At 64.2% G+C, this 57,671-nt stretch carries 41 protein-coding genes (2 of these 41 only partly in view); 27 read left to right on the top strand and 14 right to left on the bottom strand.

The window, feature by feature from the left end; all coding sequences use genetic code 11:
* The 7 genes from GO986_RS02720 to GO986_RS02690 form a co-directional block, all read left to right on the top strand.
* Window positions 1–260 carry the 3' end of an FHA domain-containing protein gene (locus GO986_RS02720; protein WP_157457665.1) on the top strand. Its footprint begins 700 nt before the window's first position, so the window shows 260 of its 960 coding nt (coding positions 701–960); the start codon falls outside the window, past its left edge; the stop codon is at window positions 258–260.
* Entirely contained in the window at window positions 257–5,104 is a 4,848-nt protein-coding gene (locus GO986_RS02715) for an FHA domain-containing serine/threonine-protein kinase (protein WP_157457664.1), read from the top strand. Before GO986_RS02720 ends, GO986_RS02715 begins: the two co-directional genes overlap by 4 nt.
* Window positions 5,105–5,126: 22 nt before the next feature.
* Complete coding sequence (locus tag GO986_RS02710; protein ID WP_224574908.1) at window positions 5,127–5,765, top strand: CIS tube protein; 639 nt, start codon at window positions 5,127–5,129, stop codon at window positions 5,763–5,765.
* Window positions 5,766–5,768: 3 nt separating this feature from the next.
* On the top strand, window positions 5,769–7,553 hold the full coding sequence (locus GO986_RS02705; RefSeq protein WP_157457663.1) for a VgrG-related protein: 1,785 nt from the start codon (window positions 5,769–5,771) through the stop codon (window positions 7,551–7,553).
* 248 nt (window positions 7,554–7,801) lie between these two features.
* Complete coding sequence (locus GO986_RS02700) at window positions 7,802–9,688, top strand: C39 family peptidase (protein ID WP_198170363.1); 1,887 nt, start codon at window positions 7,802–7,804, stop codon at window positions 9,686–9,688.
* A gap of 238 nt (window positions 9,689–9,926) precedes the next feature.
* A complete protein-coding gene (locus GO986_RS02695) occupies window positions 9,927–10,301 on the top strand; it encodes a hypothetical protein (protein ID WP_157457661.1) in 375 nt (124 codons plus the stop codon).
* A complete protein-coding gene (locus GO986_RS02690) occupies window positions 10,301–12,262 on the top strand; it encodes an ATP-binding protein (protein ID WP_232337352.1) in 1,962 nt (653 codons plus the stop codon). The genes GO986_RS02695 and GO986_RS02690 overlap by 1 nt, the downstream gene beginning before the upstream one ends.
* A gap of 191 nt (window positions 12,263–12,453) precedes the next feature.
* Here GO986_RS02690 and GO986_RS02685 read toward each other — a convergent pair whose 3' ends face one another.
* Window positions 12,454–13,902 carry an NAD-dependent succinate-semialdehyde dehydrogenase gene (locus GO986_RS02685; protein WP_157457660.1) on the bottom strand — a complete coding sequence of 483 codons (1,449 nt, stop codon included), beginning with the start codon at window positions 13,900–13,902 and terminating at the stop codon, window positions 12,454–12,456.
* 184 nt (window positions 13,903–14,086) lie between these two features.
* Here GO986_RS02685 and GO986_RS02680 point away from each other — a divergent pair, with 184 nt between their 5' ends.
* The 8 genes from GO986_RS02680 to GO986_RS02645 all read left to right on the top strand — a co-directional run bounded on the left by GO986_RS02680 (window position 14,087) and on the right by GO986_RS02645 (window position 20,165).
* Complete coding sequence (locus GO986_RS02680; protein ID WP_157457659.1) at window positions 14,087–14,863, top strand: SDR family oxidoreductase; 777 nt, start codon at window positions 14,087–14,089, stop codon at window positions 14,861–14,863.
* Between the two features lie 28 nt (window positions 14,864–14,891).
* On the top strand, window positions 14,892–15,482 hold the full coding sequence (locus GO986_RS02675; protein ID WP_157457658.1) for a hypothetical protein: 591 nt from the start codon (window positions 14,892–14,894) through the stop codon (window positions 15,480–15,482).
* Window positions 15,479–15,964: a macro domain-containing protein gene (locus GO986_RS02670; RefSeq protein WP_157457657.1), complete on the top strand. Its 486-nt coding sequence runs from the start codon at window positions 15,479–15,481 to the stop codon at window positions 15,962–15,964. Before GO986_RS02675 ends, GO986_RS02670 begins: the two co-directional genes overlap by 4 nt.
* Window positions 15,958–16,302, top strand: coding sequence for a hypothetical protein (locus tag GO986_RS02665; RefSeq protein ID WP_157457656.1), 345 nt, complete (start codon window positions 15,958–15,960; stop codon window positions 16,300–16,302). The genes GO986_RS02670 and GO986_RS02665 overlap by 7 nt, the downstream gene beginning before the upstream one ends.
* Complete coding sequence (locus tag GO986_RS02660; protein ID WP_157457655.1) at window positions 16,299–17,522, top strand: acyl-CoA dehydrogenase family protein; 1,224 nt, start codon at window positions 16,299–16,301, stop codon at window positions 17,520–17,522. Before GO986_RS02665 ends, GO986_RS02660 begins: the two co-directional genes overlap by 4 nt.
* A 72-nt stretch (window positions 17,523–17,594) precedes the next feature.
* Window positions 17,595–18,374, top strand: a complete 780-nt coding sequence (locus tag GO986_RS02655; RefSeq protein ID WP_157457654.1) for an SDR family oxidoreductase — start codon at window positions 17,595–17,597, stop codon at window positions 18,372–18,374.
* Between the two features lie 4 nt (window positions 18,375–18,378).
* Window positions 18,379–19,464 (top strand): phosphotransferase family protein, encoded by a 1,086-nt coding sequence (locus GO986_RS02650; RefSeq protein WP_369409099.1) that lies wholly within the window; start codon window positions 18,379–18,381, stop codon window positions 19,462–19,464.
* Window positions 19,461–20,165, top strand: coding sequence for a histidine phosphatase family protein (locus GO986_RS02645; RefSeq protein ID WP_157457652.1), 705 nt, complete (start codon window positions 19,461–19,463; stop codon window positions 20,163–20,165). Before GO986_RS02650 ends, GO986_RS02645 begins: the two co-directional genes overlap by 4 nt.
* An 80-nt stretch (window positions 20,166–20,245) precedes the next feature.
* Here the strand turns inward: GO986_RS02645 and GO986_RS02640 are convergent, their stop codons facing one another.
* From GO986_RS02640 to GO986_RS02620, 5 genes are all read right to left on the bottom strand, one after another.
* Window positions 20,246–22,672: a putative bifunctional diguanylate cyclase/phosphodiesterase gene (locus tag GO986_RS02640; protein WP_157457651.1), complete on the bottom strand. Its 2,427-nt coding sequence runs from the start codon at window positions 22,670–22,672 to the stop codon at window positions 20,246–20,248.
* A gap of 30 nt (window positions 22,673–22,702) precedes the next feature.
* Entirely contained in the window at window positions 22,703–23,869 is a 1,167-nt protein-coding gene (locus GO986_RS22785; RefSeq protein ID WP_198170362.1) for a S8 family serine peptidase, read from the bottom strand.
* 371 nt (window positions 23,870–24,240) lie between these two features.
* On the bottom strand, window positions 24,241–25,521 hold the full coding sequence (locus tag GO986_RS02630) for an AMP-binding protein (RefSeq protein WP_157457713.1): 1,281 nt from the start codon (window positions 25,519–25,521) through the stop codon (window positions 24,241–24,243).
* 136 nt (window positions 25,522–25,657) lie between these two features.
* Window positions 25,658–27,496: a sensor histidine kinase gene (locus GO986_RS02625; protein ID WP_157457649.1), complete on the bottom strand. Its 1,839-nt coding sequence runs from the start codon at window positions 27,494–27,496 to the stop codon at window positions 25,658–25,660.
* A gap of 165 nt (window positions 27,497–27,661) precedes the next feature.
* Complete coding sequence (locus GO986_RS02620) at window positions 27,662–29,485, bottom strand: ABC transporter ATP-binding protein (RefSeq protein ID WP_157457648.1); 1,824 nt, start codon at window positions 29,483–29,485, stop codon at window positions 27,662–27,664.
* 74 nt (window positions 29,486–29,559) lie between these two features.
* On the opposite strand from GO986_RS02620, the gene GO986_RS02615 reads away from it, so the two are divergent.
* Together GO986_RS02615 and GO986_RS02610 are read left to right on the top strand one after the other, a co-directional pair.
* On the top strand, window positions 29,560–31,056 hold the full coding sequence (locus tag GO986_RS02615) for a sensor domain-containing diguanylate cyclase (RefSeq protein ID WP_157457647.1): 1,497 nt from the start codon (window positions 29,560–29,562) through the stop codon (window positions 31,054–31,056).
* Window positions 31,057–31,600: 544 nt separating this feature from the next.
* The gene (locus GO986_RS02610; protein WP_369409098.1) at window positions 31,601–33,448 is read left to right on the top strand and encodes a cellulose binding domain-containing protein; all 1,848 of its coding nucleotides are present in this window, start codon (window positions 31,601–31,603) and stop codon (window positions 33,446–33,448) included.
* A gap of 141 nt (window positions 33,449–33,589) precedes the next feature.
* Here the strand turns inward: GO986_RS02610 and GO986_RS02605 are convergent, their stop codons facing one another.
* The 3 genes from GO986_RS02605 to GO986_RS02595 form a co-directional block, all read right to left on the bottom strand.
* Window positions 33,590–33,853, bottom strand: a complete 264-nt coding sequence (locus tag GO986_RS02605; RefSeq protein ID WP_157457711.1) for a metal-sensitive transcriptional regulator — start codon at window positions 33,851–33,853, stop codon at window positions 33,590–33,592.
* A gap of 40 nt (window positions 33,854–33,893) precedes the next feature.
* Window positions 33,894–34,097, bottom strand: a complete 204-nt coding sequence (locus tag GO986_RS02600; protein ID WP_157457646.1) for a CopZ family metallochaperone — start codon at window positions 34,095–34,097, stop codon at window positions 33,894–33,896.
* A gap of 131 nt (window positions 34,098–34,228) precedes the next feature.
* Window positions 34,229–35,815, bottom strand: a complete 1,587-nt coding sequence (locus GO986_RS02595) for a GGDEF domain-containing protein (RefSeq protein ID WP_157457645.1) — start codon at window positions 35,813–35,815, stop codon at window positions 34,229–34,231.
* A gap of 343 nt (window positions 35,816–36,158) precedes the next feature.
* On the opposite strand from GO986_RS02595, the gene GO986_RS02590 reads away from it, so the two are divergent.
* Window positions 36,159–37,109 carry a tyrosine-type recombinase/integrase gene (locus tag GO986_RS02590; RefSeq protein ID WP_157457644.1) on the top strand — a complete coding sequence of 317 codons (951 nt, stop codon included), beginning with the start codon at window positions 36,159–36,161 and terminating at the stop codon, window positions 37,107–37,109.
* Window positions 37,110–37,607: 498 nt separating this feature from the next.
* The gene (locus GO986_RS02585; RefSeq protein ID WP_157457643.1) at window positions 37,608–38,159 is read left to right on the top strand and encodes a dihydrofolate reductase family protein; all 552 of its coding nucleotides are present in this window, start codon (window positions 37,608–37,610) and stop codon (window positions 38,157–38,159) included.
* Between the two features lie 22 nt (window positions 38,160–38,181).
* Here GO986_RS02585 and GO986_RS02580 read toward each other — a convergent pair whose 3' ends face one another.
* Complete coding sequence (locus tag GO986_RS02580) at window positions 38,182–38,940, bottom strand: SDR family oxidoreductase (protein ID WP_157457642.1); 759 nt, start codon at window positions 38,938–38,940, stop codon at window positions 38,182–38,184.
* Between the two features lie 383 nt (window positions 38,941–39,323).
* Window positions 39,324–39,728 carry a VOC family protein gene (locus tag GO986_RS02575; protein ID WP_157457641.1) on the bottom strand — a complete coding sequence of 135 codons (405 nt, stop codon included), beginning with the start codon at window positions 39,726–39,728 and terminating at the stop codon, window positions 39,324–39,326.
* Between the two features lie 74 nt (window positions 39,729–39,802).
* On the opposite strand from GO986_RS02575, the gene GO986_RS02570 reads away from it, so the two are divergent.
* Complete coding sequence (locus GO986_RS02570; RefSeq protein ID WP_157457640.1) at window positions 39,803–40,408, top strand: TetR/AcrR family transcriptional regulator; 606 nt, start codon at window positions 39,803–39,805, stop codon at window positions 40,406–40,408.
* On the opposite strand, the gene GO986_RS02565 is transcribed toward GO986_RS02570, so the two are convergent.
* Window positions 40,405–40,941 (bottom strand): CGNR zinc finger domain-containing protein, encoded by a 537-nt coding sequence (locus GO986_RS02565; protein ID WP_157457639.1) that lies wholly within the window; start codon window positions 40,939–40,941, stop codon window positions 40,405–40,407. The genes GO986_RS02570 and GO986_RS02565 overlap by 4 nt on opposite strands.
* 97 nt (window positions 40,942–41,038) lie before the next feature.
* Between GO986_RS02565 and GO986_RS02560 the strand changes: the two genes are divergently transcribed.
* The 3 genes from GO986_RS02560 to GO986_RS02550 all read left to right on the top strand — a co-directional run bounded on the left by GO986_RS02560 (window position 41,039) and on the right by GO986_RS02550 (window position 44,719).
* On the top strand, window positions 41,039–42,166 hold the full coding sequence (locus tag GO986_RS02560; protein WP_198170361.1) for an epoxide hydrolase family protein: 1,128 nt from the start codon (window positions 41,039–41,041) through the stop codon (window positions 42,164–42,166).
* Window positions 42,167–42,642: 476 nt separating this feature from the next.
* Window positions 42,643–43,536 (top strand): DUF3103 family protein, encoded by an 894-nt coding sequence (locus tag GO986_RS02555; protein ID WP_198170360.1) that lies wholly within the window; start codon window positions 42,643–42,645, stop codon window positions 43,534–43,536.
* A 436-nt stretch (window positions 43,537–43,972) separates the two neighbouring features.
* A complete protein-coding gene (locus GO986_RS02550; protein WP_157457636.1) occupies window positions 43,973–44,719 on the top strand; it encodes a carbonic anhydrase in 747 nt (248 codons plus the stop codon).
* 197 nt (window positions 44,720–44,916) lie between these two features.
* Here GO986_RS02550 and GO986_RS02545 read toward each other — a convergent pair whose 3' ends face one another.
* Together GO986_RS02545 and GO986_RS02540 are read right to left on the bottom strand one after the other, a co-directional pair.
* Window positions 44,917–47,313 (bottom strand): Hint domain-containing homing endonuclease, encoded by a 2,397-nt coding sequence (locus tag GO986_RS02545; protein WP_157457635.1) that lies wholly within the window; start codon window positions 47,311–47,313, stop codon window positions 44,917–44,919.
* A gap of 144 nt (window positions 47,314–47,457) precedes the next feature.
* A complete protein-coding gene (locus tag GO986_RS02540) occupies window positions 47,458–51,423 on the bottom strand; it encodes an Ig domain-containing protein (RefSeq protein ID WP_157457634.1) in 3,966 nt (1,321 codons plus the stop codon).
* 1,287 nt (window positions 51,424–52,710) lie between these two features.
* Here GO986_RS02540 and GO986_RS02535 point away from each other — a divergent pair.
* The 4 genes from GO986_RS02535 to GO986_RS23180 all read left to right on the top strand — a co-directional run.
* Window positions 52,711–55,530 carry an AfsR/SARP family transcriptional regulator gene (locus tag GO986_RS02535; RefSeq protein WP_157457633.1) on the top strand — a complete coding sequence of 940 codons (2,820 nt, stop codon included), beginning with the start codon at window positions 52,711–52,713 and terminating at the stop codon, window positions 55,528–55,530.
* Window positions 55,531–55,977: 447 nt separating this feature from the next.
* The gene (locus tag GO986_RS02530; protein WP_157457632.1) at window positions 55,978–57,177 is read left to right on the top strand and encodes an FAD-dependent oxidoreductase; all 1,200 of its coding nucleotides are present in this window, start codon (window positions 55,978–55,980) and stop codon (window positions 57,175–57,177) included.
* 261 nt (window positions 57,178–57,438) lie between these two features.
* A complete protein-coding gene (locus GO986_RS23185) occupies window positions 57,439–57,564 on the top strand; it encodes a hypothetical protein (RefSeq protein WP_255449180.1) in 126 nt (41 codons plus the stop codon).
* A gap of 93 nt (window positions 57,565–57,657) precedes the next feature.
* Window positions 57,658–57,671 carry the beginning of a hypothetical protein gene (locus GO986_RS23180; RefSeq protein ID WP_255449179.1) on the top strand. 118 nt of this gene lie beyond the right edge of the window, so the window shows 14 of its 132 coding nt (coding positions 1–14); the start codon lies at window positions 57,658–57,660; its stop codon lies beyond the right edge, outside the window.

The raw sequence follows: 57,671 nt of genomic DNA, 5'->3' as shown, positions 1-57,671 counted from the left end.
GCGCGCTGGAAACGGTGTACGGCCTGACTCCCGTGCTGCGCGAGGACACCGCCCAGCCGCATACCCTAACCTTGCAACTCCTCGATTCGCCCGACGGCGAAGACACCGCCAGCCGTGAGGCGATCACGCAGTTCATCTTCATGCATGCCCCTGCGCACGTCCGTGTCACCGTAGAGTTTGTGGAGCCTTCCCCGCCCACCTCTCCCACTTCCGACGCCGCGCCCCCGCGTGACGATTCGGCCACAGGACGCCGCGCATGACTGACACCAAGATTTTTCACCACTATCAGCTGGGCCGCCTGCTCGGCGGCGGCTGGCTGGGTTCTGTATACGCCGCCACCGACCTCGACGAGAACCGCGAGGTCGCGCTGCGTATTCTGGACGACGCCAGCAGCGGCCAGTCGTTTCTCATCATGCAGCTCGAACGGCTGCTGCTCAAAGTCACCTCGCTGCGCCACGCGCACATCCTGCCCACCGAGATGCTCCAGCAGCGCGACCACCGCGCCTTCTACGCCATGGAGCTGGGCCGCCAGGGCAGCGCGCGCCAGCTGCTGCAAAGCCAGGCGCGCGCTGCCCAGCCGCTGCCTATTGTCACCGCCACCGAGCTGATTCGGCAGGCAGCGGCCGGCCTGGCCCACGCGCACGGCCAGGGCCTGATGCACGGCAACCTCAAGCCCGAGAACCTGATTTTGCAGCCGGGCCGCGCCTTGCTGGGGCAGACCGGCTACGTCACCCAGCTGAGCGACTTTGGCCTGGCCGAGCTGCGCGCCGGCAGTTACGGCACCCATGACCGCGCGGTCGTGGGTGCCCTGGCGTACATGAGCCCCGAGCAGTGCCGGGGCGTGCGCAATGAACTGCGCACCGACCTGTACGCCCTGGGCCTGATCTTGTACGAACTCGTGACGGGCATGGTGCCCTTTGAAATCCGGGACGCCGCCGACGCCCTGGAAAAACACCAGCACGTCGCGCCGCGCCAGCCCAGCCGCCTGCGTCCCGAGATGCCGCCGGCGCTCGAAGAAATCATTCTGACCTGCCTGGCCAAGGACCCGGACGACCGCTACCCCCACGCCCAGGCCCTGGAAGCGGCGCTGCAAGAGGTGCTCAACGCCCTGATGCCCGGCGGCCCTGAGCCGACCCTGCGCTTAAGCGCGCTGCCGGTGCTGCCGCCGCCGCCCAGGCTGGACGGCGTGCAGCCAGCCGCCAATATGCAGCTGCTGGTGTTCAGCGAACGCCATGAGCTGGAGCGCGCCCTGCCCGTCACCAGTCCCACCCTGACGATAGGCCGCGCGCCCGACAACGCCGTGGTTCTGGAGCATGTGGGCGTCAGCCGCCATCACCTGAATGTGGAGTTTAGCGGCGGTCAGGCGCATGTCACCGAACTGACCGCCACCAACGGCACCGTCATGGACGGTCTGCCCCTGACACCCATGACCCGCCTGCGCTGGCCTGTACGGACGCCGCTGTATCTGCGGCCCTACTGGCTGGTGCTGGTCGAGCCGCAGTCGGCCGCGCCGCGCCCCCGCATCGTGGTCAAGCCGGAGCGCGACCGCATTCAGCTCTCGCCCGGCATGCCCTATGAACTGGACATTATGCTGGCCAACACTGGCCGCACGGTGGACCACTTCCGGGTCAGCCTGGACGGCATTCCGCCCGAGTGGGTCCGGGACGCCCACGGCGAGGTGCAGCTGAATCCCGGCATGCAGGGGCAGACCAGTCTGACCATCCTGGCTCCGCGCGACAGCCGCAGCCGCGCTGGCGTCTACGACGTCAAGGTGCTGGCCCGCTCGCGCGAAAACCCGGCCGAGTCGGGGTCGGCGCCCATGACCATCGAGGTTCTGCCGTTCCACGACCTGACGGCCACCCTGCTGCCGGCTGTGCGGCGCACCTGGCGGCGCACGACCTATGTGCTGCGCGTGGAGAACAAGGGCAACACGCCTCAGCAGGCGCTGACCAAACTGCTGGACCATGAGGGTCAGGTCGTAGCGGTGCCGCGCCCACAGGACCTCCTGAACACCAACATTCCCCAGCTGCCCATGATGGGCATGGGCCGGGGCATTGACCCCACCCTCCTGGCCCAGGAAGCGGCGCGGCAGGCCCAGCAGCAGGCCCGCACCGCTGCGGCGACGGCTGTCCAGCGCGTCCTGGGGGGCCGGGGCCGCATTCGCCTGGACGGGCTGCCGGCCATGTTGACGCTAGAGCCGGGTCAGTCGCAGGAAGAAACCCTGAAGGTGCAGGTGCCCCTGCGCTGGTTCGGCACCAGCTCGCAGCACGAGATGCGCGTGGACCTCTACAGCGTGCCTGAAGCGGAAGACGCGCCGGTTCACCTGCTAACCCAGGCGCGGGCCACCCTGCACCACAACCCGCTGATTCCACTGTGGCTGATTCCTATTCTGCTGCTGCTGCTGGGCATCCTGATCTGGTGGCTTACGCGGCCACCCCTCATTACCCAATTTGCGCTGAGTGGCAGCGACACGGCGGTGCGTCCGGGGCAGCCCTTTACGCTGCGCTGGGACACCTCCAACGCTCGCCGGATCAGTATCTTGGAGCTGGGGGCTGATGGGCAGAACCTGCCGGCCGATGGGACCTTCCAGGTCAAGAAGGGGATTGCCAAGGACCAGCGCTATACCCTGGTGGCCCGCTCGCTGATCGGCCGCCGCGCTGAGAAATTCGAGGTGGTGCAGGCGCGGTTTGACCGTCCTGTCATTGAGCAATTTGATGTGAACCCGCCGCGTGTGGCCGGCAACCAGAAGGTCACCGTGACCTGGAAGGTCCGCAACGCCGAGCAGGTGACCATCACCGAACTGGGCAAAGTGCCTGCCAGCGGCAAGCGTACGTTCATCCCTGACAAAGACGTGACCCTCTCTCTCACGGCGCAGAACGGAACCGAACGCGAATCCGACACCCGCACTGTGAGTGTGCTGGGGCCAGAGGTTGAACTGTTCGAGATCAAGCCTGCGGAAATCCAGAAGGGCGAGAGCGCAGTGCTGAGTTGGGACATCCGCAACGCCACGACGGTCACCATTGACGGCCTCGGCACCGTGCCCGTAAAGGGCAACCGGACCGTGACGCCCAAGGAAAGCACCACCTACACCGTGACTGCAGTCGGTGGCGGCAACCTGACCAAGAGTGCCAATGCCCGCTTGGACATCACCTCGCCTAAGCCGGAATTCACCGAGTTTACGGTGACGCCGAATCCGGTGCGCTCGGACGGCCAGGTCACGATTAACTGGAAGACCAAGAATGCCAGCGCTGTGAACGTGAATGCAGGCGATAGCGCCCAGGACAGTGGTCCGGAAGGCAGCCTCATCAAGAGTGTGCCTGAAAAAGCATCGAGCTTGACTGTGACCTTGACAGCCCGCAACGATGCAGGTGACCAGGTGCCGGTGAGTCAACGGGTCGAAATTACTTTTGTTGATGCGGAGGCCGAAGAGGCCGCCAGGCTTGAAAAGGAACGTCAGGAGCGTGAGCGGCAGGCCGACGCTGCTGAGAAAGCCAACATCCAGAAAATCACCTTCACAGCTGAACCCAAAGAGATTCTGGGCGAGGGCGACGTGACCGTGACCTGGAACGCGCCCGGCTGGACCTACGTGACGGTGGCGCCGCTGAAAGGGCCGATCAATAACAAGTTTGAGGCCCAGGGCAGCGAAACCGACGAGAAGCTGAACAAGACCCGTATCTACACCCTGATTCTGCCGCTCCGAAACGGCAAGCTGCTGAAACTGAACCGCACCGTGACCGTCAAGCCGCGTCCTGCTGAGATTCGGGACTTCAGCGCGTCCAGCACCAGTCTGGCTGCACCGGGTCCAGTGACATTGAAGTGGAACGTCGCCAACGCGAGTGCCGTGCGGATTGCGGGTCTGGCTGGGCCGCTCACAGGCGGCAAATGGCCAGCGAAGGGCACCACAGTGGTGAATTTGCCGCGCACGCGAACCTTCACACTCAGCGTGGGGCAACTGCAGAAGCCGCTGACGGTGAATGTCCGGCCTCTCCCCGTTACCATCAACAGCTTCACAGTGCAGCCCACGCAGATCACCGGTTCGGGCACTACCGTTCTGAACTGGGATGTAGAAAATGCCGCTGCCGTCCGTATTGACGGTGTGCGTGGCCCCAACAATGACGGCTCTTGGCCAGCAAAAGGCCGCGCCACTGTCCCTGTGAACGCCACACGCACCTTTATCCTGCGCGCCGGCGAGAGTTCTCAGAGCCAGACCGTCACGGTCAAGGCGCCGCCAACCCCGCGAATTGACAGCTTCCGGGCCTCCTCGTATTCCCTCCCGGCACCTGGGAAGGTGACGCTCAGCTGGAATGTCGCCAACGCCAGCGCCGTGCGGATTGCGGGTGTGGCTGGACCGCTGGCTGGTGGCCTCTGGAAGGCGCAGGGCAGCACGTCGCTGCAGCTCAGCAAGACCACCGTGTTTGTACTGACCTCGGGCTCACAGCAGCGCAGCATCACCGTAAATGTGACGCCGAAGACGACGGCAACCCAGCCTACTGGCACCCCGCCTTCCGATCCCGTCAAGCCGCCCGTCAATCCACCGGTCAACGTGCAACAGCCGCGCATCACCTCCTTTGTGGCCACGCCCAAGAGCGTTAAGGCTGGCACGGCCGTTACCCTCAGCTGGGGCACCATTGGCGTCAGCAGTGTGCGGATTGAAGGCGTCGAGGGCACCTTCCCAGCCAGCGGCCGCACGAAAGTCACGCCTGCCCAGACCACCCAGTATGTCCTCATTGCCACAGGAGCCAACGGTGCCCAGCTGCGCAGCAATCTGGTGACCGTCAATGTCACGGCACCCGCCAGCGCTTATGCAGACCTTGAAGGAGAGTGGGAACACCCCTTTGGCTCCTTTACGATTGTGGGGGTTAATGGGCGGCGCGCGACCGGCACCTTCACCAGTAACCGCGGTGATATTCCCGACTTGCCCATCGAACTGACCTTTACCGGAAGCTCCATTACCGCTCTATCGCCGAACCTAGAAAACTTCCGTTTCGTCGGCTCACTGGTCACTGGTCGGAAAGCGCTGGAAGGCTTCTACACTCTGCGGGGCCAGAGCGAACGCTGGTGCGCTTACCGCCCCAACACCCCCGCCCCCCAGAGTTGCCGCTAAGCAAGCTAAAGGAGGATGAGTCATGGCTCTATCAGGTGCAGGAGGACAGTTTGCCCGCGCGCAGATTGTGCCCGTCGAAGGTGAAGGCAAAAACCGGAGAAAATACGCTCCAATCAAGTGCATGTTCAACCCCAGCGAATACACCATTTCCCGCAGCATCATGTGGGAGACGGCCTCCAATGACAGCAACGATACGGGGAACAAGGTGTACAAAGGGGGCTCGCCCGCCAAGCTGACCCTGGAACTTTTCTTTGACACCTATGCATTCCGCAAGAATGCCGAAACGGTCGAGGACGTACGCAAGCACACAGAGCGCCTGTGGGAACTCACGCGGCGAGATGAAAACTCTTCGGAAACATCCAAGCAGTCTGCCGTGAAAAAGAACAGGCCCACGAAAGTGCTGTTTCAGTGGGGGGGCACCTGGCATTTCGAGGCCGTGATTCTGGATATGGAACAGAAGTTCACGCTGTTTATGCCAGACGGCACGCCGGTGCGCTCCATTATCAAGGTCACCTTTGAGCAGGCCGATAAAGCCACGGCCTTTTACGGCGAGGATGCGGGGGGCCCACGCACCGCCCACGTCAGCCGGGGGATTCGCAACACGGCGAATTCGGCTGGCTTCGTGGGCGACCTGCGCCGCACGCCTTACGGGAAAGGCTAACCGATGACCCGTACGGTTCGAGACCCCCTTGAAGGGTCTGTCAGCAGTCTCTATATGAACGTGGACGGGCAGGACATGTCACGAGACCTGTTTGAGCTGATTCACGAAATCACGGTGGATAGCAGCCTGCAGCTGCCAGATGTGGCGACGATCACGCTGCGCGATCCTGAAGGCGTCCTGGTGGACGACGAGAAATTCCGGCTAGGTGCCCGCATCAAGATTGTGTCGCAGGTACAGGACCATAAGGAAACGGTCTTTGACGGGGAACTGGTCGAGGTTGAGCCCCGGTTTGTACGGGCCACCCAGCAGCTGCGGCTGCGTGCCTTTGACCGCTTACACCGCCTGGCGCGTGGCACGCACACCCGGTCGTTTCAGAACATCAGCGACCTGGACCTGGTGAAAAAGCTGGCCGGCGAGGCGGGCATGACGGCCAAGACAGAAGGCAGCAGCGTGGTGCATCCCTACGTGCTACAGCACAATCAGACCAACCTGGCGTTCCTGCGCGAGCGGGTCTCACGTCTGGGCCTGATTCTGTACGCCGACGGCACCACGCTGCACTGCCAGCCGGTCAAGGGCCAGGACGCCATTGATCTGGCCTGGGGCGATAACCTCGCCGAATTTCTGCCGCGTCTGACCAGCATGGCGCAGACCAGTCAGAGCACCGTGCGGTCCTGGGACCCCAAGCAAAAACGCAGTGTGGTTGGCCAGGCCACGAGCGGCCAGGGCAAGGCCGAGGTCAGCGAGAGCACCAAGAGCGAGGGGGTGGCGCAGCAGGCTTTCAACATGAAAGCGCCAGCCACCTCCAGCACCCTGATCGTGCGCGAACAGGGCTACGCCGCAGCTATCGCCCAGGCCCAGCGCAATACGGTGGCCGAGCAGCTGCTGGAAGCACGCGGCGTGACCGCTGGCTATCCCCGCCTGACCGCCGGCACCACCTTGAACATCAAGAATGTGGGCAAGCGCTTTAGCGGCAAGTATGTGGCCAGTAACGTGCGCCACATCTACCGCAACGGGGAAGGCTACAGCACCGAATTCAGCGTGACGGGCAGCCGCCCCGATTCGCTGGGCAGCCTGCTGCGGGCGGCCGGGACAGGCGGCAGCGGGGGCGGCGACGCGCCGTATACGCCGGTCCAGGGCCTGATGATTGGCATCGTGACCAACAACAACGACCCCGAAAACCAGGGCCGCGTCAAACTGAAGCTCCCAGCCCTGACCGAGGAGGACGAAAGCGACTGGGCGCGCGTGGTGGGGCTGGGCAACGGCAGCAACCGGGGCTCACAGACCTTGCCGGAAGTGAACGACGAGGTGCTGGTGGGGTTTGAGCACGGCGACATTCACCACCCTTATGTCATCGGGGGCCTCTGGAACGGCAAGGACGCGCCGCCGCGCCCCAGCAGCAAGGCCGTCAAGAACGGCAAGGTGATTCAGCGGGTCTACCGCACCCGCCTCGGGCACGAATTTATTTACGAGGACCCGGACGATCCCGAGCCGCCCAAAATCACCCTCCAGAGTAGCAAGAAACATGCGCTCGAACTGAATGACGACAAGAAGAAACCGTTCGTCGAACTCCGCTCCAAGGATGGTCACCGCCTGACGCTGACTGAGGGCAGTGCGCCGCAGGTCATTCTCCGGGACAAGAACGGTAACGAGGTGCTCCTCAATACCCGCAGCAACACCGTGACCATCAAGAGCACGGGGAAGCTGGAACTCAAAGCCACGACGGGCATCAGTATTGACGCGGGCGGCGGCAATGTAGACGTGCGCGGCGTCATGATCAACCTGAACTGAGGGCGGCCAGACTCCGGCCCTGCGTCCTCTTCCTTTCTCAGCATGGAGGCGGCATGACTCTTCAACAACGACCAGCCGAAGGCGGCTTTCTGGAACAGGTGGAGCGGGGGCTGGACGGGCTGACCGACTTTGTGCGGGACGCCCTGGGCCTGGAGCAGCCCAAGCCAGCGAAGGCGCCGGGTGCTCCCTCTGTCAAAACCGGCCAGACCTGGACGCGCGATTTTAAGCACGACACTGGCCAGCTGACCATGCATCTGCATCTGAAACGCGGGCCAGACGGGTCGCTGGGTGGATATTACGCCGTGCAGCCCAAGGGCAAGTCACGCGGGCAAAACTGGCCACTGACTGGCAAGCTCCTCAAAGACGACACCTTTACTCTGGTGGGCACTCAGAACGGCGCGCGCTTTGCAGGGTCGCTGCGCGGCGGCGTGCCGCGTGTCAGCGAGTTCAAGAACCGTAAGTTTGCGCTCCAGGACATCACCTTTGCGCGTTTGACGCCAGCCGCGCCGAAGCCTCAAGCGGCCCCCAAGCCTCAGCCGGCTCCAGCCCAGCCGGCGGCCAGCACCCCGCAGGCCGGTGGCCCACACACAGGCGCCCTGCCTGATCTGCCCGCCCTGCGGGAACCTGGCTTTCTGCCCCGGCTGCGGCAGGTGGCCGCCAGCGTCAACACCATGCCAGAAATTGTGCTGGCGTTTTTAAATCTGGAAAGCAGCCTGAATCCGGCTATCAATAAAGATAAGGCCTCACAGTATAAAGGCTTGGGGCAGATTGGAAGAGATGCACTGACAGACATCAATTTGCATATCAACAAACACAAGCTGCCCTTAAAAGTTCTGAACACGACCAATGACCTGACAGCCCTGAGTGCCACTCAGCAACTGGCTTATATCGAAATTCACTTGCAGCTTCATATGCGAGGGGTCGATAAGAACGCCAAGGCTGCTGGGCGCACAACTTCGCTGGAAGAGGTATACATGGGCCACCTCGGCGGCAGCGCCAAGTACGCTCAGAATGACGTGTGGGTCAGTCAGGGGAGTGCTGCCTACAGCCAGAATCCCATGGACGCTGATCAGGACGGCCACAACACACCGGTTGAGGCGGCCGATACGGTACGCGGTAAGTTCACCAAGAACTTCGGTGCCAACCTGGACGAGCGCAGCCGCCACCTGAAGCCCACCAAGCGCAAGTTTGAGGGCAGGATGCAGCTCTTTTACGTCTACGACCCGAAGCATGACAACGGTCTGCCGCTCTTTAGCCTGGACCCGGTGTCTCCGACGCCTGTGCCGCCGCAGGAATTTCCCAAACCACCTGCCACACCTGTGCCGGAAGACCAGGAACCAGCAAGCGAACCAGACGCCCTGGACCGTCTGATGAAGTTCAAGGAAGGCACACCCGAGTACACGTTCCAGCAAATTCGTGTGGCGCGCGAAGTTATCAAGGTGCAGCCCCAGTCAGCGCGCGCCGAGCTGTACCTGATCTTGCAGGAAAAAACCCCTCATCACTCTCAACGCAACAACCTCAGCCTGGGTCGCGAAGTGGATGGTGACAAGCAGGGCGCCCGAATTGGCAGCATCATGTGCAACCTCACGAGCGCCGCAATGGTGCTGGAGCAGCTTGGCATTGAGAACCCTGACCCCGAGCATTTTCCGCAGTTTGAAGACTATTTGGAAGATCTACGGCGCAAATTTGTGGACGCGCGGTATCAGGAACTGTTGAAGGCCGGGTTGTCGCAGAAGAAAGCGTGGCAGGGGTCTTACGGCCGCTTTCACCGCACCATGCAAGAAGGGTGGGGCAAGGTCCTAGAGTTGATGGGAGCGACTCACAGCGTCTTATATCCAAGACGCACACGGCAGTACTGGGAAGAATCCGTGAAGCCAGCTCTGGCCCAGGGCGACGCCGTCATGATGAGTATCAACGGACATATTGTTCGCTTGCAAGGCATGAATGAAAAGGGCCTTATTGTTGATGACCCTTACGGACGTTCCGTGCTTCAGAAGAACACTCATTTAAAACCAGAAGATAGGGCTGGAAGATACGATCATAATGCCAAAGAGAGTGGTAATGACACGGTCTGGACCTGGAAAAGTGTTGAAGAACACGCCATGCTGTGGCTGGCAGTTGTGAGGAAGAAATAGAATGTTTTATTGGTTGAGAGGTCTGACAACTGTGCTTATTTGTTTGACTGTGTCTGGAGCGCAGGCTCAGGGGCTCTTAGGAAAGAAATTGTTGCTGCCCGTCAAGACGCAGGAGGGGACAATTCCCATGCCGGTCGCTGTAGAGAAAGCCGCGTTTTGTCAAGCCTATAGCTGTATAGGAGACAGAGCGCCCCTTGGCGATACCGGATTTTCAACATGGGTTGTGGCGGGCCGCGAGATGCGCCTGCGAAGTGACGAGGTGCTGACCGCCCGTGGACAGGGGAAATTCTACCCAGAGCTGACAGTCCACGCCGAGAAAAACGTCGTTACGTTCACTGACCTGATGGTGGGCACGACGGTGCAAAAGACACTCCCCGCCGCCACCCTAAACATGCTGGGCAACTTCACTCGCCTGGTCCTGGGGGCGCCCATCAGTGGGCAGAAGCTGAGTGCGTGTTACCGTCAGCTGCAAACTGAGGCGCGCTGCACAGTGGGCGGGGGCAAGGTGCGGCTGGCCAGCGGCGCCACCAAGACCTTCAAGGCGTGGTTCCGGACAGTGGACGACGGTGAAGGGTATTCCAGTGTGAATTACGCCATCGAGCTGGACGACTAATGCCGCGCGCCGCCTCCCGCCCTACGCCGCCGCAAGACAGCCACCTGCTACTCCAGGCGGTCTGTGAAAGCCTGAGTGCCCAGGTGCTGGACGCCGCCCTGAGTGAACAGGGTGACCCGGAAGCCACGTTTGAGGTGGTGCTGCCTGAAGAGGCCTCGCAGACCCGGCTGGGCGCCTTACAACAGGGCCTGGGCCTCACCGAGTTCGAGTTGGGGGTTATGGCGCTGGCGCTAGCCACCGAACTGTACCCGGAGCGGATGCTGGCGGCATGTGGCACGGCCCTACAACTGGACGGGCCTTACACTGGCTTTCTAACGCCGTCGCTGTGCCGCCGCTGGCTGCCGGGCGCCGACTGGACCGAGATGGGGGCCTTTCAGGCGGGCAGCGCCCTGACCCGTTATCACCTCATCGAATTTGGGCAGAGCGTCAATTCCAGTGTGCTGGAATCCCTGACGCCCCTTCGCCTGACGGCGGGCGCGCTGGCTTTTTTGCGCGGTGACGAGGGTGTGGCCCTGGAACTGCGCAGCGTGACCCAGCCGCTGGGAGCCGGCGGCCTCCTGAGTGATTCTCAGGAACAAACCTTGCAGACCGCCAGTAAACACCTGTCGCGTCAAGGGAACGAGCGGGCCGCGCTGCTGTACGGTTCACAGGTGCAGGCGATGCGTTCACTGGCCGGGCATCTGCTGGCCGGGAGTGGCCGCACCCTGCTGCTGGATGTGGCGGCCCTGGCCACCCGCTCTCCTGAGGCCCTGGACGTGACCCTGCGGGCGCTGGACCGCGAAGGCCGGGTGACTGCCGCGCCGCTGGTGCTGGATGTCACGGGCGACGCCCCAGAGGGCCAGACGCTGGATGACCTCACGACCCGCCTGCTCGGTGTAGCCACCGGCCCATGCGTCATTCTGGCCCCCGAGCCGCTGCCGCTCGACTCAGCGCGCGCCCTGCTGCCTCTGGAGGTCACGGCCCCTACCTCGGCCGAGCAGCGCGAACGCTGGGGGCAGGCGCTGGGGGTCAGTGGCGAGCCGCCCCTACTGCGGCAATTGGGCGACCAGTATCAGCTGAGCCTGGAACGTATTGACACCCTGGCCCGCGAGGCCCGTGCGGCGCTGCCCGGCAACGCGGCACACCAGACTCGCATTGAGAGGGCGTGGGAGGCCGCCAAGACCGCTAACCGCCGCCTGATGGGGTCGCTGGCCCAGCGCATTGAGACCCGTGCGGGCTGGGACGACCTGATTCTGCCGCCGGCTGACCGCGCCGCCCTGGAGCAGATTGCCGCGCATGTGCGTCACCGCTCGCAGGTCTACGAGGATATGGGCATGGCCCGCCCAGGCCGGGGCCGCTCGATTGCCGCGCTGTTCAGCGGGCCCAGTGGCACTGGCAAGACCCTGAGCGCCGAAGTGCTGGCGCGTGATCTCAATCTTGACCTGTACCGGGTGGACCTGAGCAGTACCGTCAGCAAATACATTGGCGAGACCGAAAAGAACCTCAAGAAAATCTTCGATGCCGCTGACCAGGGTGGCTGCGTGCTGCTGTTTGATGAGGCCGACAGCGTCTTTGGCAAGCGCGGCGAGGTGCGTGACAGCAACGACCGCTACGCCAATGTCCAGGTGAACTACCTCCTGCAACGCCTGGAAAGTTTCAACGGCCTGGCGGTGCTGACCACCAACATGGAAAGCAGCATGGACGTGGCGTTCATGCGCCGCTTGCAGTTCGTGATTAACTTCCGCGCCCCGCAGGCCCAGGAACGCGAGCGGCTGTGGCGCGGCGCTTTTCCCAGAACGCTGGACACCAGCATGCTGGACTTTCCCCGGCTGGCCGCCGCCGACGTGGCGGGGGGCAATATTCGCAGCGTGGTGATGAACACGGTGTTCATGGCCGTGGCGCGTGGGGTGCCCCTCAGTCAGCCCTTGGTCGAAGAAGCGCTGCATCTGGAGTACCGCAAACTGGGCCGCCTGGTGTTGTAATCCGAGCGGATGTATAGGGCTGCGCAGAAAAGCAAGAAAGAGAGAAAAGTGTTCTGAGTATGGAGTTGACAGATAGCTTCTGTTCTGATGTGTCAATGAAACAGACGGAATCCATGGAAGGGCGGAACAGGCAAGAGCCGGCGGGTGCAGGTTGCACGCTGCCGGCTCTCTGGCCCGACTGACCTTTACATTTACAGGCCCATTGAGATGAACTTGGTTTCCAGATATTCGTCCAGACCCCAGTGACCACCCTCGCGGCCCACTCCACTGTTTTTCATGCCGCCAAAGGGCACATGGGGCGCTCCGGCGCTGGGTACGCCGTCGTTAATGCCCACGATGCCGTATTCCAGCGCCTCGGCCACTCGCCAGGCGCGGCTCAGGTCGCGGGTGTAGGCGTAGGCCGCCAGCCCATACTCCGAAGCGTTGGCCAGTCGCAGCGCCTCTTCTTCAGTGTCAAAGGCCACCACCGGCGCCACTGGCCCAAAGGTCTCCTCACGCAGAATCACCGAGTCGGGGTGAACGTCGGTCAGAACCGTGGGGTGAAAGTACAGCCCCTCCTTGACCCCGCCGCCCACCGTGGCCCGCGCGCCCCGGCTCAGGGCGTCGTCTACCTGCGCCTGAATCTTGTCGAGGCCCGCCCGCTCCACAACCGGCCCAACGCCCGTGCCTTCGTGGAGGGGGTCGCCCAGCACCAGCTTGCCTGTCAGGCGGGTCAGGATATCGGTGAATTCGGCCGCCACCGCGCGCTGCACGTAGACCCGGTTGGTGCTGATGCAGGTCTGCCCGGCGTTGCGGAACTTGCTGCCCACCACCTCACGCGCGGCCTTGTCCAGGTCGGCATCCTCGAAAACCAGGAACGGCGCGTGCCCCCCCAGTTCCAGCGAGACGCGCTTGAGGGTCTGGGCGGCCTGGGTGTAGAGCAGGCGGCCCACTGCCGTAGAGCCGGTAAAGGTCAGCTTGCGCAACCGCTCATCGGCCATGAACGGCGCGCTGAAAGCGGGGGCGTCGTTGGTGGGCAGCACCTGCAGGGTGTTGGCCGGGCCGCCGGCTGCCAGCCACAGCTCGGCCAGATACAGCGCCGTCATGGGACTCTGCTCGGCAGGCTTGAGAATCATCACGCAGCCAGCCGCCAGGGCCGGCGCCGCCTTGCGGGTAATCATGCCCGCTGGAAAATTCCAGGGGGTTACCGCGTAGACAATGCCGACTGGCTCGGCAGACGTAAAGCCCCGCTTGCGGCTCTGGCGCATGGAAATCCGCTCGCCACTGATGCGCCCGGCTTCCTCGGCACACCATTCCACGAAGCTGGCGGCGTAACTGACCTCGCCGCGTGTTTCGGTGATCGGCTTGCCCATCTCCAGGGTCATCAGGCGGGCCAACTCGTCTGTGTGCTCGAACATCAGGTCGTGCCAGCGGCGCAGAATCTGGCCGCGCCGGTAGGGATTGACCTGCCGCCACTCGCGCAGAGCCGCCTCGGCGGCGTCAATGGCGCGCCGGGCGTCGTCGGCGGTGCAGTCGGCCACCGCGCCAATCGGTTCCAGGGTGCCAGGGTGAATCACGTCAAACGTCTTGGGTGCCGAGCGCCACTGGCCATCAAAATACGCCTGGGTGCGGGTCACGGGGTCATTCAGCAGGGTGGTCATAGGGCCTCCTTAGAAGGTGTGGGGCAGGGGGGGCAAGAGGTGATGTCCTCTGCAGCCTAGCGCGGGGGCCAGGACAACCGCCCCGCATCATGGGACGCCAGATTGTCCTTAAACGTTCACAATTGACGTTAACGTAAATATGACCGTATGCTGGGCGGCAGACCCCACCCCTGGAGGACGGCACATGGCCTTAAAAGAACTGTTTGACCTGAGCGGCAAAACGGCCCTGATTACCGGCGGCAGCCGTGGCCTGGGGCTACAAATTGCCGAGGCTCTGGGCGAGTACGGCGCGGCCGTCATCCTGACGGCGCGCAAAGCACACGAACTGGAAGAGGCGAAGGCGCACCTGGAAGGGCAAGGCGTGACTGCTCACATCGCCCCCAGTGACCTGGCTGACCTGGAGACAGCCGACGCGCTGGTCGAACGCCTTGTGGCGGAGGTCGGCCCAATCGATATTCTGGTCAACAACGCCGGAGCCACCTGGGGCGCCCCCACCACCGAGCACCCCTTGGACGCCTGGCTCAAGGTCATGAATGTCAATGTCAACGGCACCTTCACCCTGACCCAGAGTGTCCTCAGGCGCTGCATGGTGCCGCGCAGCGCGGGCCGGATTCTGAATGTGGCGTCGGTGGCGGGCCTGCAGGGCAATGACCCGCGCATGATGCCCACGCTGGCCTACAACACCAGCAAGGGGGCCATGGTCAATTTCACGCGCGCCCTGGCCGCCGAGGTGGCCGCGCAGGGCATCACGGTGAACAGCATCTGCCCCGGCTACTTTCCTACAAAGATGACGCGCGGCACCCTGGCCTACGGCGAGGCGGCCATTCTGGAGCACACACCTCTGCGCCGTCTGGGTGGTGAGCACGACCTCAAGGGCCTGGCCCTGCTGCTGGCCAGTGACGCGGGCGCCTACATCACCGGGCAGAACATCGCCGTGGACGGCGGCATTACGGCGGTATGACGCCCGGCCTCATCCCCTGGGCCGACCTGTGACGCCCCTCTCCAACAAGCGCAAGGTGCGGGGCGGCCAGACGCAGCTGCGGCGGGTAGACCAGTGGCGTCAGCAGAACCTCACGCCCGACTGGTCACACCTTGCCCACAACGGCGTGGACTACGTCAAACTCTGGATAGACCCCTGGAGCCGCCTGCCCGCGCGTGAGCCGCCAGCCTGGTTGCGGCGCCGGATGCTCTCAGGGCTGCTGGACATTCACGACGCCTGGACGCGCGCCAGTGCGGGGCGGCCCGACGTGGCGTATCTGGCGCTGTGGCTGTGCTGGCCGCACTTTGCCAGTTCGCAGGTGGTGATGGCGTCGCCCGAACGCGCTGAGATGTACCGGACCATGTTCACGCCGGCCCCGGCCCGGCCACTGCCTGCGCAGCTCAGTGGTCAGGAACCGCGTCTGCTGGGTCTGAACTGGCGAACGGGTCTGGACGAAGATGTGCTGGAGGGTGAAGAGGTGGCGCGCCGCCTCTCGCTGCTCCGGCGACCCTACCGCGTGGAAACCCCCAGCTCTGGCGAGCCGCTGTATTTCTTTCCGCGCGGGCATGTTTGGGTAGGGCAACAGCTGGAGGCAAGATGATTCTCTATGTCACAGGCGACGCCACGCAGCCCCAGGGCGACGGGCCAAAGCTGCTCGTCCATGTGTGTAACGACATTGGCGCCTGGGGACGCGGTTTTGTGCTGGCCCTCTCGAAGCGTTTTAAAGCCCCTGAGCAGGCGTTCAAGCGCTGGGCAGCAGGCGACACTGGCCAGCCCTATGCGCTGGGAGAGGTGCAGTTCGTGCCTGTTGCCCCGGACCTGACAGTGGCCAATCTGGTTGGTCAGCATGACATTGCGCGCAAAAATGGGCCGGCGGCGGCGCCGCCCGTGCGCTACGAAGCCATCCGCATGGGCCTGCGCCGTGTGGCCGAGGAAGCCCGGCGTGGCGGCGCCAGCGTGCACATGCCCCGTATCGGCGCCGGGGTGGCCGGCGGTGACTGGGCCGTGATCGCCTCCATTGTTGAGGAAGAACTCGCCGGCCTGCCTGTCACCGTGTATGACCTCCCGGATGCCCCATGCTGATGGGCACCGTCTACACCCTGGAAAAAGACGGCACGGTTCTGGGCACCCTGACCGTGACAGACACCGAAATGTTCGCGGTTCACGGCACGTTCGAGGCCACCGCCGCCTTCGCCCCTTACCGCGCGCTGTTTGACGAGGACGCCCGGCTGGCCGCACTGGTGGCCGATGACGATTCCCCGGAGGTGCTGGCGCTGGCCGAAGCGAGCCTGGAGCAGATTCTGGCCCTGGGCCTGGTGCTGCGCAGTCCACGCGGCACGGGTTACCGCAACCTGCTGCTCAGTATTGAGGGCGACCAGGCTGGGTTCCGTCCACTGAATCCCGAGGAGGAACCCCTATGACCCTGTTCGATTCTTCCCCCCGTACCCGCGACCTGCACGCGCGCCTGAGGGCGTTCATGGAGGCGCACATCCACCCCAATGAGGCAGAGTTTGAGCGGCAAGTCAATACAGGTGACCGCTGGGCGCCCGTGGCCCTGCTGGAGCGCCTCAAGCCTATGGCGCGGGCTGAGGGCCTGTGGAACCTGTTTCTGCCGCCTGCCAGCGACCCGGATGGGCAGTTTGGTGCGGGCCTGAGCAATCTGGACTACGCGCCCCTCTGCGAACTGATGGGCCGCGTGTGGTGGGCACCCGAGGTGTTTAACTGCTCGGCCCCCGACACCGGCAACATGGAAGTGCTGGCCCGTTACGGTACCCCCGAGCAGCAGGCGCAGTGGCTGATGCCCCTTCTGAACGGAGAAATTCGCAGTGCATTTTCCATGACCGAGCCGGACGTGGCCAGCAGCGACGCCACGAACATTGAAGCCCGGATTGTGCGCGGCGGCGACGACTACCTCCTGAATGGTCAGAAATGGTGGACCAGTGGCGCGGGCGATCCCCGCTGTCAGGTCACCATCTTCATGGGCAAGACCGATCCCAGCGCCGAGAAGCACCGCCAGCAGAGCATGATTCTGGTGCCTATGAGCACGCCGGGGGTGACTCTTGACCGGCTGCTGACTGTCTTTGGCTACGACGACGCCCCACACGGGCACGCCCAGATGAGCTTTACGGACGTGCGGGTGCCGGCCAGCAACATGCTGCTGGGCGAGGGCCGGGGCTTTGAAATCGCGCAGGGTCGCCTGGGGCCGGGCCGCATTCATCACTGTATGCGCCTGATTGGGCAGGCCGAGCGGGCGCTGGAACTCATGGTGGCGCGCGCTGGGAACCGCGTGGCGTTTGGCAAACCTCTGGCCGCCCATCAGCATGTGCGCGAGGCGATTGCCCAGTCCCGCCTGGAGATTGACCAGGCCCGGCTGCTGACGCTGCACGCCGCGCACCTGATGGACACAGCGGGCAACAAGGCGGCGCGCGGCCAGATTGCCGCCATCAAGGTGGTGGCACCCACGGTGGCCCTGCGGGTCATTGACCGCGCCATTCAGGTGTTTGGCGGCGCGGGCGTCAGCCAGGACACACCGCTGGCCCTGATGTATGCCCAGGCCCGCACCCTGCGGCTGGCTGACGGCCCCGACATCGTGCATTTAGAAACGGTGGCCAGAGAAGAGCTCCGGCGCGCTGAGGCCTAAGGCGGGTGGCCCAGAGTTAAAGGCACCTGTACCACCTTCCACCACAAACGCGCCTCGCAGAAGGAGAGAACTATGGACTTTCAAGACAAGGTCATCGTCGTGACTGGGGCTGCTTCGGGAATTGGGCTGGCGCTGGCGGCGCGCTTCGTTCAGGAAGGGGCAACCGTCATTGCCTCGGACCGGCAGGCCGAGATAGGGGCTGCCCGCGCCGCCGAACTGGGGGCGCGCTTCGTGGCCGCCGACATCAGCCGGGAAGAAGGCGTTCAGGCGCTGATCGAAGACGTGCTGGCGCGTGAGGGCCACATTGACCTCTTTTGCTCGAACGCAGGCATTGCAGTGGGGGAGGGGCCAGAGACGCCAGACCGCGTCTGGCAACTGATTCATAACGTCAATGTCATGAGTCATGTCTGGGCCGCGCGCCACCTGCTGCCGCACATGCTGGAACGGGGCGGCGGGCACCTGCTCAACACCGCCTCGGCAGCGGGTCTCCTGACCGAACTGCATTCAGCGCCCTACGCGGTGACCAAGCACGCGGCCCTAGCTTTTGCCGAGTGGCTGGCCATCACCTACGGCGACCGGGGCATCCGGGTGGCCTGCCTGTGCCCTGAGGGTGTCTGGACCCCCATGATTCAGAACGCGCCCATCTTGCAGCAGACGGCCATTTCGACCGATGAACTGGTAGAGAAGACGCTGGCGGTCCTGCGCGCAGACGGCTTTCTGATTACCACCCACCCCACGACCCTGAAAGGCTTTGCCCTGAAGGCGGCCGACTACGACGGCTGGATTGGCCGTATGCGGCAGCTGCGTGTCCGGGCGATGGCCCTGCTGGGCGGCGGGCAGGACCGGGCGTGACCCCGTGACCCGCGCGGAGACAACCCCGGTGCGTCCCGGCGAGGAACTGCCTCTGGAGGCCCTGAAGGCTGTGCTGCGCGGCCGCATACCGGGTGACGTGGACGCCCTTTCAGCCGAGCAATTTCCAGGTGGCTTCTCGAATCTGACCTATCTGCTGCGGCTGGGCGAGGCCGAGTATGTGCTGCGCCGCGCGCCGCTGGGGCCAGTGGCCAGAGGCGCCCACGACATGACCCGCGAGGCTGGGCTGCTCGCCCGCGTTCATCCGGCGCTGCCGGTGGCCCCCCAGCCCATTCTGCTGGTGGAGGACGCCTCGGTGCTCGGCGCTCCCTTTTACTTAATGGAGCGCCGTCACGGTGCCGTGGTCCGCGCGGCGTTGCCTCCCGAATACGCGGCTTTGCCTGACGCCCCGGCCCAGCTGTCACACGCCATGATGGATACGCTGGCCGACCTTCACCGTGTGGACATTGACGCGGCTGGCCTGCGTTCTCTTGGCCGGCCCGAAGGCTTTAACGGGCGGCAGGTGGACGGCTGGGCCGGGCGCTGGCGGCGGGCCCGCACGGCCCTGGACGGCACAGGCGACCTGCCTCCTCCCGAGACGCTGGGGGACGAAGAGGTGATCGGCTGGCTCGAAGCCCATCTCCCACCAGAAAGCGCCCATACCCTCGTCCACAACGATTTCAAGCTGGACAACCTGATGTTCGATCCTGCTGACCCCAGCCGCGTCACGGCGCTACTGGACTGGGAAATGACCACCGTGGGCGACCCTCTGGTGGACCTGGGGTTGACACTCACCTACTGGACCATGCCCCAGCAGCCTGGCGGGGCTCCCACCCAGGTCGGCGCGGCGGCGCCCGGCTTTCCAGGGCGCGACGAACTGGTCGCCCGCTACGAAGCTCGACTTGCTCGTCACGTGACGAGCAGCCTGCCCTGGTACGAGGTGCTCGGTCATTTCAAGCTGGCTGTCATCGTGCTGCAAATCTTTGCGCGCTACCGCGCCGGGCAAACGGCTGACCCCCGCTTTGCGCCGCTGGCCGCTCAGGCCGCGTGGCTGATAGGCGAGGCGCGGCGCCGCATTGCCGACCTGGCATGAGCCAGCTTCTGCTGATCCGGCATGGTCAAGCCACCCCTTTTGAGACAGAGACCGACCGCCTCTCTGCCCTGGGTGAAGCGCAGGCACACGCGGTAGGGCAGGCGCTGGCGGCTGAAAGGCTGCGACCCACCCACCTCTGGCATGGGCCCCTAGTGCGGCAGCGGCGCAGCGCTGAACTGGCCGCCGAAGCAGCTGGGGGCCTCTGGCCACCCGCAGTCCTTGATGCCCGACTGGCCGAGTACGACGGCGACGGCCTGGTGCGGCACCTGTGGCCTGTTCTGGCGGCGCGTGACCCGGCTTTTGCGGCTCTGGCGGCAAATTTCGGTGCCCAGCGCGCCGGACCAGAGCGCAACCGTGCCTTTCAGCAGGTGCTGGAGCCTCTGGCTGCTGCCTGGCAAGCTGGCACGCTGACCCACACGGAGGTCGAACCCTGGGTGACCTTCCGGGCACGGGTCAGGGCTGCTTTTGCAGAGGTCACGGCGCTGCCCTCAGGGTCAATGGCCCTCGCTTTTACCAGCGGCGGGGTGATTGGTCTGGCGGTGGCCCTGGCGCTGGACGCCCCCGACGCTGCAGCCCTGCGCCTGAACTGGCGCGTTCAGAATGCCAGCCTGACCCGCTTCACCTTCGGACGAGGCCGCGTCAGTCTGGACAGTTTCAACGAGACCCATCGCCTGCCTCCAGATCTTCGCTCCTGGCGCTGAGAGGGGCGGGCCGTGGTGGTCAGCCGTTTTAACCGCTGGTAAGGACAGAAAGGCTGATCGGGCGAAGCCCCCTATGTTCCTTAGCCTGGCTGCCAGTCTTTGATAGGCCGTGCAAAGTAATACCCCTGCATCACGCCCACGCCCAGGGCCTCCAGCAGGTCTACCTGCCGCAGGGTTTCAACACCTTCGGCCACCAGCTCCAGGCCCAGGTCCCGGCTCAGGCCCACAATGGCCCGCACAATCGCCGCGTCGCGGCCCCCCGGTTCCTCTTCCAGGGCGGCCACAAAACTGCGGTCAATCTTGAGGCCACTCAGGGGAAAGCGGGCCAGGTACCCCAGGCTGCTGTAGCCGGTGCCAAAGTCGTCCAGCATGACCCGCACGCTGTCGGCCTGAAACTCGGCCAGCATCCGCGCCGCCCGTTCGGGCGACTGCATCATCAGGCTCTCGGTAATTTCCAGTTCCAGGCAGTCGGGGGGCAGGCCACTGGCTTCTAATGCAGCAGCCACCACCCGGCGCAGGTCACGGCTGGCAAACTGCTGCGCCGAAAGGTTGACAGCGACCCGCACGCCCTTCCAATGGGCTGCATGGCGGCAAGCCTCCTGCAGCACCCAGGCGCCGACTTCCACAATCTGCCCGCTGCGTTCCAGAATCGGCATGAAACTGCCCGGAAAAAGTAAGCCGTGTTCAGCACTGCGCCAGCGCAGCAGGGCTTCGGCGCAGACCACGCGGCGCGTCCGCACGTCCAACATAGGCTGAAAATGCAGCTCGAATTCACCCCGTTCCAGCGCGTGCGCCAGGGCGCGCTCCAGGCCAGCGTGGGCGTGCTGGCGGCGGTCGTAATACACACAGCTCTCGCCGCTGGTCTTGGCGTCATACAGGGCCAGCTCAGAGGCCTGGCGCAGCGCCTCGGGGTCGCGCGCGTCAGTAGGCCAGCAGGCCGCACCTACACTCCAGGACATCCGCAGGCTCTGGCCCCCCACCACCACCGGCTGATTCAGGGCGCCTATGGCGTCTTGCAGGCGCCGGGAACCGTGGCCCCCACCGCCCAGCAGCAGGGTAAACTCGTCGCCCCCCACCCGCGCCACCACCTCGTCGCCGCTCAGCGCCGCGCGCAGGCGCCCGGCGACCACGCGCAGCAGCTCATCGGCCGCGTCATGGCCGTAGGTGTCGTTGACCAGTTGAAAGCGGTTGAGGTCGGCCGACACCAGCAGAAACTCGGTGTCCTGGCGCTGCGCCTGCTCAATGTGCTGGGCCAGCTGGGCGTGCAGCATCAGGCGGTTGGGCAGCCCGGTTAGCGGATCGTACAGGCGGCCCCGCTCCAATTCCTGAAGCTGGCGCTGCACAGTTTCCTCGGCCTGCAGCCGCAGCGTCTGTTCATAGGCCGCGCGGCGCTGCGCGCTGTCCACCTCGGCCTGGGCCGTCAGTTCCTGTAATTGTTTGTCCTGCGCGGCCGCATTCAATTCGGTCTGCAGGACCAGCACCCGGCGCAGGTGCCGCGCGGCCTGCGCCGGGTCAGCGGCCTCGGTCACGTCGGCCAGGATGGTCAGGGCATCCAGTTGCGACTGCTTGCGGCCGTCGGCCTCGGCCAGGGCCAGGGCCTGCTCAGCGGCCGTCCGGCTCTGGCCGAGCTGGCCTGACCGCTGATGCAGCCGCGCCAGCAAGAGCCCCGACTCGATCAGGCCGTCGGGGTCCTGTAACTGCTCAAAGGTGGTGTGCGCCTGCTGGGCATCCGCCAGGGCGTCCAGCCCGTCCAGATGAAACTTCGTCAGCGCCAGATTCAGAATGACACTGGCCTGCAGCACCGGAATCTGGTGGAGGTCGGGATGAGCCAGCACCTCTTGCAGGAGGGTCTGGCCGTCCTGGTAGTGGCCCAGCTTCAGGTAAGCGTCGCCCAGATTGATCGCCGCGATGAAATACGCCGTGGTGTCGCCGACCAGCTGGGCCACCTCCAGACAGCGGCGGTACTGCTGCGCGGCCTCTTCCGTGCGGTTCTGGGCGCTCAGAATGTTAGACAGCGTGTTGAGAAGGCCCAGTTCGACCGTCGGGTGGGCTGCCGGCTCCATCGTCTTGAACAGTGTTTGTGCCCCGCTGACAGCCACCATGGCACTGTAGTTGTCATTCAGGCTCCGGTGAATGCCCGCGATATTGCACAGCGCCGCAATCTGTCCGCCGACATCACCCTGACGCTCTCGCAGCTGGACAGCTTCTTGCAGGAGCGTCAGGGCTTCGCGGCTGTTCAGCAGCAGGTGCTGGGTGTGGGCAAGCGCGACCAGGATGTTGGCTTCCGTCAGCTGGTCACTGGCCGCCACAGCAGCCTCGCGGGCCGCGGAGAGCTGCTGCCGGGCCAGGTCCAGCTGCCCCGTCGCCTTGGAGTACAGCCCCCAGGCGTAATTCAGGTGGGTCGGCGAAAGGTCAGTGGCCTCAGCGAGAAGCCCCGCAGCAGCCTCCAGACGACCTGTACGGATAGCGTCCAGAACCTGTTGCAGGTCTTCTGTGGGCGTGGCCATCAGCGCTCAGACTTTGGCCGCAGCCTGAGGTCAGTCATCCAGTTCATCAATAAAGTCTTTCAGATCAAGGCGGCCTTTGCCCAGCAGACCCTGATACGCCGAATTTCCATCCAAGCGGTCAATGCGCCGCGCCTTATCCTTGAGCGCCTTGAGGGTCTGCTCTGCGCCGGCGCCTTCTCCCAGCCCCAGGGCCAGGGCGCCGGCCACCACGGGCGCACTCATGGAGGTGCCAGAGAACTGGCCCATACGCCTGTCGGGGAAGGGCGCAGCAATCTCCTGACCAGGCGCCATCAGTCCAATGGCCTCACCGTAGGAAGAAAAATCACTCTTCAGGTCGTCCTGATTGACGCTGCCCACCGCCACACTGTAGCGGCCTCCTTTCATCTGGGCGGCTGGGTAGTCCGGCGCGGCCTTGTTGAAGTTGCCTGCGGCCGCCACCACCAGCACCCGCTTGCTGTTGGCGTAGGCGATGGCCTGGGTCAGCGCGTCCTGAGCCCGGCTCGTGCCCAGGCTGAGGTTAATGACGTGGGCGCCGTGGTTGGTGGCCCATACGACGGCCGCCGCCACATTCAGGGTGTCGCCTCTGCCGTCGCTGTCCAGCACACGCAGCGGCATGATCTTGGCGCGCGGGGCCAGCTGCGCGGCAATACCGGCCACGACGGTGCCGTGCCCAAACGAGCCTTTGCCCACGGCCCCAAGGTCCTGAGGAGTGGCGTCGTCATCCACAAAATCCCGCCAGGTGTTCGCTGGGGTCAGCAGATTGGTGAACATGGGGTGGGTCAGGTCAAGGCCAGTGTCGATGACGGCGATAATCTTGCCGGCACCCAGCGCCGTGCCCTGATGCGCTTCTTTCAGGCCAATCTTCTTCCAGGCGGCAGTATTGGCGGGTAGAGGCGAATAGGTATCAGAGACCCAGGCGTCGCTGCTGTTAAAACGCCAGTCATCGCGCACGATGCTGCTCCACAGTTCAGGGGCGTTGGGCCAGAAGTCGCGCACAATATTGCCCCACATTCCAGGCTCTGTCTGGCCGGGGTTGACGGCCACCACGTCCTGGTTGTCCTGCGGAGCCGGGCCGGTGCCCTGTGCCTGCAAGGGCGCGCGGGTCGGGTCGCCGATGACCGCAAAGGTCTCGGTGCGCAGTTCGACGCGGCCGCCGTACAGGCGGGTCAGGTCTTCATCGCTTTGGGCAGCAGTCACAGGGACCGTTAAGATGGTGACGGGAGCCGAGTTGGCTGGCGTCGTCAGCCGCCCACAACCAGAGAGCAGCAGCGAAGTCAGGGCAAGGCAGGAAAGAGTAAGACGCATGAGAATCTCCTTAAGCTGACGAGGTTGAGGCTCCAGTGTACGCCGGTTGATCGGCCTGTCCAGAGGGGAAGCAGCCTGTGCTGCGGCCCAGTGTAGCGGCTTCATCCAGGCCACATCTGAACCTAGCCTCTCAGTTGAGGTGAAACAATTCAGAAAGACTGGACAACCGCAGGTCAGTCCAGCACAGACCGGCGGTACGGTGGCGCTTCCGGTCTTTAGTTCTGATGAAACGAATGGGGGCACCATCCCCCCAGGTGGAGGGCCTACCTGGCTTCCCGCAGGTCGATGACCCGGCGCAGTTTGCCCCCCTCGCTGCGCGGCAAGGTCCCTGGGGCGCACAGTTCGCAGCGGATGGTGACCCCCACCTGAGCCTTGACCTGCCGCACCACCTCGTCCTGCAAAGCGGCTGATGCGGCGGGCACCTCAAGGCGCAGGGTCAGCTCGTCTAGCAGACCCGTGCGGCTGAGAACAACCTGATAATGCGGGGTGGTCTGTCCCAGCGTGGCCAGCACAGCTTCCAGCTGCGTGGGGTACACGTTGACGCCACGCAGGATAATCAGGTCGTCGCTGCGGCCCCGGATGATGTCCATGCGCCGCATGCTGCGGCCAGTGCGGTTGTCCCCCGGCAGCAGGCGCGTGATGTCGCCCGTCCAGTAGCGCAGCAGCGGCAGGGCCGAGCGGCTCATAGAACTCAGGACCAGCACGCCCCATTCGCCCTCCGGCAGGACCTCGCCGCTGTGGGGGTCCACAATCTCGGGATAGAAATGGTCTTCCCAGACGTAACTGCCCTGCTGCTCGCGCACATCCTCGTTGCTGACGCCGGGGCCAATCAGTTCAGAAAGCCCGTAGATATTCGTCGCCCGAACGCCCAGGCGGGCCTGCACGGCGGCGCGCGTTTTTTCGGCCCAGGGTTCGGCGCCCAGCACGGCGTAGCGCAGCGCCAGGTCGCCGGGGTGCACGCCGCGTGCCTCCAGCGCCTCGGCCAGCACCAGGGCGTAACTGGGGGTGCAGGCGATGACCTCTGGTTGCAGGTCCAGCAGCAGGTCCACCTGCCGCGCTGTGCCGCCGCCCGAGACCGGCACCGTACACAGCCCCAGCCGCTCGGCGCCCGCGTGTGTGCCCAGGCCGCCGGTAAACAGGCCGTACCCGTAGGCGTTGTGAAAGGTCATGCCCGGCCGCGCCCCGGCCGCGTACAGGCTGCGCGCCACCACCTCGGCAAAGACCCCCAGGTCGTGGTCGTCATAGGCCACGGTGGTGGCCCGGCCGCTGGTCCCGCTGCTGGCGTGAATGCGCCGCAGGTTGCTGCGTGGGGTCGCCACCAGCCCCAGCGGGTACGCAGCGCGCAGGTCGTCTTTGCGGGTAAAGGGAAAGCGGGCCAAGTCATCCAGGGTGTGCAGGTCGGCGGCGCTCACGCCAGCCGCCTGGAACTTGGCGCGGTAGGCCGGCACCTGGCTGTCCTGCCGCGCCAGCATCGCCTGAAGCCGGGTCAGTTGCAGGGCGCGCAGGGCCGGGACCGGCAGGGCTTCCAGTTCAGGCTGAAACAGGTCAAGGGGAAGGTCGTGAACCATGAAGTCTCCGGAGGCAGGCAGAGGAGGGAAGGACCGGGCAGCGCCCGTCACACCAGATAGCCTGGCCTGGGCCGCTTGCAGCTGTCCGGTGGGCGCCGGGCATCAGGAGGTCTCAGTCTAGAGCAGGCCGGCGCGGCAACGTGAAGCAGAAGGTGGCCCCCTGACCGACCTCGCCCTGCGCCGAGACCGTGCCGCCGTGCCGCTGCACGATGCGGCGCACATTGGCCAGCCCCACGCCAGTGCCGCCGAAGTCCTCGGCGCGGTGCAGCCGCTGAAAGACCCCAAACAGCTTGTGGGCGTAGCGCGGGTCAAAGCCCACCCCGTTGTCGCGCACGAAAACGGTCCAGGTGTCGGGGGAGGTCTCGGCCCAGACCTCAATGCGGGCCTGCGGCGTCTGCGCGGTGTACTTCAGGGCGTTGCCCAGCAGGTTGGTCAGCACTTGGCGCAGCAGGGCCGGGTCAGCCTGGACATGGGGCAGGGGCGCCGGTTCAAAGGTGACCTGATGTCCCTGGGCCTCGCGTGCCTGCACCTCAGGCTGGAACTCGGCCCAGATGCTCCCCACCAGGGCGTCCAGCTTGGTCTCGGCCAGGCGCAGCTCCTGGCGCCCGGCGCGCGACAGATTGAGCATGGCGTCAATCAGGTCGTTCATCTGCGCCGCCGCTTCGCGGATCACGGTCAGCGCCCGCCCCACTTTCGGTTGCGCCAGGGTCTCAGGGTCCAGGGCGCGGCCCAGCAGGTCAGCAAAGCCCGCAATGTGCCGCACCGGCGCGCGCAGGTCGTGGCTGACCGAATAGGCGAAGGCTTCAAGTTCCTCGTTGGCGCCCTGAAGCGCCGCGTTGCTGCGTTCCAGTTCGGCCGAGTAGTGCCGCAGCGCGGTGACGCTGCGCGCCCGTTCCAGCGCCAGCACCAGACTGCGCGTAATGGCCGCCAGCAGCGCCCGGTCGCCCGCGTCCCAGGGCCGGGCCTCGAACTGCCCCACGGTAAAGATGCCCAGCCGCTCGCCGCCCACCTGCAGCGGCAGGCTGGCCAGGGCCCCCAGGCCGTCGCCCGGCACCTTCAGGCCGTCGGACTGCGGGTCAAAGGCAGCCTGATAGTACGGTTCCCCGCTGTCCCACGGCAGTTGCAGGCTCTGGGCCTGCGAAAAGGGCAGGCCTGCGTCCAGCGCCGCCTGCCGGGCCGGGTCGCGCACCTGTCCCACCTGCGCCTTGAGGCACCACAGGTCGCCCTCGGGTTCGTAGTAGGCCGCAAACCCGCGCGGCAGCAGCGCCAGCGCGACTTCCTGCGCGCGGCGGATCAGGGCCAGGCGGTGTTCCTGGGCGCCCAGGTCGGCGCTGAGCTGCGCAAAGGCTTCCAGCGAGCGCGCCTGCGCCTGAAGGGCGGCGTTGTGCAGGCGCAGCTGCTCTTCTTTGTGGGCGCGGTCCAGCGCCAGGCTGAGGCTGCGCCCCACCGCCCGGAAGACACTGCGCTCGCGCTCGGTCCAGTCGGCCGCGCTCTGGATACCCATCGCCAGCACCCCCACCAGGGTCTCGCCCCGGTAGGTGGGACACAGGGCCACCGCGCCGAAGGTCTCGGTGTCGGGCACGTCCGGCACGGTCACGGTCCACTGCGGCACGAACAACACGTCACGCGCCGACAGCGCCGCCTCGATTTGTGGGCCGCGCAGCGGCAGGCCCGCCCTCAGCCGGCTGGCCAGGGCCACTGGCACACTGGCCGACAGCGCCGCCGCGTGCCACAGCCGGCCCTGCGGCACCAGATAAGCGACACTGACGCTGCCCAGGGTGACCTGAAGGACCTCAACGGCGCGCTGCGCGACCTCGGCGACGTTGGTGCTGCGCAGCGCCTGATCGGTAAAGGCGGCAAAGGCGATCAGCGCCGCGTCGGCCCCCGGCTGCTCGGCGGTCACAAAACGTCCTGCACTGGGCCCCACGAACCGTTCATCGCCGCGCAGCATAACGCTGGTGGACTGGCGGGTGCGTTGCGGCTTTTGCCAGCGCTCGTCTCATCAGACCAGGCCAAGGACCGCAGGCATGACAGGTCAGGGGCCGAGGGGGCCTGTCTGAGGATGGACTGGCTGCACTGCCAACGGCGCTTTACGCGGCGCCGCCGTGCCGCCACATCATGACGCGGGCCCCACGCTCTCGCTGTAGCCACGCGCCTGCAAGGTGTACATCTCGGCGTAGTGACCGCCGCGCGCCATCAGCTCGGCGTGGGTGCCGCGCTCGGTGACCTTGCCGCCCTCCAGCACCACGATGGTATCGGCCAGGCGCACCGTCGAAAAGCGGTGCGAAATCAGCAGGGTCAGGCGGCCGCGCGTCTGCTCGCGCAGCGCCTGAATGGTGTCGAACTCGGCGCGGGCGTCCAGGGCCGCCGTGGGTTCGTCAAAGATCAGCACCGAGGCGTCCCTGTGGTACAGCCGCGCCAGGGCCAGGCGCTGCCACTGCCCGCCCGACAGCTGCCGCCCCCCCTGAAACAGCCGTCCCAGTGGGGTGTCCAGGCCTTCGGGCAGGCCCGCAACGAAGTCGGCCCCGGCCCGCTCCAGGGCTGCGGGCACCCGCGCGGCGCCCTCGGGCTGCGCCGCGTCGGCCAGCGCCACGTTGTCGCGGGCTGTCAGCTGGTACTGCCCAAAATCCTGAAAGATGATGCTCATTTCCCGCTGCACGCTGCGGGGACTGAAGCGCGCGGCGTCCTGGCCATTGAGCAGAATCTGCCCGCTGGTGGGCACGAACAGCAGGGTCAGCAACTTGACCACTGTGGTCTTGCCCGCGCCGTTCTCGCCCACCAGGGCCAGCGCCTCGCCCCGGCGCAGGGTAAAACTGACCCCCCGCAGCACATCGCGCTCGGTCAGGGGATACCGGAAGCCCACCTCCCGAAATTCGATGGTGTGGATAGGGCCAGACCAGACCTCGCCCGCGTCCAGGTCACGGGTGGGCAACTCCAGAAAGTCAAAGAGGTTGCGCATGTACAGCAGGTTCTGGTAGACCGCGCTGCCGCCGCCCAGCAGGCTGCTCACGGTGCTTTGCACCTGCGCGATGCCGAGCACAAACACACTGAATTCACCGACGCTGACCTCGCCCGCCGCCGCCCGGCGCAGAATCAGGGCGCTGGCCAGGCCAATGAGCAGGGCGCTGAGGAGCGCCGCCCCGAAGCTCCAGCCGGCGCGGCGGCGCACCAGGGCCACCAGATGCTGCCGGAACCCCAGGTAATAGTCGCGCCAGCGCCGCAGCAGCTCGCCCTCGAAGCCAAACAGGCGCACCTCTTTGACATGCGCGTCCGAGGTCAGCAGGCTGCCCAGATAATTCTGCACGCGGGCGTCGTGGGTTTGCCGCCGCAGCATGCGGTAGCCTTCGACCCCAAAGCGGTTGCCCACAACCACGCCTGGCACGCTGGCCAGCACGACCAGCGGCAGCACCCAGGGCCCCAGCGTGGCCATCAGGGCGCCCACCGAGCCCAGCGTGACGGCCGCGCCCCCCAGCGACACCAGTTGCGTGGCCACCCCCAGGGGCCGCGACCCCACTTCCCGGTAGGCCTGTTGCAGCCGGTCATAGGTCTCGGCGTTCTCGAAGTTCTCGACGCTGAGGGTCGCGGCCTTGTTCAGAATGCGGCGGCTGACCCCGTGTTGCAGGCTGTCACCCAGCAGCTGCTGCGCGGCGCTCTGCACGGTGGACAGCAGGCTTCCCAGCACAACCAGACTGACCTGTGCGCCCAGCAGGGTCAGCAGCGAGGTGTAGGCAACCCCGCCCTGTGCGGCGCGGGCCACCTCGTCAAGCAGCAGCTTGCCCACGTACAGGTTGGCCGCCGGCAGGGCGCTGCCCGCCAGACTGGTGGCGGCGTAGGTCAGGCTGTGGCGGGGACTGGCCTGCCACACCAGCGCCAGTGTGGCGCGCAGGTCGCGCAGACGCTCCCGCAGGGGCAGATGATCATCAGGTAGAGGCGCGCGCATCCTGTCAGCATGCCGCCTGGTGCCCCCAGCCAGCGGCATGGAGAACACAGTCACGCTTGCTCTAGCATGGGGCCATGACCGGCGCCCCCACCTTGCCTGACGAGTCCGCCCGCCTGATGGCCCTGGCGTACTACGGCATTCTGGACACGCCGCGCGAGCCGCAATTTGACCGGATTGCTCGGCTGGCCGCCTCCATCCTGAAAACGCCGGTGGCGGTGATTAATTTCGTAGACCAGTTCCGGCAGTGGGGTAAGGCGTCGGTGGGGGTGGGGGACACCACCGCGCCGCGCGCCGACTCCTTTTGCGCCTGGACCATTCAGCAGGACCAGCCGCTTGTGGTGCCCAATGCCCACCTGGACCCGCGATTTGCCCAGAACCCGATGGTGACGGGCGAGCCCAACGTGCATATGTACGCCGGCGCTCCTCTGGTGATGCCCAGCGGGCACCGCATCGGCACCCTGTGCGTCACGGACACCCAGCCGCATCCCCTGACCCCGCAGGACCTTCAGGCGCTACAAGATCTGGCGGACATCGTGGTCACCGAGTTGGAATTGCGCGCCTATCAGCAGCGCCTGACCCTCTCGCTGGACGCGCAGCGCGAACACAGCGCCGAGTTGCAGCGCAGTCTGGCGCAGTCCCAGGCACTGGACGGCATTTCACAGCTGCTGAGCCTGGATCTGGAGCCCCAGGACGCGCTGCTGGCCGCCGCCGCCCTGCTGGGCGAGGCCATGCACAGCGATGTGACGGGGCTGCTGGTGATACACGGAGATGAGGGCGTACTCAGTGTGGGGCACCTGCATCCCCGCGTCCAGCCCGAACAGCGCGCGGCCCTGGAAGGCGATGAGTTGTTCCGCCTGTTGCGGCCGCACTTGCCCGGCACAGAGCGGCCCACGCTGCTGGATGACGCTCAGGCGCTGGGCCTCCCTGGACCAACTGACCTGCAGGCCCTGGCCTGGGCATCGGTGGGCATGGACGCCGACCAGACCCTCTGGCTGGTGGCCGCGCGCCTGAACGGTCATCCGCAGGGGGGCTGGCGCGCCGCCGAGCGCTCGCTCTTTGAAGCGGCGGCGCGGTCTCTGCGCGCCAGCCTGGACCACCGCCAGGCGCGGGCCTGGGCCCGGCGGGATGTGCTGACGGGGGTCCTGAACCGCCGCGCCCTGGAACAGGACCTGGCCCAGCCCTCGGCGGTGCCCTTTATGCTCGTGATGGCCGATGTGGACGGCCTGAAAGCAGTCAACGACGTGGGCGGTCACGCCCAGGGGGACAAGTTGCTGCGCGTATTTGCGGCCACGCTGGCCGCCGAAGTGGGCAGCGCAGGCCAGGTATACCGCTACGGCGGTGACGAATTCGTGGTGCTGACGGCCCCCACCAACGAGGAACTGCTGCTGGACCAGGTGGATACGGCGGTGCTGGCGGCCCGTCAGCTGGCGCCGCAAGCTGGGGCCAGCGTGGGGGTGGCCCACAGCCAGGAAGGCGAGCCGCAGACCCTACTGCGCCTGGCCGACGAGCGGATGTACGCCGTCAAACGCCGCCGCATGGCCCTGCGCCAGAGTGGAGAGCTGACCTCCTGAATGGGATGTCGAAGTTGTTGCTGCCAGGTCTAGCGCGTTCTTCATCTTGTGATCGCATCAGCAGCGGATTGGCTTGAGTCTTCTTATGTGAGAAGTGGGCGCTAGGCTGAGGAGGAAGTGCAGCGCACGCCGGTAGGGGAGATTGGGGCATTTCCCTCTCTACGAACCTCTGGAGCATCAACTCAGGCCGGCTCCCATGACTGTGGCGAGTGACCTCTGATGAATCCCACACCGACGCACTTGTTGGGGGCAGCATGGTGCCTCGCCAACCAGATAGGATCATCAGATAAACTAGGAAAATTATTTTCTTCAGATTTGTCAGACGGCAGAAAAAATAAATCTATTCTTGAGGCGTTTTAGTGAATCAGTACGTTATACACGAGATAAGCCATCTTCGGCAGTATTCTATCTGTCTAGATATGCAGCAATTTATTTTCACACTTTTGCCTTGAGCCAGATGTATAACAGTGAAGTCGCCACAGCTGAATAGAGTCGCCCTGTTCCAGGGCTGCCATTTCTGTCTGACCTGACAAGGAGGCTTGCCGTGTACCGATTCCCGCGCACCCGCTTGTTGCTGACTGCCCTTTTGGCTCTGGCTGCCTGTTCCCAGACCCCGGACCCCGGTGTGACTGGGGCTCAAGACTCGCTGCTTCAAGTGCAGGCGACCGGGCCCACGGCAACGTTTGACAGCACGGGCACCTGGGACACGGGCTTCACCGGCCGCATCACCCTCACCAACCCCGGCCCCAGCGCCATCACCGGCTGGACCCTCAAGTTCAAGTTCAACGGCAACGCCGCTGCCGGCAGCAGCGCCTGGGGTGCGGGCGGCAGCATCACCAGAGACAGCAGTGGCCTGTACACCATTACCCCCAACGCCTGGGGCGGCGCCACCATCCCCGCCGGTGGCAGCGTCACCATTGGTTATGACGGCGCCGGGCAACTCACGGGCGTCAACACCTGTACCCTCAACGGGGCCAGCTGTGCCGGCACGACCACCCCACCCCCGGGCGGTGACACCACCGCCCCCACCGTGTCGCTCAGCGCGAGTCCAGGGACGGTGACGAGTGCCGGGAACGTGACACTGACGGCCACAGCGTCGGACAACGTGGGGGTGACGAAGGTGGAGTTCTATCAGGGCACGCGGCTGCTGAGCACCGACACGACGGCGCCGTTCACGGCGTCGGAGGCGGTCATCAGTGCCAACAACGGGAGCCGCAGCTACAGTGCCAAAGCCTTTGATGCCGCTAGTAACACCAAGACAGCCGCCGCCACTGTCACTGTCTCCATCGGTTCTACCCCGCCGCCTTCAACCAACAAGGCCATTTATGTGGGGTACGCGGGCACTTGGCAGACCAGCGTGAGCGACCTGACCACGGGCAACATTCCGCCTTACTACACCGACCTCAACCTGTCGTTCGCCCGTCCAGACACGACCTATGTCAAAGGCAGCTACGCCTTCGATCAGGCGGTGGCCGGCTTTGAATTTGCCGAGGGCGCGTCTACCCCCAACGGTCAGCGGAAGTTCACGGCGGCGCAGGCACAGACCCTGCGCAGCAATGTCGCCGCTCTGAAAGCGCGCGGCACGCGGGTGTGGATCAGTGTGGGGGGCTGGGCGTACAGCCAGGGCAGTCAGTGGGCCAGCTTTAACGCCAAGCGCGTGGTTGATCTGGCCGAAGACCTGGGGGCCAGCGGCGTGGACATTGACTGGGAATCCAGCGGCAGCAGCTGCAATAAGTTGGCAGATGCCCAATTCTCTTGCAGTAAAGATGCCGAAATCAAGAACATCATCAACACCCTGGATGCTGAGATTGCCGCGCGTGGCCTGAACACGCAGATCAGCATTGCGGGCTGGAGTACAGGTGCCTATTACGTGAAAGGCACGCCCTGGGAAGAAGGCAAGGTGCAGTGGGGCAGTCCGTTTGGCGGCACCATGTACCGCGTGGTGCGTGACCTGGGCGCCAAGATTGACCGCGTCAACCTGATGTCCTATGACGGCGGCACCTACTATGATCCGCGCGAGGGCTACGAGAGCTACCGCGCCATTTACGGTGGCCCTATCGCCATGGGGCTGGAAGTCGCCCCTGAGGGCAGCGGCGGCGCCATCCTGAAACTGAACGCCGAACCCGGCACTGTGTACGACGCCGAGATGAACACCGGCACCAACAACGAGGCCACCCGCTATTACAACGTCGAAACCCTGGCCACCTACATGAAAAACAAGGGCCGACCCGGCGACGGCATGATGCTGTGGCAGGTCTGGAAAGAGCGCGTGTACGCCAAGCCCCCCGCCGGCGCTGCCGGTGTAAACAGCACTGGGCAGAAGGTGTGTCAGCTGTTGGTGGTCAACGCCAACTGCTCGGGAACCGTGCCTGACCTGCCGCCGGCACAGTAAAAAAGCGCGCTGGCCCTATACCCCATTAGAACAGCAGGCGGCCCTGATCTTAGGGCTGCCTGTTATGTTTACCGTTCCGGTTCTTCGTAGTTCGGTAGGCTGTCGGGTCAAGTCACTGGTGCCTACCGATAGCCTTCGCCTTTAGGTGTATTTCAAGGCTTCCATCAGCTCTTCGACCAGTTCCAGACTGTCCCCGCGTGTGGAGGCGGTGGCAACGTGGGCCTCCAGATGGCCGCGCAGGACCACTTCACCCGCTCCCGACAGTGCGCCCTGGACCGCCTTGATTTGCCGCAGCACGTCCACGCAGTACACATTGGGATCGTCCAGCATTCGCACAATGCTGTCCAGATGTCCGCGGGCAATGCTCAGGCGCCGCGCGGCCCGCTTGCGCGCTTCCTCGGGCATGCAGAGGGTGGCGGGGTCGTGACAGGCGGCGCGCGCCACGTCAGCTGCGAAGCTGGGCGCTGTAGCCTTCTGCACTGACCGCCTGAACCAGCGCCTGCGGGTCAACCGAACCTGTCACCGTGGCCTGGCCTGCTGGCAGATTCACCTGAGCGTTCTCCACACCTGGAACGGCCAGTAGCGCTTCACGCACCGCACGCTCGCAGTGGCCGCAGGTCATCCCGGTAATCGAAAGTTCCGTCGTCATGCGCGGATGCTACCCCCCCAGGGGGGGTGCGTCAAGGCGTGGCCAGGGAGGTCGGGTCAGCCGGCTGGACAGTGGCGTTTTGTCTGGTAGAGAGGCAAGGAGGCCGGCGGCGAAAGCAAGAAATCTCTGTTTTAAGGCCCTGTCTTCTCGCTGGCCCTCGGGACCGAAGGATGTTCGTCTCCTTCTGCTTGACCCTCCCCCTGAAGTCGAAACGGGTCAGCCAGTTGCACCAGGTTGCGGCCGGCGGCTTTGGCGGCGTAGAGCGCGGCGTCGGCCTCTTGCAGGGTGCGCTTGAGTGGAATGCCCGGCTGCATGATGGCCACCCCGAAGCTCCCGGTGACGGTGAGGTCGGGAGCGAGATCGTCCCAGGTGAGCGTGTGCAGGGCGGCGCGCAGCTCCTCGCAGACCTGCTGCGCTTCGGCCAGAGTCAGGCCCTGCAAAATCAGCAGAAATTCCTCGCCGCCAAAGCGGGCCAGGCATTCCTGATCACTCAGCTGGGCGCTGAGGTGCTGCACCACCCGGATCAGAACCTCGTCGCCTATGGCGTGCCCAAAACGGTCATTGACACTCTTGAAATGGTCAATATCCATCAGGGCCACACTGCTGACCCGGCCTCGCTGGGCCTCTTCCCAGAGGGCCGCCAGAGCCTCCAGGGCCACCGAGCGGTTGGGGGCGCCCGTCAGCGGATCGTGGGTGGCCGCCTCCGCCATGGCCTGCGCACGCACCTCGGCCTCGCGGGCCTGGCGTTCAATCTGCCGCAGCTGCGCGCCCTGCTGAAAAAAGGCGCGGTAGAGCGCTTCGGTGCGCTGCGTCAGCTGCCGCTGCACCCCAAACGCCTCGCGGAAGTGCCCCTGCTGCGCTCGGGCGTCAGCCACCGCCTGCCAGGCGTGAACCGCCAGCAGTTCCCGGCTGTCCTGCTCAAACAGCAGCGCGGCCTCCTGGGCGTCGGTGATGACAGCGGCCCAGGCGCGGCGCTCGGCATGTACGCCGGCGCGTTCGAGCAGGGCGCGGCCCAAATGCGTTCTGATGCCACTGGCGCGGGCCAGGTGAATGCGTTCGGTGGCCAGGGCCAGGGCCTCATCGGTATGGCGGCGCAGCAGGGCGTAGGCCGTCAGGGAATCCAGGATGTCTGGCTGCCAGCGCGGCGCCAGCTGTTCGTCGCGGCGCATGGTCCCCAGCACAGCGGCCGACGCCTGCACCTGGGCTTCCACGCCTGGGCGCAGGCCCGGTGGCACCTCGTTCTGGCGGAGGGCCAGACTCGATCCCTTGACATAGTTGATGTGAAACGACTGGTACAGCTCGGTGCCCACGCGCTCGTCCACGATCAGCAGGCCAGCGGCGTGTTCGGAGGTCAGCAAGGCGTGCAGCCGCAAGGTGGCCGCGCTGTACAGTCCGCGTTCCAGCTCAAAATGAGACGCATTCACCGCTGCCAGGGCCACCCCGCGCACGTAGCCGCTGGCGCGGGACAGGGCGTCGGCCTCGGCAAAGTGACTGCTGGCCCCCAGGTCGTCGTAAGCCTCGCCCATCACCAGGGCCACCGTGACATGCGCTTTCACTTCTAACGCCGGCTCGCCAGCACTGCGGGCTACGTCCAGACACTGCACGGCGTGGGTCATGGCCAGGGCCGATTCGCCCAGGTCCAGCGCGACGTAGGCGGCGTCCCGGTGCAGCATGGTCAGGTCGGCCGGCGCACTTACATGCGGAAGCTGGGCAGTCAAAGCCGCCAGCTCGTTCCGCGCCTGCCCCAGATCGGTCACCGTGATGAAGCACCCCACTTGAAACTCGAATACGTCAGCGACGTCATTGCGGCCTATACTACCGCGTCCAGGGTGTGATTTTTGGACTCTTTGAATGCCGGGCTGAGAGCTACCAGCAGGTGCCCAGCCTTGCAGGAGTGCCCGAAAGGGAAAAACAGACCGTGCCCTCCGATCTGCTTAGGGCTGGGGTCAAATGCTGGCTTGCCGGTATTAGTGTCAAACATAAAGGCGAGCCAGTACCATAAGGGCCCGTGCGGCCCTGTTCTTCATGCTCTCCACGTCCGTCTCTTTCAGGAGTTTGCCCATGAGCCTTGTCCGGTCTGCGGATACCCTGGCCCTGACCAACCTCACCGATCAGGCCCTCCGGGTGCGGGCCGTTGAGGCGGCCGCCACCTACGACCTTGAACTGCTGGTCCAGATGACGATGGCGTACATGCTTGCTGGTAGCCGCAAAGGAGCCCGCACCAGTCCAAAAACACTGGAGGCCTACAGTCTGGCCGTGCGGGATTTTGTGCCGTGGGCCCAGGCTCAGGGGGTCCAACTGCTCCGGCCGGGTCGGCGCGACGGCGGCCGCTATGTGGCGCAGCTCCAGACCCGGCCGTCACAGGGCCGTGGCCGGACGGGCACCCTGAGTGCTTCAACCGTGGCGCAGTACGTGGCGGGCGCGCGGGCGCTGTACCGGGCGTTGCGTTGGGCAGGCGCAACGGAGGCCCAGCCCTTCGAGGACGCCCACGTCCCGCCTGATCCCACGCCGGGCATCGTCAAGAACCCGCCGTATATGCACGAGATCGACGAGGTGCTGGTTCAGTGTGAGCCCCGTCTTGCGGCCCTCCTGCTGCTCTGTGCCCATGCGGGGCTCCGCATCAGCGAGGCGCTGAATGTCACCGTGGGCGACCTGCGAGGGAGCCAGCTGGCTGTCCACGGGAAGGGCGGCAAAATCCGGCAGGTGCCTCTGGGCAAGCGGGTGCGCGCCGCCCTTGCGGGCCTCACCCCTGTCCGTTCGGATGGCGCGCTGTTCGACTGGACGTATCACCAGGCGAAGTACCAGATGTCACTTGCGTTCCGTGCAGCGGGGCAGAGGCATGCCTGGCGGGGCTTTCACGCCGCGCGCAAGCACTCAGGGACACGCCTGTACCGCGCCACTAAAGACTTTACCCGCGTCGGCCTGTTTCTCGGTCACTCTTCAGTGGACACCACCCGGCGCTATGTCGCGTTAGAAGAAAACGACGTGCAAAGCGAGGTGGAAGACTTCTAAAGTCAAAGCTGCTGTGATACGGACTCCGATTAAATCATTTGCAAAAACGGTTTAATCCGAGCAGAGCGAGTAGGAGCAGGGCGGGTTCCGGGCGTGGAGTTTGCAAACCAGTTCTGTTCTGGTTTGTAAACGGAACAGACGGAATCCGTATGAATTGGAGAGCCGGGCATGTTCTGCCAGGACAGGAAGGGGTTCGCTTGTCCGTAGACCGCGCAGTAGGAAAGCCAACTGCACTGGGTTCACAGATGAAGCTTCACATCCAGTTCTGCCTTGCCAGCGTCCTCTTGAAGGTGCTGTACTGCACCTGGCCTCGGCTGAATCAGCGACCTGATGGCTGCGCGGTCTCCATCAGGTCGCTGGCGAAGCGCCTCGTCCAGTCAAGTCTGCTTAGTTTGGCGACGGCAGAGGGCCTCAGAACTCAGCGGCGAGCCCTCACCAGGAGAATGCGATGCGTACACATGGATGGTTCCACCCTCTCAGTCGTCACAGGCTGCGCTGATGTCTCGCGTCTTTCTTGACCTGGCCATGTCCCTTGACGGCTTTATCGCAGGGCCACAGGGCGAGGACGGGGGCCTGCACGACTGGTATTTCGCTGAACAAGGCGCCGCCGACGACATCAAGCGGGAACTTCTGGACGGCATCGGGGCGATCATCCTGGGGCATACGGCGTTTGGGACAGCGCCCGACGGCTTTGACACCGAGTACCATGTGCCGCATTTCATCCTGACGCATCAGCCACGGCCCACCATCTCGCGCGGAGGGGCCACGTTCACCTTTGTCACGGATGGCCTTCACCGGTGCGTGGCCCAGGCCCGCGAGGCTGCCGGCCGCCGGGATGTCTGCGTGGCCGGCGGCGCGGAGCTTGCCCGGCAATGTCTCCAAGCTGGACTGCTGGACGCCCTACAGATTCATCTGGTGCCCGTCCTGTTGGGTGGAGGCTTGCCGCTGTTCGGCCATCTGGGCCAGCGCGTTCCCTTGGAACGTGTTCGTGTCGTCCAGTCGCCCCACGCCACGCATTTGACGTACAACATCGTCCGGCCACCGGCCTAAGCTAGAGAACCAGCAGGTCTATTCAGCGGCCGTAAGCGGCGTCGTTGCGGCTCTTGAAGAGGGCGTCCGACTCTCCGCGCCGCTCGGCGTACCGTTGCAGCTTGACCCGCTCAATAACCACTTCTTCGGCGTCTGGCTGTTCAGAAAGGATCTGCATCGTTTCCCTGATGTAGTCGGCCAGCGGGAGAGCATGGGGATTTGTGGCTTGCTGCGGGCCCTGCAGTTCCGTCTGTGTAAAGGGCGGAATCAGCTCAATCACTTGCACCGCCGTGTCCTGAAGCTGGTAGCGCAGCGTCTGGGTGTAGGCGTGCAGGCCGGCCTTCGTGGCGCTGTAGGCCGGGGTAAGGGCCCAGGGCGAGTAGGCAATCCCAGACGTCACCGTCAAGATGGCCGCGTGGGGCTGCTCGAGCAGATGCCCGATCAGGGCGGCAGTGAGGCGCATGGGACCGAGCAGGTTGGTGGTAACCGTCGTTTCGGCAGCTTCGGTGGTGCCGTCTTTGAGGTCTTCGTTGATCATGACGCCAGCGTTATGGATGACCACGTTTAAAGACGGCACTTCCTGAAGAAGGTGCTCGGCGAAGGTCTGAATGCCGTGGGCGCTTTCAAGGTCAAGGGGAATCCCCCGCATCCCAGGGTGGGCCGCCGTCACGGCGTCCAGGGCGTCTTGACGGCGACCAGCAATCACCACCTGATTCCCCAGCTGGTGAAAGGCCTCGGCGAGGGCGCGGCCAATGCCGCTGCCGCCGCCGGTAATCAGGATGGTGTTCCCAGTCATGTCCATAGGCGCCACTGTAAAACCGCAGTCCCTCCAGTGGAAGAAGGCACTGGCCAGTGCCATACATACTGCGAAGAAACCAAGGTAAAGGGGTGCAGAAGGGACTGAACGTCAATTGATGGCGTAGAGCCTTGCCGTGCGAGCAGCGGTCAGGTATGCCATCTGTTGGTGCTGAGCTGAACGTGACCACCGAGTAGAGGCGCCGCATCCCAACTGAGCAGAGCCTCAATCTCCTGCCAGTGGTGCGGCGCCCCCTATCGTTCACGGTTTGACGCGCTTCGATTCTCTTGGTGCCTCAGCCGTGAATCCAGGTGGAGTGACTGGCCAGGATGTGCGTCACGGCTGGAACAGAGCTGCGAAGCCTTGCACGGCGGAGTTCACTGTCCGCGTCAGCCCTCTGCGGGTTGCTGACGCTGGCGTGCTTCGGCGGTCACAGGGGTAAAGAAATTGAGCAGCGTGCCGTCTGGGTCCCGGCACAGCAGAGACCGGTTGCCCCAGGGCTGCGTAAGGGGCTCTTGAACCACCTCGGCCACCTGCCGGACCCGCTCGAAGACCTGATCGACATCGTCTACCAGGAACTCAACAATGACGCTCTGGTTGGCCGCTGGACGCACCAGTTCAGCGCCCATGTGAGCCATGGTTCTGGGATGGCCGATGGCCAGGGCCACCGCCGACCAGCGCAGTTCGGCAAAGTCTGCCGTGTACCGGGTGGCGACCTGACCTGTCACTGCTTCGTAAAATTGAATAAGACGGTCTACGTTCTCCGTCATCATGCGCAGGGAAACCAGTTGCATACTTCCTCCTCTCGTTTTAAACCACAGCTTTTACGCTACGATACGGTAGCGTAGCGTTAAAGGAAAAGCAAGCCATGTCCAGATCAACCCCAGCCACAGCAGACCCCAGGACGGACGCCCGAGTTTTGCGTTCCAGGGCGGCCATTCTGCAAGTCACACTTGATCTCCTGACGGAACAGGGCCTCGGGGGCATGAGTATTGATGAGGTCGCGCGCCGCTCTGGGATTGCCAAGACGACCATCTACCGGCATTGGCCGACTCGGTCAGCGCTGATCCTCGACGCCTGCGCCCTCCTGAGCGCCCACATGGACGTTCCGGCGACAGGCCACCTCCACGAGGACATCACGGCGCTTCTGACCTCTATTGCGGCTCAACTGCAGTCTTCACGCTGGTCCTCTGTCCTGCCCTCAGTGATGGACGCAGCCGAGCGCGACGCTGATCTGGCGGCGGTCTACAGCCAGCTGCAGCACAGTCACGCTCAGGCTGTTCGGATGGTCCTGACAGATGCCAGGACGCGAGGAGCGTTGCCGGACGCCGCTGATGTTGATCTGCTGACTGCCGGCCTGCTCGGCACCCTGTTCTACGGGCGCTGGTTCTCACGGCAGGCGCTCAGCGCCTCACAGATTGCCCAGCTGGTGACGATCATGCTGGGGCCGCCTGCCCAGGATGAACAGCTTTAGGTGCCCTCCTGTAAGCGCCGCGTTCGGTAGCGCCGCATTTTATTCCGACTGCCACAGGTGTCCATGGAACACCAGGCTTTCACTGCCGCTTTCGACGCATCGAAATAAGACGCGCCGCAGGTGGCGTCACGGCAGACTTTAAAGCGTCGCCAGACGCCCAGTTGCATGGCCTGGAGGGCCAACACCAGAAGCCGCGCGGCGGGATTGCCCTGGGCTGCTGTCGTGAGCGCCACTTGACCCTCGGCACCGACAGCGGGCCGCACGCCGTGAGTCGCAATCAACTGATTCAGCAGTGCAGCAGCCTCGTCGGGCGCGCCGCTGTCGATGCCATTGTTGTGCGCCTGGAGGCTTCTCAAGGCGCGGTGCAATTGGAGAGCGGTTTCACCGGAGGTCGCGACTTCAGCTTCAGGGACTTCAGGCCAGAGTCGCTGGTTCCAGACAAGCCAGTCCGGCGTCCCATCAGCAAAGTCATGCCAGAGGAACGACTCCAACACCCGAAACTTTTCGGGCGTGCCTTCACGGTGTTCTGGCATACGCCACCTCCTTGCCAAATAGGCGGTTACCACTCAAGATATTTATATGGTAACAGAATTGAGCGAGGGCTGTCAGGGGCGGAGTGAGCCATTTCGCGTGCAGTTTTCCCAGGATCTGCGGGCCGATCTTCGGCATCGGCTGGCGGCCGTGCGGTGGAGCGACGCCGTCACAGCCGACTGGCGCTATGGCATGAATCCAGAGGTGCTGAGAACGTTGATCGGCCACTGGCGGACCTCGTACGACTTTGACGCGGCAGAAGAGCGCTTGAATGCCATTCCGCAGTTTCGGGTCGAGATTGACGGGTTTGGAGTTCACTACCTTCTGCTGAAGGGGAGGGGACCGCGCCCTCGGCCCCTGCTGCTTATGAACGGGTGGCCCTCCAGTTTCGCGGAGTATCAGCGGCTGGCGCCTCGCCTGGCCGACCCTGAAGCGTTTGGAGGCGCTGCCGATGAGTCGTTTGACGTCATCATGCCCGCCCTGCCTGGCTTTGGCTTCTCCGACCGGCCTCGTCAGCCACATCAGGTCCTGGCAGAAGATCTTTTTCACCGCCTGATGACAGAGGAGCTGGGCTATACCCAGTATTTCGCGTCTGGGACTGATATCGGCGCAGGTGTGGCCACCCGGTTGGCCATGAAGTTTCCGCGAGCGGTGACAGGGATTCACCTGTCTGCCGTCGCAGACCCCCCGTTGACCCCGGCGTCCCGTCCCCTGTCACCAGCGGAAACCTACTACCTGGCGCAGGCCGACCAGTGGGCGCGGGAAGAGGGCGCCTACGAACACGTGCATTACACCCGGCCCCAGACCCTCGCCTTTGCGCTGAGTGATAGTCCGGTGGGACTGGCAAGTTGGATCGTGGAGAAGTTTGCCCTATGGAGCGACCACGGTGCGGGGGAAGACGTGTTGCAGGTCTTCCCGCTGGATCTGCTCATTGACAATCTGATGATTTACTGGGCCACGGAAACGATTGGTTCGTCCATGCGCTATTACTTCGATGACCGTCATTTTCGCTCTCCTCTCGCCGCAGAGGATCACGTCAACGTACCGACCGCCGTGTGCATGTGGCCCGCCGATCTGGTGACAGCTCCGAGAGAATGGGCGGAGCGGTTTTACGATGTCCGGCAGTATTCTCGGCCCGCACGGGGAGGCCATTTTCCAGCATGGGAAGCCCCTGAGGTGTACGCCGAGGATTTCCGGGCGTTCGTCCGGGCGCTGGCAACGGGCTGATGGTCAATCCTCCCAACCAAGAATGACGTGAGGTGAGGCCAGATTCAGTGAATCATTCCTCTGAGGCGAGCGAGAGGTCATCTTCGGGGAAGCCCTGGCAGTAGGGGTGGCGCGGCACTCAATGGCCATATGGAGGCTCTCTCGACATGCACGCCCTGAATCTGCGATAGATGCCTGCCTCTGAGGTCCTTCACCTCAAGTGTCTTCAAAAACGCTGTGGCCCATTTATGCCTGCTTTCAAGAAAAGGCCAGCGCATAAGCCTGGATTTCATGACTTGTTCATCTGACCGCGTACAGACCTACCACTCGCCTCAAGAGGGTATGGTGCTCTTGCCAGCCAATTTCAGGTGTTGCTGCGGACTCAGGGGGCAACCCCAGGGGGTTTTATGACGCTGTCTCGTTTTCTTCCCGTTCCCTTGACACTCAGCCTCCTCCTTGCGGCGTGTAGTCAGCCCACAGTCGCCCCGACAGCCGTCGTGACCGCGCCTGCGCAAACACAGGCCCAGGCAAAGACCAACGCGGCGCTACATACTTTTGCCCGGCAACTGGCCGCCGGCCTAACAGACCCCAACATGCGGTCTCTGATTGCACAGCAGACGGCCCTCCAGTTCGACGGAGATACGGAAGTCCTGTACCGCACTCTTGCCGCTCAGGCCGTCGGGTCCCGCACGTTTGCGCAGGCCCTGTCCACCGAACTCGGCGCGCAGAGCTTGACGGCGCTCACCGCTCAGGTTCCGAACTTGCAGGTGGCTGTACGCGGCGCGGCCTGGGATCCGGCGCGCACGATCCCCTGGGTGGCCGTGGCCCCAGAAGGCGGCGACGAATACGCGCCCGTGGTGGCCTACGATGCGCAGGGCCGCGCGCATCAACTTGATGGCCGCACGCCTCCAAGTGCGCCCGTGGTGGTGGTGGGCGTCAATGAGCGGGTAGACGCCGACGGTCAGCTGCTGAAGGAAGCGCCTTTACCCAGCGCGGCAATGGCTGCTCAGGGTTGTTACCAGGTCAAGCTGGTGCGGCTGGACCTCTATGACGACATGGAACCCTGGACCAAGGGGAAAGCAGAAATCTGGGTGGCTGTTAAAGGGACCGGGATTGGCTGGCACGGTCAGCTGAAGATGGTCACGGAACCGGGAGATTACCTGGATGCCATTCAGGTCTTTGGATGCACCAGCAGCGACGTGCGCTTCTACTGGTACGAGAAAGACGGGTCAAACTTTGACTTCGAAATCTCTGTGAATGGGTATGGGTTCGGCATCAAGATTGATGACAGCAATGACTTTTTAGGCAGTACCACCATGCGTAAATCGCTGTTTGAAGGTACCTCTGTCAATACTGTGAACCTCGGTAATCTGAAGCAGTACACCCACTGATACACGCAGCCTGGTGCCGGTCAACGCAGCAACTGGCATAGTCCCAAGGTATTGTTTGGGGCTATACCCGCGCACCAGACCGAATTATTTTTCTGCTGAAGCTGTGTGAAGGGCAGGGGTAGTACTACGTGCATATGTAGAGAGCTTCAGGTCTACTTTTCTTATTGAGCCTGAATGTGTGAGGTTGCCAAGATTCAGGGCCTCCGTCTGCCGTCAGGCCCCCCTACTTGATGCATAAGGCTCTTTGACGCACACAGTTCAGCCGTGATGGCCACCTGTTCAACTTTCTGGTGCACTCCGGGGGCCTCCCCATCAAACCCATCTCTTTGTCCTGAGATAGGTGTCAGTCAAGGAAGAAATCAGCCCCCAGGACGCTTTTACCTGGCTTGACTCAATGCGCCCGCTATTCCATTTCTATTGACTGCAAGGATAAGTCATGAAAGAAAAAGCCACGCTTCAACCCGTTCGTCGCCGATTCATTCAGAGGGCTGTCCAGACGCTTGCCGGGGTGACCCTGTTCGGGCTCAAACCAGCGGTGCTGGCACAAGCAACGGCGCCGGGGAGTAATCTGGCCCGCTCTCCTATCACGGACCCAGACGCGGCACTCCGCGAGCTGACGCTGGGCAACCTGAGGTTTCAGCAGGGCCAGATGACCCACCCGGACAATACCCTCGAACGCCGGACGCTGGTTGCCGCCAAGCAGCAGCCATACGCCATTATTTTTGCCTGCTCAGACTCTCGTGAGGCGCCGGAGCTCATCTTCGATGAAGGGCTAGGTGACCTTTTTGTGATCCGCACAGCCGGTCATGTGTTGGATGGTGCTGCTCTGGGGAGCCTGGAGTTTGGCGTTGCTGAACTGGGGATTCCTCTGCTGGTGGTGCTGGGACATGAACGCTGCGGCGCGGTGACGGCAACGATGGACGTTGTTGAGCGCAGGGCATTGGCTCCCGGCAACATAGAGACGCTGGTGGCCGCCATTCGCCCAGCAGTCCTTTACGGGAGGGGCGAAGGCGCGGCCCGTGTGGATCAGGTCGTGCGGGCCAACACAGCCCTGACCATCCAGCGGTTACAGCGCTCAGCCATCCTTGCTGAGGCCGTGGAGCGTGGAAAGCTCAAAATTGTTGGCGGCCACTATGATCTGGACACCGGCGCAGTGAGTTTTGGCGTCACCTTACCGGAGTAAGCCAGTGTCTTGGTGGGATGCAACCACGTGACAGCAGGGGAGCGTGGGGTAAGCGAAGTGGTGCCACGCAGTTGGCAAGACAGCAGCGCCGAAAGGCCTTCCCGCGCTGCCCAGTGTGCCAACTGACGGGGCATCACAGGGTCTAAAAGTGCCCTCACACTTGGGCCACCTGCTGAAGCCACCGCCCCCGCCCAAATTCAATTGCCAGAAACTCGGGTACGCGCCAGCCGATGCGCGCCCACTTGCCGGAACTGTTCTGCCAGGTGCTCGCCTGTCTGCACGGCCCTGGCCATCTGCTGACCTACGCCCGGCGCTTCAGCAGAGGACACCTCTGGTCCCGATGGGTGCAGCGTCACCTCTTCCACCGCGAGGCGGCCTACGATGACGCCCTCGGGGGAGAAGAGGAAGTGTTCCTGGACGCCCTGGGTCGCCTGCAGTTCCAGGTTGAACCGGAAGTGGCCGATCACAAGTGTCTCAGCGCTCAGGGTCCCCACCAGGGCCGCCGGGCCGCCGCTCCCGCCGGCCACCTTGAAGTCGATCAGCTGATCAAGCAGCAGCAGCCAGCGCGTCTTTTCGCCCTGGCCCAGGGGGAGCGCAAACACCCGGTCACCTTCCTGCCTGCTTTGCAGTCCAGCGCCCCGCAGACGGAACTCCAGGGTCGAGTTGACTTGTGGAGGAAGCCCGGAGTCGCCCAGCAGTTCAAGGTCCCGCACGATGAGGCCAGCGGAGGTGTCACTCCTGCCACTGCCTGTCAGGGCTGGCCTGGACAGACGGCGGCGTATGGTCCGGGCATGTTGACGGATTAACTGGGCTTCCAGCATGGAGGCCTGCTCGTCCCACCGACCTTCTCGCAAATAAAAGTTGACATCGGGCACGGCTGGCAGGGTCGCCGGCACAGCCAGGACAGCTGAGGCGTCCTCTGACGGCGGCAAGCGGAGCTGACTTAAGGCTTCAGCCACCTGGCGGACCGTTGCCACTTCAGCGTGGGTACTGCCGATCATGCCTTGAAGGGCGCTGGCGACCGCCACCGTGCAGGCGAGGTCAAAACTGGGGTCTGCTGTTTCCGATTCGGCAGCCAGAAACGTGTCTGGACCGCCTACATAGTAGGCCGGCTTATCTTCCGTCCAGCGCTCCAGCAGCAGATCATAGACGCGCTCTTCGGCGTCGTCGCCCTGAAGAGCCGTGAGTTGTGTCACCTCCACTTCGGTTTCACCTTGCTGCCAGCCCTGCAGACGACTGCCAGGGCGCAGGGCGGTTACCCCGTCTCTGATCCGGTCCGGCAAAGAGTCCATCAGCGCCCAGGGATCGACCGCAGCCAGTGCTGGAGCCAGCCCCGCCCCGCTGATTGCACAACGGAAAGGATGGGCGGAGGTGACAAAGACCTCCAGCCCGTTCAGCTGGTAGAGGGCCCGGCCCTGACGCAGAGGGCTTTCGACCAGAACCACCCGGCGAGGCCCCTGACTGGACAGAACCTCGTCTCCGATGGCAAGAGTCTCAATCGCCTGTGCAGCGCCGTCGGCCATCAATACCAGGGTCCCCCGTCCGAAACAGCTGCTGGGCGGCGGGTTGTACCAGTTGAGTGCCCCCCAGTTGCACAGGCTGGTGGCGTACCCATGAGGCTCTGAGGTGGAAAAGGGGATAGGGACGACCGGGGGATCGGAAGCGACGGCGGTCATCTCGGTTTCTGGCAGGTCGGCGGCAATGGTTCCGGCCGCCTGAGCGCTCACGTCACTGCCGCTGAGTGCAGCAAACCAGCTGGTGTACCCACCACTCCACCAGACGCCGGGACCCACCTGAGCCGGCACCGTGAGCCCGCCGGCGGCACTCCGCTGGATAATGTCATCCACGTTGGGCGCGCCCAGCGCCTTGAGGCTGATCCACAAATTGAACAGAAACCAGACGGCGGCGTTGGTGCTGTCGCCCCCCATGGCCACCGCCTGATTGATGTTGCTGGTGAACTGCCCTTTGACTGCCGCGTCGCTCAGCAGGCTCACCGCTGCGCTTCCCTGACCCGCACCCAGCACGGCCGAGACCACCGCAGCGGTCGGTGAGAAGCCGGTGGAAAACACGCCCAGGTAGCTGGCTGACAGCGCAGGCAGCAGCGCGGCATTGTCGCTACTGAGATCGGTGCTGAGTTTGCCGGTATCCAGCGAGGGAGAGACGGCCAGCCGAACCGCGTCCGTTAGCACAGTGACGCCAAAATTGCCCCACCACTGGTTGTTCAGGTTGCCACTGGCCGCCTGGACCTGGGTGGCCACCGCATTGGCCGTCGCTGACAGGGCCACGCCGCTATAGAAGGCATTCTGGTAGCCACTGAAGTTTCCATTGTACGAATAACTGGTGTAATAGCCGAAGCCGCTGTCGCTGGGATGAGGCGCGATGCCGGGATTGGGCATATTGACTTCCAGCAGGGTGGCGAGGGCGCTGCGGTGCACCTGTTCAATGGTCATGTCGCCGTAGTACGGGAGGGCATTGACGAGCGCGGTGACCTGGGTGAGTACGGGGTCGTCGGTCAGTGCCAGGGCAGCGCTGTTGTCAAGACTGCTGGTCATGGCCTGAGCGAACTGGGCCTGCAGCTGAGGGTAGGTACTCATTCATTCTCTCCTGAAGGCTGGGGAGGCCTGCTGAGGCGCATGTCTGGCCTCAGCGGTAACCTGCTGTTGACGCCTGGCGTTGTGAAACGCAGTTCGGGCAGACGCCCCTGCCAGAAGGACATGCTCCTGGCAGGGGCGTGCTGGTCAGGCGGGTGGAGTCGGTGCAGCCACGCTGAGGGTGAAGGTGGTCTGGGCGGTGCCGAGGGCGTTCTGGGCGGTCACGGTGTAGGTGCCGCTGGACGCTGGTGTGGCGGACTGACCCGTCGGCACCAGCGCGCCGGTCGTCGTCCCAAACGTCAGGAAGCTGGGCGCCTGAGGGCTCAGGGCGAAGGTGGCGGGCGTACTTGGATAGACCCCGTAGGCCGGCCCAAAACTCTGCTGGGTGGACGGCGTACTGTTCAGAATGAAGTTGACATCGACCATCTTCATGTAATTTGGCGCCATCCCCGACATCCGCAGGGTGAAGGTGGAGCCGCTGCCCGCCTGGTAGGTGACGCCGCTGGCAGTCTGCAGCAGGAAGCCAGCCGCCTGGGCCGGTGCGTAGTTGCCCTTCGCGTCCGGCAGGACGGCCTGCCAGGTCAGGTTGAGGGCCGCCAGATTCTTGCCGTCGCTCGTCAGGGTGGCGGTGCCGCTGGGCGTGCTCAGCCAGGTCTGGCTCGTGACTTTTGGCTCGTCTGCCAGGAGGCCCTGTGGCGGGTTGGCCGCCTTGGCCATCTGCGGACGGAACGCGACTGTCTGGTCATCCAGCAGACTGAGGAAGCCCGCAACCGGCGCACTCTTCGAATCAGGCTGAATCAGCGTGATGATCTGACTCAGGCCCTGCGCGTCGGTGGTAACTTGCCACACGCAGTCGGGGAGGGCTGTGGCCGCGCCCACGCCGATGGTGCCCTGCGGGTTGGCCGAGAGAACAGAGGTGCCAGCGCCCAGGGTGCAGCCGATCATCAGCAGGTTCTTCTGATCCGGGTTGATGTACTGCGTCACGTAATCCACGCTGCTCGCCTTGCCGGCCACGTAGAAGCCAGCAGGTTGGACATACTTCTTCACAAACTCCTCAACGGGGTCTGGCGGCGTCTGGGTCAACTCGTAAATCATCAGCCCCACCCCCGCCAGCGCCAGCAGCACAGCCAGAGGACCAGCCACTGAGATGAGACCGGCCATAAACCCGTCCGCCGCGATCAGGCCTCCTGAAACGGCCCATCCCCCCAGGGTGCCGAACAACATCAAAGAGCCGCTGACAATATTGATGATGTCGCTCGCCAGTTGAATGCCTTTCTCACCTTGGCTGATCTGGTAGATGCTGAACCCGATGCCCGCCAGGATGAACAGGGGCCCAACGCGGGTTGCAATAAACTCGTCCAGGTTTCGGCCGAAGACCTTCCCGACCCAGCCCGCCTGTTCCGCTGCCGTCTCGGCGCTGTTGACCAGTACGGCAGTCACGACCCCTTGATCCACCACCGCCAGTTTGCCAATGGTTCCTTCGGTATCGGCCAGCCAGCGGGCAGCCGAGTTGCCGATTCGGACCAGCCCCTGGTCCAGCGCGGAGTCTTCTCCTACTGTGATGATCTTGCTGACGGCGGCGGCCCGCTGCGCGCGGGTCATGCCTTCGACGCTGTAGATCGCGTAAATGCGGACCCCCCGCTTGACCACAGCTGCCACGATCTGGAGCCCAATCTGTGAGGCCTCGATCACGACCTGAGCTTTTTGGGCGTCGGTCAGTTTGTTCCACTGCTTGAACGTGGTCACGAGGTTGAACACGGCCAGGCCAGTGATTCCGCCGATCAGCAGGGAACCGAACAGATTGGAGACGGACGAGAATCTAGGGAACTTGGCCGTGAACCACTTGACGAAACGGTTGGCGATGAAGGGCAGCGCGAGGGCGTCCTGAATGGCACCCGAGAAGTCGCGCAGCGCCTCAAGCGAATCGTGCAGCATCTTGTCGGCGTCCTCATCTTGCAAGATGGCGCTGATCTGCGCGGCCGCCTGAGCGATCTGCTGATCTTCGTTGTTGAGGTTCTGCGTCACGAAGTACTGGAGATACTGCTTGATGAGATCGAAACTCTGGGCGTCGCCAGTAAAGCCGAACATGCTGGGCAAGATGTTCGTCGCCATGAAGGTGTTGATAGTGGTGGTGTACTGCTGCGCGAAGTAGCCGCTGGGATCCAGCGCGGTCAGCACAGCCACGTTCTGCTGAAAGAGCCGGGACAATGTCGTGCCGTCGCTGGACCCCGTGTTGATGCCCATTTGCAGCGCGATGTTGGCCAGGACCGCCGGCGTGGTGTTGTAGCTGTAAAAGGCGAACGCCCAGTACAGAGAATTGGTCTTGGCATAGGCCCCAACCGCCGTCACCTCGGTAATCAGCTTGGTTTTCAGGTCCGGGTCGGTGGCGTCGGCCACCACGTTGGTGTTGATGTCGTTGACGCTCTGGGCAATCTGCGCGTCAATCTGTGGACTGTAGGTGCCCGCATTGGTCTGCTGATCGGTCAGGTACTGGGCCGTCAGGGGAAAACGCTGCTGCCATTCGTAGGTGAAGAGCAGCTGGCTGTGCGTGTAGTACACCTTGGAGGTACCCACCTGCGATTTGAGCCACTGATCAGCGCGTGGGCCGTTCATATTGTTGCAGTTCACGTCGGAGCCGCCGGACATACCTGAGGTCATCACTGCCGTTGCCAGCGACTGATACCAGGCTTTCGGGTCAGCGACGCCCTCAACCGGCGAATTGGCCACCACCGCCAGCTCTCCAGTCAGTGACGGCTGCGGCTGCTGGGGAAATAGTAATTTCCACATGTCAGCCGGAATAAAGCTGTTCATGATGTTGCTCAGGTCGTTGGTAACAGCGGCCTGAACCGCGTCCCCCCACTGCCCCTGACTATTCTGAACGAAGGGGTTCATCGCCAGCAGGCCGTAAATGTCCAGGGTGCTGCTGTACAGGGCGTCTGTTGCCTCAGCGTGCCGCGCGGTCAAGGCGGGATGCAGGTCCTCATGGGCTTTAAGGGTCGCCAGTGCGTGATTGCCGCTCAGTCGCCGCAGCATCTGGCCCTGCCCGGCGTCGGCCAGCGAACCATCCGCCTCAAAGGTGGCCTGACCCTGCGCCGCCAGGCCCAGGCGCCCCCGCAAATCGGCAGGCAGGGTGTCCCAAAACAAGGTGTCACCACGGACGGCGGCCCCAGGCACCGGTTGTCCGTCTACCATCAACTGTCCATTGAAAATGCCGAACGGCGCCTGGCCCTCGGCTGCCTGGTAATAGCCGGTGATCCGCGCGTTTTGCCGGACCCCCCGCATCCCCACCAGAGTGCCTTGCGGGGCCAGATTGTCGATCATCATGACGCCGTCCAGCGCGCTGGCGGCGGCGTCTTCCACCACCTGCATCCAGTACGGATACACACTGTCTGGGCCGGTAAACGGCTCGCCCTGGTCATCTTGCGGAGGCACATTCGATTTGAAGGTGAGGTCCCAGACAGTCAGCCCGTGCCGATTGCCCAGCTGAAGCGTTGAGGCGAAGGTGCCCAGGCCAGGAGACCACGGCACGTCTTCGGTCTGGTTGTCCGTGAAGGTGAAGGTGATGGTTGGTGGCTGAAACGGCCCCCCGGTGGTCACGGTGTAGCTGAGGTTGAGCCGGCCCTTCACCCAGTCGGCATTGACCCACGCGGGTGAGGTGGGGTCCCAGTTGAACCCCACGACGGTGCCGCCGCTGGTTTCATAGGTGGCGCCGGTGTTGAGGGCCATGTCGCACAGAAAGTTGGCTGTGGACGAAGCGTCCACGTTGATAGGGGCGTCCACTGGGCCAATGACCCCCGTGCCGCCCCGGCCAGTGGTGAGCGTCAGCTGGCCGCCGCCGAAGGCGCCCCGCCAACTCAGCCGCCGGTCGTGACTGTCGTAGCGCCAGGCATCGCGCGGGAGCAGCAGTTGATCCAAGAAGAGCTGATCTTGCGAAGGATCGTGGACATCGGGCCGCAGCAAGGTGACCTGTCCCGGCAGTGGTCCCGCGCCGTTGTCAAAGGTGTTCATGCGGCTCAACGTGAACAGGTGCGCCTCAGTGCGGTCTGTTCGGGGCAGAGGCGTGGCGAGGTGGGTGGGCCGGGCCGCAGCCGAACGGTCAGTGAGTGCAGTCATGAGAAGCTCCTCTGGCACGTCTGTGCCAGATTGCGGGGCAAGGCTCAACTTAGAAGCAGGTGCTCACGGCGCTGCGACCCCGCAACGAGGCGGCGCCGTGGTGACCTGTAGGTCGGCCGGAACCGCTGAGGCCCGGCTGATCCTGCGGAGACCTTAGTTCACAGCTGGAAGCTCTTCAGGCAAGTGGCACACTCCAGGGGAAAAAGCAGAGCAAGACGGAAAGAATGGCGTTGCCCAAGGCGAGCGGCGCGCCTGTGGGCGGGTCAGCTGGCCTGGACAGTTTCATTGTTGAGTTTGGGCGTTATCCGCGCGTTAACGCCGGCGCTCTAAAGCTGCCGGCGTAGGACAACGTGGTGCCAAGCACTCAGCATCAAATTTGGCGCAGATAGAGATAAGCCTCGACGGTAAGAGAGGCCATCAGGGCGACCTGCAGAAACCCAAAGTGCCGTGAAACAGGCGGCGCGGCAGCTGTCTCCTTGGCGCCACCCACGAGAGCTGGGCATCCGCGTTGTTTTGCCAGCCACATGCCTGACTACGGGTTGGGAAAAGGGGAGTGTGAATTTAAAAACTGCCGTTCTGAAAGGACCTTTAAGCGCTTGGGGAGAGCTGTTGGATGATCTCGCCATCAAGAACGAAGACGTTGCTCGCCGGGCTGTGTCTGAATTGATGAGGCTTGCTCCAACCGGCAGCGCCCCAACTCCACTTTCCTTCTGCAGGAGCGAGCAAGCCCATTGCTGTTCCTGAAGGGCAATGTGGAGGCAGCGTCCAGAGCCTCACAGCAGTCTTCGGTGCGCTTGTCATCAAGCGCACCGAAGAGAGTCGATTCACAAATCGGTGTAAGAGAGTGACAGTCGCATACCAGGTGCAACAGAGCACCGCTTGCTGGTCAGCTGGGCGGAACCGGTTGCCCTGGCTGTAGGCAACCACCAATCGGGAGGGGAATAGGCAGAATGATGCCCACGCCGCCCTGGAGCGTATTGGAATTGGGTGTCCCTTCAGCTGAGGCAACAGAGGTATTCACAAGGGCGAGCAAAACGATGATGAGGGTGCGCATGGGTGTTCCTCCTGTGATCTAAGTGAGCACAGCGTAAAAACCGCTCGGAGAAAACTGGGAGAAACAGCACAATCGCCTGGAGAATGAATTCAGGCGGCTCGCTCGTTTCCTCGTACTGGACAGGCTTTTAGATCTGCTGACCTGTGGCCTGAGCCACATGTATACTGGGTCATCTCCCTCATCTTCTTGGTGGGAACCTCATTCTCTTTGTGCCTGCTCCCTGGAGTGCTGTGATGATTCCACGCCCCCTGCGTCATGAACTTCGCCGCACGCATCTCCTGGACCGTATTGAGCGCAGTGAAGAGAGCCTGGTGCTGCTGATTGCGCCGTCTGGCTTCGGCAAGACCACGCTGATGGCGCAGTCTGCCCGGCAGGGAGGACGCCGCTCTGCATGGCTGAGCTTGAGCCCAGATGACGGCGATCCCGCCATTTTCAACACCCGTTTTCTGCACACGCTGCGGGAGGCAATACCAGAAGCGCACCTGCCCGATGGGCCCCGCGAATTTATAGACCCCCGCAGCTGTGCCCGCGCCCTGAACGCACTGGACGACCACGTGCTGCTCACCCTGGATCATCTGCACCTGGCCCATGTCAATACCCTGCGCTGGTTGGCGGAATTCGTGCAGGACCTGCATGAAGGGCACCGTGTGCTGGCCGCCGCGCCGCGCCGCCCGGATTTGCCTCTGCCGACGGCGTTCATGGCCGAGCGGACGCTTCTGATTAGCGGGGACCAGTTGCGCTTTACGCCGCAGGAGACGCAGGCGTACTTCGAGCGGCGCGGCGCGTACGTGCCCGATCTGGTAGAGACGCGCGGCCTGAGCGGCTGGCCCGCCGGACTGGCGCTGCTGGCCGCGAACGCGCACGGCACGCTGTCCCCGCTGGATCTGGTGCGTGACCTCCTGTCTCGCCTGCCCAGCAAGGTGCGTGCGGCCTTCCCCGAGGCTGCCACCCTGGAGGAATGGAGCGAGACCCGCGCCCGAGACGCGCAGCTGTCACTTCCAGACGGCTGGATAGAGGCCGCACAGGATGTTGGGCTCCCCATGACACCGGTGGCACCAGGCCGCTTTGTGCCGCTCCAGGCGGTCATGGACGTTCTACGCGAAGAACTGGGACGCACACCCGAACGCGCCGCGCAGTTATACCGCCGGGCGGCGGAGCAGGCCGAGGCGCGCGGAGAGCCGCTGCTGGCTTTGCAGCACTACGAACGCGGGGGTCACGCTCTGCCCGCGCAGACTCTGGCCACGCGGCTGTGCAGTGAGTACCTGTGGCGCATTGACTACCCCTCTGTGCTGAGCACCCTGGAACAGTTGCGGCGCTGGCAGCCCCTTCCACCCCCCATGAACGCCGCGCTGGCACTGGCCCTTATTCGGACAGACCGCGTGCAGGAAGGCGAGTCGTTAGCGGCAAGCCTGCTGGAACAGGAGCTGGAACCCGACGCGCTGCGCGCACTGGCGCACGCCGCGCACCGCCGGGGCGAACGGCAGATGCAGCTGCATTACGCGCAGCTGCTCACCCAGCACGCACGGACACGCTCGCAGCGTGCCGACGCCGCGCGCCTGGAGGTGGCGGCGCTGCTGCGCCTGGGCCGCCCGCAGGAGGCTGCCGCCCGTGCCGACGTGCTGCTGGACACCTCTCAGGCTCTACACCCTCTGGAATGGGCCGGCACGTACTTCACGCTGCACACCATCTATGAAGAGCTGCGCGACCCGGTGCTGAGTGAACAGCATCTGCGCAGCGCTCTGGACCTGTACGAGTCTATGCACAGCCACCAGCAGATTGCCGTCTGTCTGAACGACCTGGCGATGCTGCGTGCTCAGGCGGGCGCGCTGGAAGAAGCGCAGGGGCTGGTGGGCCGCGCGCTGGACCTGATTGGCAGCAGCATGCCGGACCTTCGGGTGGTGTACCTGGAAACCCAGGGAGACGTGCTGCTGTGGAACGCAGAGTTTGGCGGCGCAGCGCAGGCCTATGCGCAGGCACTCGGCGCGGCGCGGCAGCGGCACCTGAGCCCACTCATTACCCGGATTCAGCTGGGTCACGCGCACACCCTGACCCAGCTGGGCGACTTTCCAGCGGCCCAGGAGGCGCTGGATGACGCCGCCGCCAATCTGCCGCCCACCGACCAGCCGCTGCGCGCCGCCCTGACCTTCACGCGGGCCGTGCTGGCCTTTGCCCAGGGCCAACTGGACGAAGCCCGGACCCTCTGGCAGGAAGACACTTCGGACAGCGACCTGCGCCGCGCCTACCTGGCCCTGCTGGATGGACAGTCCGGCTCTGTGCCGCTGCCCGGCTATCTGCGCCGCGCCCACAGCGTAACCCTGCGCGGCCCCGCACCGCCCATCAAGCCTGCTCCGGCTTTTCCTGCTGCCGAGGGCTTTACACTGCACCTCCAGACCTGCGGCAGTGTGCAGGCCACACTGAACGGCGCGCCTCTGCACCTGCCGTTCAGCCGGGCGGCGGACCTGCTGGCTTATCTGGCGCTGCAGGCCCAGGCGAGCCGGGCCGACATCATCCGGGACCTGTGGGACGGGTCAAACGACACGCGCGCCGTCAATTACGCCAAGCTCACCATTCGCAAGCTGCGCGCGGCCCTGGAAGATCACCTGCCGTTTAACCCACTGCCCTTTGAAAAGAACCTGTACGCCCTGGCCCCGGCCCTGACTGTCCACAGCGACGCCACGCTGATTCTGGACGCTGAACACAGCGCCGACCTGGACCTGCTGCGCCGCGCCGTGCAGGCCCACGCCGCGCCGTTCATGCCCGCCCTGGAAGGGGAGTGGGCCGAGGCCTTCCGCGAACGACTTCAGGGCGCCGCGCAGGCGGCTGGCCTGCGCCTGATGGCGCGCGCCGAGTTGCCCGAAGCGGTAGCCACCGCCCGGCACCTGCTGCATCTGGACCCCCTCCACGAGGCCACCTATCTGGCCCTGCTGGACGCTTACGAACAGGCGGGGGACACGGTGGGCGCGCAGGGCACCTACCGCGAGTATGCCCGCATGCTGGACCGTGAACTGGCGGCGCGTCCAGCGGCCCCCCTACGCGAACGCTACGCACGCTGAGACAGATATACGTCCGTCCCAGCTGGGAAAGCGCCGAACGGTCCTCGCCTTCAGCGCCCTGCAAACCCAATTCTGAAAACTTCTGACTGTTTCGGAACTGGCCTAGTGCCGCAGTGGGCTCTGCCGAAACGCTCCACCACAGGGATGCGGTGGAGGCGTTGACTGTGGGGCCTTTGCCGCAGCGCACTCGATAATTCCGTCGGTCAAGTCGGGCTGCACTCGAAAGGCGTGCCAGAAGTGAAACGCCTGTCTTCTCCTATTGGTGAATGCTGTTGGTGGAGTCCAGACGCCGTCGCTTGACAGGCCACCTGACCGAGACGACTCCCTTGCTGCCCAGCAGTGGACGCCTCCAATCTCGACGTGGGGATGTTTATCAAACCTCCATTTTTGCCCAGCCCTGTAAGCGGGCGTGCCGATCCTCCCGCCCGTCTTTGCTTCTCTGCAGGCATGACACCAAGACACGTGTTAATCGCTGGGGCCAGCATTGCTGGGCCAGCTCTGGCCTACTGGCTCCACCGTTATGGCTGGGACGTCACCGTCGTCGAACGGGCGCCCAACCTCCGCACGGGTGGTCACAACGTCGACCTTCGGGGCCCAGGCCGCGAAGTCATTCGCCGTATGGGGCTCGAAGCCGCCGTGCGCGCCGCCAGTACCGGTGAAGTCGGCACCCGTTTTATTGGGCAGGACGGTCAGGTGGTCGCCGAATTTCCGGTCCGCCCTGGGGAGGACGACAGTGCCACCGCCGAACTGGAAATCCTCCGCGGGGACCTGGCGCAGCTCCTGTATGACGCCACGGCGCAGGACGTCACCTACCGTTTCGGTGACCGGATTCAGGCCCTTCACGATGAAGGCCAACAGGTTGCGGTGACCTTTGAGCATGGACCAGCTCAGACGTTCGACTTGGTGGTCGCCGCCGATGGCCTGCACTCCAAGACCCGTCACCTCATGTTTGGCGACGAACCTCAAGTCAAGCCCGTGGGCCAGACGATGCTGTTCCTGACGATCCCTCGTCAGGCTTCGGATGTGAACTGGTGGCAGTGGTACACCACCACCCATGGCCGGGCCGTCCATCTGCGCCCTGACCGGTACGGGACCATTCGCGCGCTGCTGTCTTACACCTCGGGCAAAGCCAACGCGCCTCACCCGTCCGAAGAGGAGCAGCAGCAGCTGTTCCAACAGAAGTTTAGGGATGCAGGCTGGGAAGCGAACCGAGTCCTGAACGGCCTTCAACAGGCAGACGATTGGTACTTCGACGTGCTGGCCCAGGTCAAGGCGCCTCGGTGGTCACAGGGACGGCGGGCGATGGTCGGGGACGCGGCGTACTGTGCCAGTCCGATCAGTGGGATGGGGACCAGCTTGGCGCTCACCGGCGCCTATGTCCTGGCGGGGGAAGTGGCGGCGCACGTGGATGTGCGTGATGGGCTTAGGGCGTATGAACGGCTGATGCGGCCGTATGTGGAGCAGGCGCAGCGCCTGCCGCCGGGAACGCCCCGCCTGGCCAATCCGGAGACGCGCCTGGGTGTGGCGGCGTGGCATGGCCTGATCAGAGTGCTGGCGGCGGCACCGAAAGGGTTGGCCGGGGTGCTGACCTCGAAGAAGCCGCCCATTGAGCTGAGTGACTATCGCCATCTGGAGCAAGGGCGGTAGACAGGCCGGTTTGAGAGAAGTCGGCCTCCAAGAGAGTTCGTGGGTGAATGCTCAGGATGTTCGCCTACGGCCGAGCGACCAGCTGACTTACTGCCCACTTTATCGACACAAGCACCCAATGTAATGTCCCGGCAATCTACCGGCCAGAAGCTGGAAAAACACTGTCAAGTCGCGGCAAAGGGGTGGCCCGCATACTCATTTCAACGAACGGGACGCAGCCCACAGCAGCAAACCCCGAACGCACCCAGGGAGGGAATACTGATGAAGGAACCAGACACCACTGACCAGCTCGCTGTCTTCGTCCTGACCGGCTTCCGGTTCATCCTGCCGAACGACACCACCGCTTCGGAAGGATTCCAGGGCTTCCTGGAAAGCACAGTCGACTGATGATGGCCTCTTTGCCGTACGTCCACACCTTCCTGCCTCTGGACCTTGATCTGGGCCCGCAGGCGTCTGCTCTCACCCTTCAGGAGGATTGACATGAACAACCACTT

Origin of the sequence: Deinococcus arboris, from assembly GCF_009755355.1 — a bacterium.
GTDB lineage: Bacteria > Deinococcota > Deinococci > Deinococcales > Deinococcaceae > Deinococcus > Deinococcus betulae.
This window is presented reverse-complemented; position numbering and strand designations above follow the sequence as displayed.

Bases quoted from the DNA above. Each gene is read 5' to 3' on its own strand.
- GO986_RS02715 (WP_157457664.1), top strand. From the start codon at position 257: ATGACTGACACCAAGATTTTTCACCACTATCAGCTGGGCCGCCTGCTC.
- GO986_RS02710 (WP_224574908.1), top strand. From the start codon at position 5,127: ATGGCTCTATCAGGTGCAGGAGGACAGTTTGCCCGCGCGCAGATTGTG.
- GO986_RS02705 (WP_157457663.1), top strand. From the start codon at position 5,769: ATGACCCGTACGGTTCGAGACCCCCTTGAAGGGTCTGTCAGCAGTCTC.
- GO986_RS02700 (WP_198170363.1), top strand. From the start codon at position 7,802: ATGCATCTGCATCTGAAACGCGGGCCAGACGGGTCGCTGGGTGGATAT.
- GO986_RS02695 (WP_157457661.1), top strand. From the start codon at position 9,927: ATGCGCCTGCGAAGTGACGAGGTGCTGACCGCCCGTGGACAGGGGAAA.
- GO986_RS02690 (WP_232337352.1), top strand. From the start codon at position 10,301: ATGCCGCGCGCCGCCTCCCGCCCTACGCCGCCGCAAGACAGCCACCTG.
- GO986_RS02685 (WP_157457660.1), bottom strand. From the start codon at position 13,902: ATGACCACCCTGCTGAATGACCCCGTGACCCGCACCCAGGCGTATTTT.
- GO986_RS02680 (WP_157457659.1), top strand. From the start codon at position 14,087: ATGGCCTTAAAAGAACTGTTTGACCTGAGCGGCAAAACGGCCCTGATT.
- GO986_RS02670 (WP_157457657.1), top strand. From the start codon at position 15,479: ATGATTCTCTATGTCACAGGCGACGCCACGCAGCCCCAGGGCGACGGG.
- GO986_RS02665 (WP_157457656.1), top strand. From the start codon at position 15,958: ATGCTGATGGGCACCGTCTACACCCTGGAAAAAGACGGCACGGTTCTG.
- GO986_RS02660 (WP_157457655.1), top strand. From the start codon at position 16,299: ATGACCCTGTTCGATTCTTCCCCCCGTACCCGCGACCTGCACGCGCGC.
- GO986_RS02655 (WP_157457654.1), top strand. From the start codon at position 17,595: ATGGACTTTCAAGACAAGGTCATCGTCGTGACTGGGGCTGCTTCGGGA.
- GO986_RS02645 (WP_157457652.1), top strand. From the start codon at position 19,461: ATGAGCCAGCTTCTGCTGATCCGGCATGGTCAAGCCACCCCTTTTGAG.
- GO986_RS02640 (WP_157457651.1), bottom strand. From the start codon at position 22,672: ATGGCCACGCCCACAGAAGACCTGCAACAGGTTCTGGACGCTATCCGT.
- GO986_RS02625 (WP_157457649.1), bottom strand. From the start codon at position 27,496: ATGCTGCGCGGCGATGAACGGTTCGTGGGGCCCAGTGCAGGACGTTTT.
- GO986_RS02620 (WP_157457648.1), bottom strand. From the start codon at position 29,485: ATGCGCGCGCCTCTACCTGATGATCATCTGCCCCTGCGGGAGCGTCTG.
- GO986_RS02615 (WP_157457647.1), top strand. From the start codon at position 29,560: ATGACCGGCGCCCCCACCTTGCCTGACGAGTCCGCCCGCCTGATGGCC.
- GO986_RS02605 (WP_157457711.1), bottom strand. From the start codon at position 33,853: ATGCCCGAGGAAGCGCGCAAGCGGGCCGCGCGGCGCCTGAGCATTGCC.
- GO986_RS02600 (WP_157457646.1), bottom strand. From the start codon at position 34,097: ATGACGACGGAACTTTCGATTACCGGGATGACCTGCGGCCACTGCGAG.
- GO986_RS02590 (WP_157457644.1), top strand. From the start codon at position 36,159: ATGAGCCTTGTCCGGTCTGCGGATACCCTGGCCCTGACCAACCTCACC.
- GO986_RS02585 (WP_157457643.1), top strand. From the start codon at position 37,608: ATGTCTCGCGTCTTTCTTGACCTGGCCATGTCCCTTGACGGCTTTATC.
- GO986_RS02580 (WP_157457642.1), bottom strand. From the start codon at position 38,940: ATGGACATGACTGGGAACACCATCCTGATTACCGGCGGCGGCAGCGGC.
- GO986_RS02575 (WP_157457641.1), bottom strand. From the start codon at position 39,728: ATGCAACTGGTTTCCCTGCGCATGATGACGGAGAACGTAGACCGTCTT.
- GO986_RS02570 (WP_157457640.1), top strand. From the start codon at position 39,803: ATGTCCAGATCAACCCCAGCCACAGCAGACCCCAGGACGGACGCCCGA.
- GO986_RS02565 (WP_157457639.1), bottom strand. From the start codon at position 40,941: ATGCCAGAACACCGTGAAGGCACGCCCGAAAAGTTTCGGGTGTTGGAG.
- GO986_RS02550 (WP_157457636.1), top strand. From the start codon at position 43,973: ATGAAAGAAAAAGCCACGCTTCAACCCGTTCGTCGCCGATTCATTCAG.
- GO986_RS02545 (WP_157457635.1), bottom strand. From the start codon at position 47,313: ATGAGTACCTACCCTCAGCTGCAGGCCCAGTTCGCTCAGGCCATGACC.
- GO986_RS02540 (WP_157457634.1), bottom strand. From the start codon at position 51,423: ATGACTGCACTCACTGACCGTTCGGCTGCGGCCCGGCCCACCCACCTC.
- GO986_RS02535 (WP_157457633.1), top strand. From the start codon at position 52,711: ATGATTCCACGCCCCCTGCGTCATGAACTTCGCCGCACGCATCTCCTG.
- GO986_RS02530 (WP_157457632.1), top strand. From the start codon at position 55,978: ATGACACCAAGACACGTGTTAATCGCTGGGGCCAGCATTGCTGGGCCA.
- GO986_RS23185 (WP_255449180.1), top strand. From the start codon at position 57,439: ATGAAGGAACCAGACACCACTGACCAGCTCGCTGTCTTCGTCCTGACC.